Source organism: Enterovirga aerilata, from assembly GCF_013044135.1.
Lineage (GTDB): Bacteria > Pseudomonadota > Alphaproteobacteria > Rhizobiales > Beijerinckiaceae > Enterovirga > Enterovirga aerilata.
Genome location: NZ_JABEPP010000007.1, coordinates 160,324 through 215,115, shown reverse-complemented (window position 1 = coordinate 215,115; position 54,792 = coordinate 160,324). Strand labels below are relative to the sequence as shown.

Sequence of the window (54,792 nt, the reverse complement as noted above, 5' to 3'; positions counted from 1 at the left end):
TCCTCCAGGATCGTCGCCGGCGGCCCGAGCGCCGAGATGCGGCCCTGGTTCCAGACCGCGACCCGGTCGGCGAAGCGGGCGACCACGTCCATGTCGTGCTCCACGAAGACGGCCGTCACGCCCGCCTCGCGCAGCACGCGCACGAGGGTCTCCACGATGGCCATCTTCTCGGAGGCCGCGACCCCGCTCGTCGGCTCGTCCATGAGGAGGAGCCGCGGCTTGAGCGCGAGCGCCATGGCGATGTCGGCGAGCTTGCGCGCACCCTCGTTCAGCGCGTCCGCGCGACGGCCGGCGAGATCGGACAGGCCGAACCGGCCGAGGAGCTCGGAGGCTTCCGCCACATGCGCGCCGTCCAGGAGAGGCCGGATGGCCGACCAGAAGGTGCCGCGGGACGCGACCGCGAGCGCGGCGTTCTGCAGCACGGTATGCTCGGTGAAGAGCTGCGGCAGCTGGAAGGAGCGCGCGATTCCGAGCCGGACGATGCGGCGCGGCGAGAGGCCGAGGATGGGCCGGCCCTCGAAGGCGATCTCCCCGGCCTGCGGCTTCAGGTAGCCGGTCACCATGTTGATGAAGGTCGTCTTGCCGGCGCCGTTCGGGCCGATGATGGCGAGGTGCTCGCCGGCCCGGACATCGAGATCGACGCCGTCGGCCGCCTTCACGCCCCCGAAGGCGAGGCGGAGGCCGCGCGCGGCGAGGAGGGCCGTCATGCCGCCCCCTCCCCGGCAGGCCTGCGGCGCAGCGCGGAGCGTCCCATCCCCCACAGCCCGCCGGGCGCGAACAGGATCACGCCGAGCAGCACGATCCCGAGGATCATCTGCCAGGCATCCGCGACGAGCGCGGCCGCGTAGGTGCGGGTGAGCTCGTATCCGAAAGCGCCGAGGAAGGGGCCGAAGACACTGCCGGCGCCGCCCAGGATGGCGATGAAGACGAGTTCGCCCGAGGCGGTCCAATAGGCCAGCGCGGGCGTGACGTGCCGCGTCGTCATGGCGATGATGACGCCGCCGCACCCTGCCATCACGGCGGAGAGCACATAGGCGGCGAGCAGCACGCGGCGGGCCGGGATGCCCATGAATTCGAGCCGCGTCTCCCTCGTCTTCATGGCCGAGAGCGCCTCGCCCATCGGCGAGAGAAGATAGACCCGCACGAAGGCCCCGAAGCCGAGTGCGAGCAGGATCGCGACCGCAAGCGTCGCCCAGCCCGCCTCCTCCGGGCCGAGCGCCGTCCCGACATACCTGATCGCGGGCAGCCGGATGCCGTCGGTGCCGTGGGTGAGGGCGTAGAACTTCTCCAGGACCGAATAGAAGACCATGCTGAGGGCGAGGTTCAGCATGCCGAAGAAGATCTCGCGGTAGCGCACCACGAAGAGCCCGACCACGAGGCCGACCGCGCCCGAGACCAGCGCCCCGAGGGGCAGCAGGAGCAGCGCCTCGGGCATGCGGGGCGCCGCGAAGGCCGCCGCGTAGGCCGCGAGCGCGACATAGAGCGCGTGGCCGAAGCTCACCTGCCCGGCCCGGAGGAGGAGCAGGATGCCGAGCACCGCGATGCCCTTCGCGATCGCGATCGTGAGCACGAAGCGCAGCCAGGGGACGAGCGCGGCGACGAGAAGAACGATGGCGGCCGCGGCGAGCGCGGCGACGAGTTCGAGAAGGGCGCGACGGCTCATATCCGGCGCGTCTCCGGGACGCCGAACAATCCCTGCGGGCGCACGAGCAGCACGGCCACCATGATGAGATAGGGCACCACGACCTCGAGCTCCGGCTCGAAATAGACCGCGAAGGAGCGTCCGAGCCCGATCAGGAGCGAGGTCACGGCCGCGCCCTCGATCTGGCCGAGGCCCGCCGTGGCGACGACCGCGAAGGAGAGGACGATGGTCTGCGCGCCGACCCCCGGCACGAGCGAGGCGGTGGGCGAGGCGAGCGCGCCGCCCAGAGCCGCCAGCGCCGCCCCAGCCGTGAAGGTGAGAAGCGTGACCTTCGCGGCGTCGATGCCCATGGCGCGCGCGGCCTCGCGATCGGTCGTGACCGCCACGATCATGCGGCCGTAGAGCGTCCGCCGCAGGAACCAGGCGAGCCCCGCAAGGGTCACGAGCGCGATCCCGGGCAGGACGAAGAGCTGGTAGGCCGTGAACGGGATCACGTCCTGGCCGAACGGGATGTCCACCGTGCCCAGCATCTTGAGCGGCGCGTCGAAGACGACCGGCTGCACGCCGAAGAGGAGCTTCTGCAGGTCCTCCAGGATCATGAACAGCGCGAAGGTGACGAGGAGCTGGAGCACCGGCTCCTCCTTCTCCGTCCGGCGCAGCAGCCGCTCGATCGGCGGCCCGAGGACGAGCCCCACGAGGACGGAGGCGGCCAGAAGCGTCGGGAAGACGAGCCAGCCCGGCAGGCCGCGCGAGACCACGAAGAGCCCGAGCGCGGCCGCCGAATAGCCCCCGATCGCGTAGAGGCTGCCATGCGCGATGTTCAGCACGCGCAGGACGCCGAAGATCAGGTTGAGCCCGACCGCCACCATGAAGACAGCGGCCGCATAGGAAAGGCCGTCGAGGACGGCGAGCCCGATCAGCAGCGCGTTGTCGGCGATCCAACCGGGCATCGCGCGCGGCTCAGCCCCTGTAGGGGACCGGCGCCGGCATCTTGCCCGGCATGTCGGGGCTTAGGGTCTTCAGCCAGTCGAGGCTCTTCTGCCCGACGGGCGTCGTGATGTCGGCCGCCTTGAACACCACCATGTCGGTCAGGACCGGGAAGGGATACTTGTCGGTGTGGACGGTCGTTCCGATGAGCTGGTCCTCGAGGCCCTGTCCGTCTTCGCGAATCTTGATCGTGCCCGTGAGGGAGGGGAACTCCAGGCCCTGGAAGGCGGCCGCGAGTTCCGCGTCCGTCGGCCAGCCGCCTCCCTTCGCCTTGATGGCCTTCTCGTAGCCCGCCTTCATGGCGAAGACCGCCTGGGCCATGTGGTGGGTGGGATAGATGGGCCACGTGCTGAAGCGCTTGCGGTAGTTCTCCGTGAAGCGCGCGAGCAGCGCCGGGTCCTTCGGCGACGGGTGGCCGAACCAATGATCGCCGCGCCCGCCCACGATCACGCCCGCCGGCAGCGTCTTGCCGACGCGTTCGAGCGAGGATTCGGCGAGCGGCATGACGAAGGTCGAGCGCTCGAACAGCCGGCGCTCCGCCGACTGGCGGATGAAGGCGTCGAGGTCCCCGCCCCAGGACGTCGTCAGGATGACGTCGGGCCGGAGCGCCAGGAGCCGCGTGACCTCCGTCGAGAAGTCGGTCGCGCCAAAGCGCGGGAAGAACTCCGCCGCGACCCGGACCCCCGGCTTCAGCGTGTCCATCGCGGTCTTCCAGATCGCCCAGGAATCGCGGCCCCAGGCGTAATCCTGGTTCACGACCGCGATCGACCGGAAGTCGGGCTTGGCGCGCAGGACGTAGAGCAGAGCCGCCAGCACCTCCGGCGTCGCATTCCCCTGCGTGCGCACCGCATACTGATAGCGCGCGTCCTCGAAGATGCGCTGCGTGCCGCAATCCCAGAGCAGCGTCGGGCGCTTCAGCTCGTCCGCGAGCGGGGTGCAGGCGAGGCAATCGGCCGAGGAGATGGCCGAGAAGATGATGTTGACGTTCTCGCTCTGCACGAGGCGCCGGTACTCGCCGACGAAATGGTCGACGCCCGGACCCTCGTCCACGAAGATCGGTCTGACCTTCACGCCCGCGATGCCGCCTTCGGCATTGATCTCGTCGAAGAGCATCTCGGCCGCCTGCCGGCCGGGCACCCCGAACACGCTCGCCGGACCGGACAGGTAGGTGGCGATGCCGACCTTCAGCTCGCTCGGCTTCGCGGCCTGGGCCTGGACGCTTCGCCCCGCCAGCGCGAGGCTCCCGACCCCAAGCGCGCCCAGAGCCGCACGCCGCGTGAGAGACCCAGGCGCAAATCGCACGTCACCCGCCATCACGTGTCCTCCCCGTTTTATTGACGGAAAGACTGCCGCAGCTCGGCCGCGGAAGTCCATCGGAAAAGCCGCATCGGGTGAAAGCCTGCCGCCCGCACGATCCATCGCCCGGCGGAGCGGGCCGGCCCGGGATGGTTCGGGAGGAACGCTCAGCCTGCCAGGACCGCCTCCACGATCTCCTGCACCTCGAAGGCCTCCTGCATGGTCGCGAGGCGGTGCGGCTCGCCGCGGGCAAGCCGCGCCACGCCCTCGAGCTGCCGCCGGAGCGCGATCGGGCGCCCCTTCTCGTTCGGAAGGGCGTCGGGCGCGGGATGGAACGTGCCGTCGGGAGCGCGGCGCTCGGCGATGGCCCAATCGCGCAGCCGTACTGCCCCGGCCTCGCCCTCGATGAGCCAGGTGTTGTGGTCGTCCCTGTCCGTCCCGCCGACCGTCCCGGCCAGGCTCACCGGTATGCCGCCTGCCGTGAGCGTCGCCGCGACCCGCCGTTCCGAACGGCCGGGCTCGGGAAACTCCGCCCGGCCTTCGAGCCCGGCAAGCGGCCCGCCGAGCCGGCGGGACAGGAACAGGAAGTGCGACACCACCTCGCGCGTGAAGCCGCCCTCGGGGCGGCGGTCGAGCCAGCCCGCCGCATCGGCCTGCCAGGAGCGCGGCCATGTCGCGAAGGAGACCTCGATGGCGATCCGGAGCGGGCGGCCGACCGCGCCTTCCCCGATCCAGCGGCGAAGCGTCTCGACGCCCAGCGACGAGGCGAACGGGAAGTTGACCGCGCCACGATCGCCGGCTTCGGCCACGAAGGCGCGGGCGTCCGCGAGGTCCACCGCCAGCGGCTTCTCCACGAAGACGCTCTTTCCGGCCGCAAGCGCCGCGCGGGCATGGCCGAGATGGGAGGCGGGCGGCGAGGCGATGTAGGCGCAGTCGCTCGCCGCGATGAGCGATGCGGAATCGGACAGGATGGGCGCAGCCGGGAACCGCGCCCGGATGCGGTCCAGCGCGGCGGGCGCGGGATCCCAGATGCCGGCGACCCGGACCGCATGGGAGGCGTGATCGAGCGCGGCGCCGAGCATGCGCTCGCCCATGATGCCGGCCCCGATGATGCCCATCGCGACGGGAGGATGGGACACGGCGACGAACCTTTCCGCTTGGAGGGCCTCGCTCTAGCACGGACGGACGCGCCGGTTGACAGCGCGTGCGCTCGTGCCGGAGGGAGGCGGGAGGAGCGGGCCGGGAGAGCCCGCCGCAGGCGGGAGACGACGATGCGAGCGCCGAGCTGGGCCCCGAGGCGTCAGCGCCTGACCATGGCGGTCTCGCCCCCGACGCCCGTCGCCACGGTCTGACAATCCGGGTACCAAGAGCCCCGATGGCCTCTCTGTTCGAACCGATCCGCCTGCGCGAGCTCGCGCTCCGGAACCGCATCGTGATCTCGCCGCGGGAGCTCGCCCGGCTCGGGCCGTGGCGGCGGCAGGGCGCGGCAGCCGCGCAGGAGGCCCGGCCGTGAGCGAGGTCGCCGTCATCGGCGCGGGCCTGATGGGCCACGGCATCGCGCTCGTGCTCGCGCTCGGCGGCCATCGGGTGCGCATCACGGATTCGAGCCGGGAGGCGCTGGAGCGCGTGCCGGGCCTTCTCGCCTCGGCGCTCGAGACGCTGCGCGAAGCGGAGGCGGTTGACGCGAGTTGGACGGCGGAGCGCGTAACCGGAGCGATCGGCCCTTCGCCGGACCTCGCCGAGACGGTGGCAGGCGCCGGGCTCGTGATCGAGGCCATCACCGAGAACCCGGACGCGAAGCGCGCGCTTTTCGCCGAGCTCGACCGGCTCTGCGGGCCGGACACGATCCTCGCCAGCAACACCAGCTATCTCGACGTCTTCCCGCTGATCCCGGCCGCGCGCCGGACACGGGCGATCGTCGCGCATTGGTACACGCCGCCCTACATCGTCGACCTCGTCGACGTTGTGCCCGGGCCGGAGACGGACCCGGCCGTCGTGGATGCCGTGCGCGACCTCGTCCTCGGCCTCGGCCAGGTGCCGATCGTCCTGAAGCGCTTCATCCCGGGCTATGTCGCCAACCGCATCCAGTCGGCGATCTCGGCCGAGGTGTACCACCTCCTGGACGAGGGCGTGGCGAGCCCGCGCGAGATCGACGACGCCATCATCCACGGCCTCGCGCCTCGGATTCCGGTGCTGGGGCATCTCGCCAAGGCGGATTTCACCGGGCTCGAGCTGCAGCGCCACGCGCTCCGGAACGCGACCTACCAGCCGCCTTCCCCGCGCACCCGCTCGGAGGTCCTCGACAGGCTGTGCGCGGAGGGGCGGACGGGCGTCATGGCGGGCCGCGGCTATTTCGACTGGGGCGGCCGCCCGCCCGAGGAGCTGTTCCGCGAGCGCGACCGCAAGCTGCTCGCGCTCAAGAAGGCAATGAAGGCGATCGGCCGGATGGAGGGAACATGATCACGGCCGACCTGCGCGGCCGGAAGGTGCTCGTCACGGGCGCCGCCTCCGGCATCGGGCTTGCCGCCGCGACCCTCTTCGCGCGCTGCGGGGCCAGGGTCGCGCTGAACTATCTCCCGGGCGACGGGCGCGGCAGGCACGCCGTCGAGCAGCTGCGGGCCGAAGGGCTCGACGCCGTCGCGGCGCCCGGAGACGCCGCCCGCAGCGGCGCGGCCGAGGCGATGGTGGCGGACGCGATCGAGGCGCTCGGCGGCCTGGACGTCCTGATCAACAATGCCGGGATCACCGGCACGGCCGAGCCGATCGACTTCGACGATCTCGACGCGATGACGGACGAGTTCTGGGACGGCATCCTCGCCACGAACCTCGTCGGCCCGTTCCGCTGCTCGCGGGCCGCCGCGCCGGCGCTGAGGGAGGCGGGAGGCGCGATCGTCAACACGGCCTCCGTGGCCGGGCTCGGGCGGCGCGGAAGCTCCATCGCCTACGCGGCCAGCAAGGCGGGCCTGATCAACCTGACCAAGAGCCTCGCCCGGGCCCTCGCGCCCGACGTGCGGGTGAATGCGGTCGCGCCGGGCCTGATCGAGACGCCGCTGACGAGCGCCTGGTCGCAGGCGCGCCGGCGCATGACTCTCGAGCGCACCATGCTGGCCCGGCTCGGGCGACCGGAGGACGTCGCCGAGGCCATGCTGTTCCTGGCGGCGGGCGCAGGCTACATGACGGGCGAGACGATCGTCGTCGACGGCGGGTCTGTCTGATGTCGAAGCCGGTCGTCATCACCTGCGCGCTCACGGGCGGAGCGGACATCTCGTCCCGCAGGAACCCGGCCGTGCCGGTCACGCCGGCCGAGATCGCGGCCTCGGCGGTCGAGGCGGCCGCGGCAGGCGCCGCGATCGTCCACATCCATGTGCGCGATCCGGCGACGACCCACCCTTCCATGGAGCTCGCGCATTACCGGGAGGTGGTCGAACGCATCCGCGAGAAGGATGCCGAGGTCGTGCTGAACCTCACGACCGGAGCGGGCGGCCGCTACGTCCCCGGATCGGAGGATCCGAGGACGGGCGGACCGGGCACCACGCTCGCCACGCCGGCCGAGCGCACGCGCCATGTCGAGGCGCTGCGGCCGGAGATCTGCACGCTCGACATCGCGACGATGAATTTCGGCGAGCACGTCTTCATGAACACGCCGGCGCACCTGCGCGAGATGGCGGCGGCCGCGAGGCGGGCCGGCGCGAAGCCCGAGATCGAGGTCTTCGACCTCGGCCAGATCGAACTCGCCAAACGCCTCATCGCCGACGGGCATCTCGACGCGCCGCCGCTGTTCCAGATCTGCCTCGGCATACCCTGGGGCGCGCCGGCCACCCCCGAGACCATGATCCAGATGCGCGATCGCCTGCCGAAGAACGCGGTCTGGTCGGGCTTCGGCATCGCGCGTCAGCAATTCCCGATGGTTGCGCTCGCGGCAACGCTCGGCGGGAACGTGCGGGTCGGGCTGGAGGACAACCTCTACCTTTCGGCCGGCAAGCTCGCGCCGAGCAACGCCGCCCTCGTCGAGAAGGCCGTGAGCCTCCTCGCCCATCTCGATTTCCGTCCCGCCACGCCGGCCGAGGCGCGCGCCACATTCGGGCTCGCCTCCTGATGGCGCTCGTCTTCGGGGCCGAGATCCCCTTCGTCGATCATTGCGCCATCGAGGAAGTGGGCCTGTTCGAGGGCAGGACGCGGCTGCGCATGAAGCTCGGGCCGCAGCACATGAACAATATCGGCATCGCGCATGGCGGCGCGATCTGTACCCTGCTCGACGTCGCCATGGGGACGGCCGGCAGGACCTATGCCGGAAGGCCGGTCATGACGCTCGACATGCAGGTGGCGTTCCTGTCCCCCGGCCGGGCCGGGGTGCTGACCGGCGAGGGCCGCGTGGTACGCGGCGGGCGCTCGATCCTGTTCTGCGAGGCGGAGGTGCGGGACGAGGCGGGCGAGCTGGTCGCCAAGTCGAGCGGCGTGTTCAAGCCCGTGAAATAGGCGTCCGGCTCAGTCGTCCTGGAGGACGCGGTACTCCGCGCCCTCGATGTCGTCGTACTGGCCGGAACGCAGCGCCCAGAGAAAGGCGCAGAGCCCGACGAGGCCGAGGCCGGTCGCGATCGGGATCATGAAGACAAGGACGTCCATCGTCGCCTCATGCCGCCCGAAGGGCGGGCGCGGCCTGCTGCGGGGCGCGCCCGGCCGGAGCGTCGGGCCGCGGGCGCGGGGCCGACCGGTCGAAGCGGAGCCGGACGGCGTTCAGCGAAACCACGACCGACGATCCGCTCATCGCGAGCGCGGCGATGAGCGGGGTGAGGAACCCCGCCGCGGCGAGCGGCACGGCGAACACGTTGTAGAGCGCCGCGAACCAGAGGTTCTGCATCATGATGCGCCTCGCCCGGCGGCCCACCGCGAGCACGGTGCGGACCGGCTCGAGGCTGCGGCCCAGGAACACCGCGTCCGCGGCCGCCTGGCTTACATGCGCGGCCGTCACGGGCGAGAGGGAGGCGTGAGCGGCCGCGAGCGCGGGGGCATCGTTCAGCCCGTCCCCCACCATGAGGACCCGCCGGCCCTCCCGGCCGAGCGCCTCGATGCGCGCGATCTTGTCCTGCGGGGAGAGCTCCGCCGACCAGTCCTCGATGCCGAGCCGGGCCGCGACGGCGGCGACGGCGCTCCGGCGGTCGCCCGAGAGCATGGTGACCCGATACCCATCTCGCTTCAGCGCGGCGACGGTCTCGATGGCGTCGGGCCGGAGCGCCTGGTGCACGGGAAGCGCCACCGGGCCGCCGTCGCCGATCCGGACGCAGATCACGGAGGCGTCGGGATACCAGGCGAGAACCGCTTGCGCGGCCGCCCGGGCGCCGCAGAAATCCGGCGAGCCGAGCCGCATCTCGACGCCGTCCACGACGGCCCGGACCCCGAGGCCCGCGGCCTCCTTCGCGCCGGCGAAGGGCGTGCGCTCCCCCGCGAGCTGCGAAAGGGCGGAGGCCATGGGATGGCGGCTCGACAGGGCGAGCCGCGCCGCCGTCTCGAGGAGACCCGGGTCCGTCGCGAAACCTTCCGCGAGCCGCGGCTCGGGCAGGGTGAGCGTGCCGGTCTTGTCGAATACGACCGTGTCGATCGCGGCGAAGCGCTCGAGCGCGTCCCCGGAGGCGAGCAGGATCCCGTCCCGGAAGAGGAGCCCCGCGGCCGCGACCTGCACGGCCGGGATCGCGAGCCCGAGCGCACAGGGGCAGGTGATGATGAGCACCGCCACCGCGTTCAGGATCGCGGCGTGCCAGCCCGCGCCGGCGAGGAGCCACCCGAGGAGCGTCAGCGCCGCGGCCGCATGGACGAGCGGAACGTAGAGGCGTGTCGCCCGGCTCGCGAGGTCGAGGATGCGGGAGCGAATGTCGAGCGCGCGGCTCATCAGCGCCTCGACCTCGTCCAGGAAGGTGCCGCTGGCCGCCGCCGTGACCCGGACCGTCAACGCGCCGTCGAAGTTCAGCGCGCCCGCATAGACCCGGTCGCCGGCCGCGAGCGCCACGGGCGCGGTCTCACCCGTGACGAGGCTCATATCGGCCTGCGAGGTGCCGCGCTCGACCAGGCCATCGACCGGCATGCGCTCGCCCGGGCGGACCAGCACGAGGTCGCCCGCCGCGAGTTCGCCGACCGGCACGTCCTGCACCCTGCCGTTCTCGTCCACGCGCGCGGCGCTGTCCCGGCGCAGGGCGGCGAGGTTCTCGGCCAGCATGCGGGTCTTGCGCCGCATGGTCTGGTCGAGAACGCGCCCGATCAGCAGGAAAAAGAGCAGCATCACGGCGCCGTCGAAATAGGCGTGATGAGCGCCCGTCGCGGTCTCGAAGACCGACATGACCAGCGTTGCCACGACCCCGAGCGCGATCGGGAAGTCCATCGTCACGCGCCCGGCCTTCAGGCCGCGGATCGCGCCCTGGAAGAAGGGCTGGCCGGCATAGGCGGCCGCCGGCAGCGCGACGAGCGCCTGCATCCAGTGGAAGAAGTCGCGGTTCTCGGCCGTCATGTCGGAGACGTTGCCCGCCCAGACGGAGACCGCGAGCAGCATGACGTTCATGGACGCGAAACCCGCCACCGCGAGCGCCCGGACGAGGCGGCGGAGCTCGGCCTTCTCCGGCTCGTCGGCGCGGCGCGGATCGAAGGGCTGGGCGCCGTAGCCGAGCCCTTCGAGCTTCTCGATCACCGCGACGAGATCGGCTGTCCGGCCGGGCATCCAGGACACGGCAAGACGCCGCTCGGAGAAGTTCAGGCGCGCGGAGGCGATTCCGGGGAGAGCGCCGAGCCCGCGCTCGATGGCGGCCATGCAGGCGGCGCAGCGGACGCCCTCGACGGCGAGCTCGGCGCGCGCGGACCCGTCCGGCTGCACCCGGACGAAGCCGGAGAGATCGCGTTCGGAGAGGCGCTTGGCGCCGTCGTGCCAGGACGCGTGGGCGTCGAGATAGGCGAGAGCGTTGTCGCCGCAGCACATGATCGATCTCCCGCTACGCCGGGTCAGGGCAGGATCACGCGGGAGCGGCGTCGGAACAGCCGCTCCCCGTGCTGGTCGCTGAAATCCACCACGAGGTCCCACTGACCTCGCAGCGCACCCTCGATCACGGCGCGGTAGGTGCCGCGCTCGGTCTCGACGAGCCCGGCGGCCCGGTCAAAGCGCTTGTCCGTGGGGCGCTCGAGCGAGGCCCGGCCCGCAAGGCCCGTGATCGGGCGGCCGGAGCGGTCCCGCGCGATCGCCGTGACGTCGGCCTCCTCGTCCCCGGCCCGCCTGACATCGAGGTCCATCGTCCAGCCGCGAGCCTCCTGCTCGCGCGCGCCGGCCAGCTCCGCGTTGTAGCGCTGGCCGGCCTGATAGGGGGAGCGCACCTCGAGCCCCGACCAGGTGCGCAGGGCCGAGGTCAGGAGGAAGGCGTCGGCCGCGAAGATGGTCCCGAAGAAGGCCAGGAAGATGAGGAACACCTTCCGGCCGGTGAGGCGGAAGCCGGCATCGGAGCCGCTCGTCATCTGCATGCCCATGCTCATGGAGCCTTGAAGTGGTCGTCGGCCGCGGCACGGTCGCCGGTGGTCGGATCGGTGATGACGAAGGTCAGCTCGGTCGAGCGGTCGAGCTTGGCGCGCGGCGGCGCGAAGACGAGGACGCGGAATTCCTGCGTCGAGTCGGCCGGAACCCGGAGCGTGTTCCCGGAGCCGCCCACGACCTCGGCCCGCAGCGGCAGCGGGCTGTCGAGACCGAGCGTGAACGCGCGCTCGATCGGCCGCTTGTTGAGGACCCGCAGCGTGTAGCCGTTGCGGATCGAACCGTCCGCCAGCGTCACGAAGAGCGGGTTGCGGTCGTGGATCGCGCTCAGGCCGGTCAGATCGCGGGTCGCGAGGTTGTAGAGCATGATCCCGCCCACGGCGGAGATCATGGCCGCGTAGAGCAGCGTCCTGACCCGGACGGGCTTGTAGACGGCCGGCGCGCCGGCAGCCCGGGCTTGGCAATTCGCGTCCGTGTCGTAGGCGATGAGCCCCTCGGGGCGGCCGAGCTTGCGCATGACGGTGTTGCAGGCGTCGGCGCACAGCCCGCACTGGATGCACTCCATCTGCAGCCCATCGCGGATGTCGATGCCGGCCGGGCAGGCCGCCACGCACTGGAAGCAATCGACGCAATCGCCCGCCGGCCGGCCGGCGGCGCGCAACGCGGCCGCCTTCTTGGCCGAGCCGCGCGGCTCGCCGCGGTCGTACCGGTACGTGATGGCGAGCGAGTGCCTGTCGGTCAGCGCGCCCTGGATGCGCGGCCAGGGGCACATATAGGTGCAGACCTGCTCGCGCATGTGGCCGGCAAGCACATAGGTCGTCGCGGTGAGGATGCCGATCGCCGCATAGGCCGCCGTCGGAGCCTCGAAGGCGGCGAGCTGCACGACGAGCGTCGGCGCGTCCGCGAAATAGAGAACCCAGGCGCCGCCGGTCCACCAGGCGATGAGGATCCAGAGTGCGTGCTTGAGCGTGCGCCGCCAGATCTTGTCCGCCGTCCAGGGCGCCGCGTCGAGCTTCTGGCGCTCGCGCCGGTCGCCCTCGGCGAACCGCTCCACGGCCATGAAGAGGTCGGTCCAGACCGTCTGCGGGCAGAGATAGCCGCACCAGACCCGCCCGGCCACCGCGTTCATGGCGAAGAGGACGAGCGCGGCCAGGATCAGGAGGCCCATCACGTAGGTGACGTCCTGCGGCCAGAGCTCGATGAAGAAGAAGTAGAACCGCCCCTTGTCGAGGTCGAGCAGCACCGCCTGCGATGGCTGTTCCGCGCCGCGCTCCCACCGCAGGAACGGCAGGCCGTAATAGACGGCGAGCGCGACGGACAGGATCGCCCACTTCACCGTCCGGAAGGTGCCCCGGACGGAAGCCGGGTGGATCTTCTCGCGGGCGGCGTAGAGCTGGCCCTCGGTCGGGGCGGGCCGCGCGGAGGCCAGACGCATCACCTTGCGGCGGCCCTCCAGGACCGTCACCGAGCCTGCCGGCCTCGAGCCTGTCCGTTGCGCGTGTTCGGCGAGCGCCATCAAACCTGTCCAGCCGCGAGGTCGCGGAAACGAGAACGCCGCCCTAACAGCGGCGGCGTTCTCCCGGCTTGATCTGGCTCAAACGGCCGATACGGGCCTTCCCCTAGCGCCCCCCGCCGAGGCCGTGGACATAGAGCGCGAGCGAGCGGATGGTCGCGTCGTCCAGCCGGCCCTCCCAGGCCGGCATCACGCCCTTGCGGCCGTTCGTGATCGTGGCGATCACCTGTTCGGGCGAGGAGCCGTAGAGCCAGATCGCGTCCGTCAGATCCGGGGCGCCGACCTCCTGCTTGCCCCGGCCGGTGTCGCCGTGGCAGGCGGCGCAGTTCTGGGCGAAGATCTCGCCTCCCCGGGCCAGGTCGAGCTTCGGATCGTAGGCCTTGCCCGAGAGGGACAGGACGTAGTTCGCGACCGACCGGATCTCATCCCGCTTCAGGATGCCGTCGCGCCCGAACGCCATCATGTCGCCGGCGCGGCTCTCCGGATGCGAGGTGCGGGCGCCGAACCGGATCGTCCTCTCGATCTCGGGCAGGGTGCCGCCCCAGAGCCACTCGTCGTCCTGCAGGCTCGGATAGCCGGTCCGGCCGGTGGCCGAGACGCCGTGGCAGCCGGCGCAATTGTCGCCGAAGGCCGCCTTGCCGGTCGCGAGCGCGAGGTTCAGGAGGTTCGGGTCGCTGCGGATGTCCTCGAAGGACGCGCTGGCAAGCTGCGCCTGGCCGCGCGCCGCGCGCGCCTCGCGCACCCTGGCCACCTCCTCCAGCACGACCTCGCGCTGCGAGTAGCCGAAGAGGCCCGTCGTGTAGCTCGTGAGGAGCGGCCAGGCCGGATAGACGACCCAATAGGCGAAGGACCAGACGATTGTCGCATAGAGGGTATAGAGCCACCAGCGCGGCAGCGGGTTGTTGAGCTCCCGGATGCCGTCCCACTCATGGCCGGTCGTCTCGCCGGAACTCTCCGGGGACTTCAGGGCAGATTCGGCCACGGCGGTCACTCCTCGCTCAGGGGCATGCGGGACGCGGCGTCGAACCGCTCCCGGTTCCGGGGCCAGAGGGCGTAGAGGAGCGCCGCGCCGAACATGCCCACGAAGTAGAGGAGCCCGCTCGTCTGCGCGAAGCTCGAGGCGAATTCGTAGCTCATGGCCTCACCGCAGGTTCTTCTTGGCGTCGTAGAGCTTGAAATCGACCATGGTGCCGAGGACCTGGAGATAGGCGACGAGCGCGTCGAGCTCGGTCGGCTGCTTCCGGGCGGGACCGGCGTCGCGCGGCAGCGCGCCCGGGTAGCGCTTCTGGAACTCGTCCATGGCCGCATCGTCGGGATCGGCCTGGGTCAGGAGGTCCGAGCGGGCCTTCAGGATCATCTCGTCCGTATAGGGCACCCCGATCCGCTGGTTCGCCTTGAGATCCGCCGCGACGGCGTGGGTGTCGAGAGGCTTCGTCAGCCACGGATAGGCCGGCATGATCGAGGTCGGCACGACCGAGCGCGGGTCCTTCAGGTGCTCGCGGTGCCACTCGTCCGAATACTTGCCGCCGACGCGGGCGAGGTCCGGCCCGGTGCGCTTGGAGCCCCACTGGAACGGGTGATCGTACATGCTCTCGGCCGCGAGAGAGAAATGCCCGTAGCGCTCGATCTCGTCCCGCATCGGGCGGATCATCTGGCTGTGGCAGAGATAGCAGCCCTCGCGGATGTAGATGTTGCGGCCGGCGAGCTCGAGCGGCGTGTAGGGCCGCATGCCCTCGACCTTCTCGACCGTGCTCTTCAGGTAGAAGAGCGGGACGATCTCGATCAGGCCGCCGATCGCGACCACGATCAGGATGCCGATCAGGAGGATGATCGAGTGCTTCTCGAAGAACTCGTGCTTCTTCCAGATTGCGTTTGCGCTGCTCATGGCGAGCTTCTGCTTCCGTCGGCGAGGGGGAAGTCCGGCCGAGTTACTCGGCCGGCACGAGGCTGGGCTGGAGGGCCGGTCCGAGGGGCCGGAGAGCGAGCTCCGCCTCGCGGCCGCGCACCGTCATGACCAGGTTGTAGACCATGATCAGCGCCCCGATCAGGAAGAGAACGCCGCCCAGCGCCCGCACCAGATAGTAGGGCTGCATGGCCTCGACCGTCTCGACGAAGGAATATTCGAGAAATCCGAGCGCGTTATACGCGCGCCACATCAGGCCCTGCATGATCCCGGCGACCCACATCGACGAGATGTAGAGGACGATGCCGAGGGTCGAGATCCAGAAGTGCCATTCCACGAGCTTGAGCGAATAGAGCTCGCGCCGGTTCCAGAGCCACGGGACGAGGCAATAGATCGCCCCGAAGGAGATATAGGCCACCCAGCCGAGCGCGCCCGAATGCACGTGGCCGATCGTCCAGTCGGTATAGTGCGAGAGCGAGTTCACCGCCTTGATCGACATCATGGGGCCTTCGAAGGTCGACATGCCGTAGAAGGCGAGCGACACCACCATGAGACGCAGGACGGGATCGGTGCGCAGCTTGTCCCAGGCGCCCGAGAGCGTCATCAGCCCGTTGATCATGCCGCCCCAGGACGGCATCCAGAGCATGATCGAGAAGGTCATGCCGAGGGTCTGCGCCCAGTCCGGCAGCGCCGTGTAGTGCAGATGGTGCGGGCCGGCCCAGATATACATGAAGATCAGGGCCCAGAAGTGGATGATCGACAGCCGGTACGAGTAGATCGGCCGCTCGGCCCGCTTCGGGATGAAGTAGTACATGATGGCCAGGAAGCCGGCCGTCAGGAAGAACCCGACCGCGTTGTGGCCGTACCACCACTGGATCAGCGCATCCTGCACGCCCGAGAAGATCGGGTATGACTTCGAGCCGAAGACCGAGACGGGCATCGCCAGGTTGTTGACGATGTGCAGCATCGCGATCGTCACGATGAAGGCGAGATAGAACCAGTTCGCGACGAAGATGTGCGGCTCCTTGCGCCTCCAGATGGTCGCGAGGAAGACGAGGAGATAGACGACCCAGACGAGCGTCAGCCACAGGTCGGCATACCATTCGGGCTCGGCATATTCCTTCGACTGCGTGATGCCGAGGAGGTAGCCGGTGCCCGCGACGACGATGAAGAAGTTGTAGCCGAGCATCACGAACCAGGGCGCGAGGTCGCCCGCGAGCCGCACGCGGCAGGTCTTCTGCACGACGTAGAAGGAGGTCGCGATGAGCACGTTGCCGCCGAAGGCGAAGATGACGGCCGAGGTGTGCAGCGGCCGCAGGCGCCCGAAGCTCGTCCATTCGAGCCCGAGATTCAGCGACGGGGCCCAGAGCTGCAGCGCGATGACGACCCCGACGAGGAACCCGGCTACGCCCCAGAACATCGCGGCGGCCACGCCGAATTTCACCACGCCGAGATTGTAGTTCGGCCTGCCGTCGATCTCGGCCGGAACCGGCTGGTTCAGCCCGCGCCGCGCCCGCTCGATGAGCGCCACGATCCCGGCCGCGCTCGCAGCCGCGAACAGGCCGGCATGGAAGCCGAAGCCGGGATCGATCGCGCGGGCCGTCGCGAGCGTGCAGGCGAGGAAGGCCGCGCCCAGCACCCCGACGAGGCCCAACTCGGCGGGATTGAGATAGTTGTTTGTCGCAGCTCTGGTCATCGCTCGCCCGCGCCGGCCCTCCGGGAGTCCGCGACCTTGTGGTCATGGGGGGCGCAAGCGGCGTTGATCTGGATCAAGCGGGGGCCGGGCGGGGGGCCTGTTCCCCTGCCGGGTTATGGCTAAGGAGCGTCCCGTGTCATGGCCGCGCCCGCGGGGCCATTCAGTCTTGATTTCGGGGCAGGCCGAGGATGCCCGGGCGGGCTTCCCGTCCCCTCGGGCTGCTGGGGACGAGGAAGCGACAGCTTCTCTGCCGTCGCGTCCCGCGGAGCGGTCAAGACGCGCGGGCGAGTTGAGGCGAGATCGCGGCGCGCCGGTCCACACGTGCCACCCGGCTCAGCAGGTACTCGACCTCGGCCTTCGCCCTGTCGCTCAGGACGGGGCCGGGCTTGCGCTGCGCGTCGGACGCCAGGAGCCCGCGGCGGGCGAGCACATATTTGCGGACGGCGAGCCCCACGCCCTGCTGCTGCTCGTAGCGGACGAGCGGGAGATGCGCATCGAACAGGTCGTGAGCGGCATCGCGCCGGCCCTCCTTCTGCAGCCGCACGACGTCGACCAGCATCTCGGGGAAGGCGTAGCCGGTCATGGCGCCGTCCGCGCCGCGCTCCATCTCGAAATCGAGAAACAGCGCGCCGTTCCCCGTGAGGATCGAGATCGGCCGGAGCGATCCGTCGGCCTGGAAGGCGCGCAGGGCCGAAATCTTCTCCAGGCCCGGCCAATCCTCGTGCTTCAGCATCAGGCAGGAGGGGTTCTCGGCGAAGATGCGGCGGATCACGGCCGGGGTCATGACGACGCTGAGCGTGAGCGGGTAGTCCTGCAGCACCCAGGGGACATCCGGCCCGATCGCCTCCGACGCCTGGCGGAAATAGGTGACGATCTGATCGTCGGTCCGCAGGGACGGCGGCGGCGCGATCATCACGCCCGCCGCGCCCGCCTCCATGGCCTTCCGCGCCAGGCCGCGCATCGAGGCGAAACCCGGGGCAGAGACCCCCACGACGACTGCCAGGCCCTGCGACGCCCGGATGAAGCGGGTCGCGACCTCGACCGCTTCCTCGCCGTCGAGCTTCGGAGCCTCGCCCATGATGCCGAGCACAGTCACCCCGGTGCAGCCGACCTCACGGTAGAAGTCGCCGAGGCGGTCGATCGAGTCGTAATCGATCCGGCCGTCGGGATGGAAGGGTGTCGGGGCAATCGCGAAGGCGCCTGAGGCTGTGTCGAGGGGCATGCTGGTCTCCTGCCGCCCTGTCCCATGCGGGTGCCTTCGCTGCAAGCCGTGTCGACGCGGTTCGGAACCGGCCCAGCACATCGGAATTATCGCGTAGGTCAGATTCCGTACCTCTGATAACAAAAGCTAAAGTTCCGATCGGAGCACTCGGTTATATCTTGTGAATATGACAGTGAATGGGTGGAACATGGGGCAATCAGCAGCCCGCAACCAACTACTTGCGGCGCTTCCCGAAAAAGATTTGACCCTTCTCTCTCCGGCGATGGAGCTTGTCAGCTTCGAGCCAGAGCAGACGATCATCGAACCTTTCGCAGCCATCACGCATGTCCACTTTCTCCAGAGCGGCCTACTTTCAGTCATAGCCCGTTCAGGGGATCGCGAGCAGGCCGAAATAGCTATGATCGGCCGCGAAGGAATGGCGGGATTCTCTCTCGCGCTCGGATGCAGCTCCGCCCCGTTCCACATTTTCGTCCAGCGGGCGGGCAATGCCCTCCGCATGAGCGCGGAGGCCTTTCGGCAGGCCTGCCACGACAGCCCGGCGCTGCACCGCGCCGTGCTCCTCTATTCGCACGTCTTCATGACCCAGGTGGCCGAGACGAGCCGGGCCAATGCGCGCCACACGGTCGAGACCCGCCTCGCGCGGTGGCTCCTCATGGCGCATGACCGAAGCGACGGCGACGACCTCCCCCTCACGCACGAATTCCTCTCCCTCATGCTCGGCGTCCGCCGTCCCGGCATCACGGTCTCGCTGCACGTGCTCGAGGGCGAGCGCATGATCCGGGCCCGGCGCGGCAACATCCGCATCCTGGACAGGGCCAAGCTCGAACAGGCCGCCCGCGGCTCCTATGGCCTGCCCGAAGCCGAGTATCGCCGGCTGATGAAGCCCTCCCCCGCGGAGGCGACCGCCGCTCCGCCCGCGAACAGGTCGGGGCCGTACTATTCGGAGGCGCGACCGGCCCTTTGACCGAGGCCGTTTCTGCGGGTGGAGATTGACCGACTGCCACTGGGCGATTAGGTGTCCAGGATCGTCTGACGATCTGACAACAAGATCGCGACCTGGGAGGCGGCCCTGGCAGGAGTTCCGGACGAGACCTGGATGGCGGCGTTCCGCGAGCGGGTGAACGCCGACCCCGAGCTCCGCGTCACCGGGACCAAGTTCGACGCGAGCTTCGGCATCGCCTTCGACGAGACACGCTACGTCGTCCAGGTCCGCGGCGGCACGATCGAGCGCGTTCTCGCGTCGCCGCGCTTCGACCTGCGCACCTCCTTCGGGTTCCGGGCTCCGATGCGGGTCTGGTCCAGGTTCCTCGATCCGGACCCGCCGCCGCTCTTCCACGACGTCTTCGCCATGCTGATGCGGGTGCCCGACTTCGTCCTGGACGGCGACACGCTCGTCGCCATGCAGAACGCCCGCGCCCTCCACCGCATGATGAACCTGATGCGCGAGATCGGCCCCGTCCCGGCGGAGGCCGCCGCCCATGCCTGATTTCGAGCCGATTCTCGGGCGCTATCTCACGGTCGATATCGGGGGCACGGCCCATCGGATCTACGTGGAGGAGGCGGGGCAAGGCATCCCGCTTCTCTGCCTCCATACCGCGGGCGCCGACAGCCGGCAGTACCGCCACCTCCTGAACGACCGCGAGGTGACCTCGCGGTTCCGCGTCGTCTGTTTCGACATGCCCTGGCACGGCCGCTCCGACCCCCCGGACGGGTGGTGGCTCACGCGCTACGAGCTGACGACCGCGCAGTACCTCGCGACGATCGAGGCCGTCTGGCACGCGCTCGAGCTGGACCGGCCCGTGGTGATGGGCTGCTCCACGGGGGGCGCGATCGTGCTCAGGGTGGCGAGCGACTACCAGGGCCGGATCCGCGGGGTTGTCGGGCTGGAGAGCGGGGCATACGCCCCCGGCAGGTACAACGATTTCCTGCACCATCCGGCGATCCACGGCGGCGAGCTCGTCGCGACCTATACCTGGGGGCTGAACGCACCGCAGAGCCCCGAAGCCGGCAAGCGCGCCAACTGGTGGTACTACGCCCAATCGGGCCCAGGCGTGTATGCGGGCGACGTGATGTTCTACTCGTTCGACTGGGATGCGCGCGCGCACATCAGGTCGATCGACACGTCGCGCTGCAAGGTGAGCCTGCTCACCGGCTCCTACGATTATTCCTGCACGCCCGCGATGACGAAGGCGGTTGCCGATGCCATCCCGGGCTCGCGCTACACCGAGATGCCGGGCATCGGGCATTTCCCGATGATCGAGCACTACGAGCACTTCCGCAGCTACCTGCTGCCGGAGCTCGACTTCATGGCCGCGGAGTAGCGCTGACGGGTTCCGGCTCGCGCAGAGCGCATCCGCTGGAGCGCCCGAGTTCTGGGGCATCGAAGACGGACGCAATCCAGGGGAGAACGCATGAGGGTGTTCGCATCGGCCGCGGCGGCGCTTCTGCTGCTCGCCGGCTCCGCCATCGCGCAGACGTTTCCGAACCGTCCGGTCACGCTCGTGGTCGCGGCGGCGGCCGGCGGGACGACAGACGTGCTTGCCCGCCTTGTCGCGAAGAGCATGAGCGAGGATCTTCGCCAGTCGGTGATCGTCGAGAACGTGGTCGGCGGCGGAGCGACCGTCGGCACCCGCCGCGTCGTCCGCTCGGAGCCCGACGGCTACACCCTGATCTTCGGGAACATGGGCTCGCTCGCAGCCAATGTCTGGCTCTTCCCGCAGCTCGGCTACGACCCGCGCCAGGACCTCGCGCCGGTCGGGCTCGTTGCGATCGTGCCCATGGTGCTCTCCGTCTCGAAGAAGAGCGGCGTCCGCGACCTGCCCGCCTTCCTGGCCAAGCTCAAGGCGGACGGCAGAAGCGTCAATTTCGGCCATTCGGGCCCCGGCACGACAGGTCATCTGGCAACCGCCACCTTCCTGCACGTGACGGGCACCAAGGCGGTCGATATCGCCTATCGGGGTGCGGGCCCCGCCATCAACGACCTCATGTCCGGCGTGATCGACGCCGTGATCGACCAGACCGTGACCATGCTGCCCCTCCATGCGGGCGGGAACGTCACGGCGATCGCCACCTCGAGCCGGCGCCGGCTGCCGCAGGCGCCGGACGTTCCGACCTTCGCGGAAGGCGGCGCGCCGCAATTCGATCTGACCGTGTGGAACGCGATCGCGGCCCCGGCCGCGACGCCCCGTCCGATCCTGGACCGGCTGGAGGCCTCCGTGAGGGCGGCCCTGCAGGACCCGGAACTTCGTCGCCGTTTCGGCGAGCTTGCAGCCGAGCTGCCCGAGCCCGACCAGCAGGGCGCCGAGCCGCTGCGCCGCCTCATTGCGGCGGATGTGGAGCGCTTCGGCGCCATCATCCGCGCGGTCGGCCTGAAGGCCGAATAGGAAGGTTCGAGGAGAGGATCACATGGCAGAGACGATCGGGTTCATCGGGCTCGGCAACATGGGCACGCCGATGGCGATCCGGCTCGCCGATGCGGGCTACGGGCTCGTGGTGTTCGACACCCGCGACGACGTCGTGGCACCGTTCGTCGCGCGCGGGGCGAAGCGGGCCGCATCGGCCGCCGATGTCGGCTCGCAGGCCGAGACGGTGCTGGTCAGCCTGCCCACGCCCGACATCGTGCAGAAGGTCGTGTCCGAGGTCGGCCAGGGCACGGCCGTGAAGACCGTGGTGGACCTTTCGACCACGGGGCCGCGGGTCGCGACGGCGATCGCGGCGGCGATGAAGGAACGTGGGATCACCTTCGTGGATAGCCCGGTGAGCGGCGGCGTCGGGGGCGCGAAGGCGGGCACGCTGGCCGTGATGGTCTCCTGCCCCCGCCAGACCTTCGAGCGGCTCGAGCCGATGCTGAAGCATATCGGGAAGGTCTTCTTCATCGGCGAGGCGCCCGGCGCGGCGCAGATGATGAAGCTCTGCAACAACCTCATGTCGGCGGCCGCCATGGCGATCTCGGCCGAGGCGATCACGGCCGGCGTGAAGGCCGGGATCGACCCGGCCGTCATGGTCGACGTGATCAACGTCTCGTCGGGCATGAACACGGCGACGACGCAGAAATTCCCGAGATCGATCCTGAACCGCCGCTTCGACTACGGCTTCGCGACCGGGCTCATGTTCAAGGATGTCCGCCTCTGCCTGGAGGAGGCCGAGAGCATGGGGCTCGATCTCGAAACGGCCAAGGCGGTGCGGTCGGTCTGGCAGAAGATGAACGACCAGTTCGGTCCCGAGAGCGACTTCACGCGCATCGTCGAGATGGTCGAGCGCCCGGCCGGCGTCACGGTCGGGAAGCCGGGCTGAGACCTTCTACTCCTTTCGTCATCCTGAGGTGCGGGCCCATCGGGTCCGGCCTTCTGGCCGGCCCGACGATAAACTCCGCGGAGCCTTGAACGACGCACAAGGGTCGTGCGTGTTTCGAGACGCCCCTGGGACGGTGCCCGGGGGCTCCTCAGCATGGCGCAAGTCGTGTTTCCGGATCATCCAACAAGCCTGAGTGAATCTTCATGCCCGAGCTCCAGCCCTACGAGATCCATGCCGTCCGCTACGGCCACAACGCGGCCGCGACCCGGAAGGAGAACTTCCTCGGGGGCGATCCGCACGACGCCCCGATGCCGCTCGACTACTTCGTCTGGGCGATACGCGGCAACGGCCGGACCTTCATCCTCGATACGGGCTTCGACGAGGCCATGGGCCGGAAGCGGAAGCGGCAGTTCCTGCGCTCGCCCGGCGAGGGGCTCAAATGCATCGGCATCGACCCGGATGCGGTCGAGGACGTGATCGTCAGCCACATGCATTACGACCATTGCGGGAATTACGGGCTGTTCCCGCGCGCCCGCTACCACATGCAGGACGCCGAGATGGCCTATTGCACCGGGCGTTGCATGTGCCATCCGACATTGCGCGTGCCGTTCGAGGTCGAGGATGTGCTCGCGATGGTGCGCAAGGTCTTCGACGGCCGCATCACCTTCCACGACGGCGACCGCGAGATCGCGCCGGGATTGAGCGTGCACCGGCTGGGAGGGCATTCCAAGGGGCTGCAGGTGGTGCGCGTATGGACGCGGCGCGGCTGGATGATGCTGGCCTCGGATGCCAGCCACTTCTATGCCAACATGGAGGAGGGCCGGCCCTTCCACCTGCTGCACAGCGTGGAGGACACGCTGGAGGGCTACCGCAGGCTGTACGAGCTCGCGAGCGAGCGCTCGAACGTGATCCCGGGCCACGACCCGCTCGTGCTCGCGCGCTATCCCGCCTCGGCACCCGGGCTCGAGGGGATCGCCGTCCGGCTCGACGCCGATCCGAGAGCCTGACCACGGTCCGAACCTCCGCGGGGCGCACGCGTTCACTCCCTCATCGACTCGAGGGAGATTCCCATGCTGCGCCTCGTCAGGAACCTCATCATCCTCCGGCAGGCCTGGCGGCTCATCCGTCGCCGTTGACCGGGCGGGTTCAGCGCCTTCGGGCTGCAGGTGCGGAGCTGGGCAGGATGCGCGACGATCAGGCCCTTCAGGTCCTGAGCACGGCGCAGGCGCCGCCGGCCGAGCGGATGCGGGTGCAGAGCGCGTTGGCCTCGGCCCTCGTCTGGGCGGGCACGCGCACCCGGTAGAACAGACCGCGGCCGCGGCTCCGCAGGCGGCTCCCGAGGATCATGGGCTGCACGTCGCCGAGAACGGAGGCGAGCCGCGCGCGGCTTCGGGCGAAGGAGGCGAGCGCGACGGACTTCGAGAAGTTGCCGGCGAGCTGCACGCCCCAGGGCGCCATGGCGCCCTCGGCCATGACGGAGATGCCGCGGAAGCCGCCGCGCTTCAGTTCGGCGGTGACGGTGAGGCAGGGGCGGTCAGGCAATCCTGCTTCCTCCTTCGGGGCGGCGCCTGCGTTGCGGTCCGCCGCCCAATCCTCGGCGGACCGGCCCGTGATGCGAACGACGTAGTCGCGCGTCTCCGCAGGCAGGCCGCCGCGCCCGGCGAGCCAGGACGAGACGCGGCTCGGGCCGCCGTTATACGCGGCGGCTGCGAGCCCCAGATTCCCGAAGGCCCGCCTGAGATCGGTCAGGAAGGAGGCCGCGGCCGGAATCGCCTGCTCGGGATCGAAAGGATCGGCGAGCCCCCGCTCCCGCGCCGTGCCGGGCATGAACTGAGCCACGCCCTGCGCGCCGGCGGGGCTCGTCACATGCGGCCGGAAGCTGCTTTCCTGCCAGATGAGGCGCGTCAGGAATCCGACCGGTAGGGCATGCCGGCCCGCGGCGCCTTCGATGAGGCGGCAGAGGCTCTGCTCCACTGCCTCCTCCTGGGCCCGAGCCGGCGCGGTCGGTCCGAACGCGACCGTCGCGGCCGCGACCGCCGCCAATCTCACCGCCCGCATGATCCACACGCCGCCTCCCTCGGACGGAGCGCCGGCTTTTCTGTGACCTGCGGGGCCGAATTGCCGGATCGCTGCTCCGACCTCCGGGCAGGCCGCAGCCGAGGATCAGGCCGAAAGCCGCCGCTTCTGATAGCGGCCGTGGCCGACGGCGGCCTCGTCCAGCCTGCCGCCGCGCAGCACGAAGCGGCCGCGCACCGTCGTGTGCACCACGCGGCCCCGGAACTCCCAGCCCTCGTAGATCGAATAGCCGGCGCTCGAGACCACGTCGCTCCGGGTCAGCGTCCAATCCGCATCGAGATCGATGAAGGCGAGATCGGCGTCGAGCCCGGGCGCGATGGAGCCTTTCCGCCCTGCCAGCCCCATGAGGCGAGCCGGATTGGTCGCCACGAGCTCGGCGATCCGGGCGAGCGGGAGTCCGCGCTTGTGGTGACCCTCGCTGAGGAGCACGGGCAGGAGCGTCTCGAGGCCCGGGCAGCCCGGCGACGCCGCCCAGATGCCGCCTGCCTTCGACGAGACGTCGCGATGGACGTGGTCGGTCGCCACCGTGTCGATCGCGCCGGAAAGCACCGCCTGCCAGAGTGCCTCGCGGTCGGAGGCTTCCCGCAGCGGCGGGTTGATCTTCCCGCGATCGCCGCCCTCCCAGCCGACGTCGTGCGTGAGATAGTGCGGACAGGTCTCAAGGTGGACCACCGAGCCCGCAGCGCGCCCCCGCAGGCCGGCCTGCAGCGCCTCGGCCGAAGAGGTGTGGACGACATAGAGCGGCGCGCCGGCCGTCCTCGCGACATAGGCCGCGCGCTGGACGGCGTCCGCCTCCACGAAGGGCGGACGGCTCGCGTTCCAGGTCGCAAGCCCGCCGCGGCCCTCCGGATCGGCGCCCTTGGCGCGGTCGCGCATGACCCAGGCGAGCTCGATGGTTTCCGGGTGTGGGCAGACCATGCCGCCATGCCGCGCGGCCGCCTCGCAGAGGCGCAGCAGGAAGCCGTCGTCGATATCGGGGAGGCCGAGGCGGGCCCCTTCCCCGCCCCGGTTGTTCATGAAGATCTTGAAGGTGGGCGCACCCCATTCGGCGACATAGGCCGGCACGCCCTCGAGCTGCTCTTCGGTCGAGACGATCGGGTGATAGCCGAAATCGACGCGTGATCCCGCCTCCGTCACGGCGATCACCTCGGGCAGGATCCCCTCGAAGGGCTCGCTCGCCATGAGGTAGCAGATGAAGGTCGTGACCCCGCCCTTCGCGGCCGCCGCGCTCTCGGCCGCCGCATCATCCGGCACGCGCGGGCGGGAAATGTCCTTCCCGTGCCCGAGATGGATATGCGCGTCGATCGCTCCGGGGAGGATGACGAGCCCGGCCGCATCGAAGCTCTCGGCCGCCTCCGCCGGCGCGCCGGGCTCCAGGACCGCCGCGATGCGGCCGTCGCGGACCCCGATGTCGCAGGCGCGGCGGCCCGCGCCCGGCAGGATGGCCTCGCCGCCCCGGATGAGAAGATCGAACCCGCTCATGCCGCGCTCCTGCCGGGCTGGGGCTGCTCGGTCCGGAGCGCCTCCTGCAACGGGCCGAGCGACAGGGCGGCGCCGATGGCGTCTACGGCCGCCTCGATCATCCGGACAGCTTCGAGCGGGAGGGTGCGGCCGGCATTCGCCCGGAACTTGCCCCGCACGTCCTCAGGGGTCGCCGGCCGGGAGGCGTTGCCGAACACGTCGTCGATCCGGACCTCGCGGATGCGCCCGTCCCGCGTCCGGCAGAAGATCTCGGCCTCGAAGGCGGCCGGGAAGTTGTCGCGGCCGAGGGGCTCCCAGCGGGTGCGGCCGGCGAGGGCCAGGACGGCCGGGCTCGCCGGCGCCTCGAAGGCGGCAAGATCGACACGACCATCGACCAGCCGTGCCGCGACCGCGACCGGCAGGCTCCAGCGCGCCGCATGGCCGGAAGGCGGGTTCTGCTTCAGCGCCCAGGGCTCGCAGATGATCGCCGCCGTCCGGGCGGGGGCGCGGCAGACCAGCTCGTCGACCTCGTCCGCGGCGACGCCATCCTCCGCGAGCCGCCCGGCCGCCTCGATGAAGGGATGGAGATAGTGGCAGCACGGGTAGAACTTGAAGGCGGCCTTCGGCAGGTGCCAGACCGTGCCGAAATCCTCCAGGAGCGACCCGAAGGCCGCCCCGCCCTTCTCGTCGCCGGCGAAGGCGCGGAAAAGGCCGTTCCGCCCCTCGATCGCGGTCTCCGGCCCGGTGAGGCCGGCGCGAGCCATCGCGGCCGCCGTGATCCCGACATGGGCGGCCCAGCCGGGATGCATCGACTTCACGGAGGAGCCGTTGGTCAGGAACTCGAACCCGCCGGAGGAGCCGCTGAGCGCGATCCCGACCGCGGCCACGGCCTCGTCCTCCGACGCGCCGGAGAGCTCCGCCGCCATCATGGCCGCAACCAGCGTCCCGCCGACGGAGGTCACCTGGAATCCGAGCGCCTGGAAGCCTGCGGCCGAGGCCAGGCCCATGCGGATGAGCGTCTCCCAGCCGAGCGCGAAGGCCTTGAGCACCGTCGCGCCCGCCGCGCCCGCGGCCTCGCCCGCGGCGAGCACCGTCGGGGCCAGCACGGCCGAGCCATGCGCGATCGAGCCCGTATGCGTGTCGTCGTATTCGAGGCTGTGGATCAGCCCGCCATTGACGAGCGCCGCCTCCGAGGCCGGCGCGCCCATCGCGGAGCCGAGCACGGTGGCCGGCCCGCCGAGCGCCACCCCGGCGGCATAGCGGGAATAGGGCCGACCCACGGAGGACGCGCGGGCGGCGAGGCCGACCCCGAGCGCGTCCAGCAGATGCAGCTTTGCCGCCTCCTCCACTTCGGCCGGAAGCGGCTGGCGGACCAGCGACCTGAACTGCCGGACGAGCCGGCGGGCGACGGGAACGGCGCTCATGCGGAATGCCCCAGTTCGCGGGCGGCGGCGAGCGCCGCGAGGCGCCCGAGCGCGATGGCGGAAAGGAGGCCGTTGCCTGAGGCATAGCCGAGCGCGCCGCTCCGACCGCTGATCCCGGCCGCCGCGCCGCCGCCCGCAAAGAGGTTCGGCACCGCGCTCCCGCCCGGCCGCAGCACGCGCCCGTCCCCGTCGACGCGGAGCCCGCCCTGGGTGTGGAACAGGCCCGGGACCACGCGGCAGATGTAGAACGGGCCGGCGAGCGGAGCGAGGCCGAAATCATGCCGCCCGAAGCGATCCGGCTCGCGACCCGAGGCGGCGCGGTTGAAGGCGGCCAGCTCCTCCGCGAGGGCCCCGCCGTCGAGATCGAGGGCGCGGGCGATCTCCTCCGGGGTCTCGCCGCGCTTCAGGCCGCCATATTTCCAGAGCTCGAGGAACTCCTCCTCGCCTGCCGCGACGTCGAAGATCTTCTGGTCGAAGACCGCGAAGGTCTTGCCGCCCCGGCCAAGCACGATTCGGGCATAGCCCGAATAGCCGAGACTCTCGTCGCCGAAACGGCGGGCATCCTCGCCGACGATGAAGCCGCCCTTCTCGATCGTCGTCCAGGAGAGGAGGCTCCCCTGCGGATAGGCGACGGCCGCGTAGCCCTGGTAGGCGGCCATGTTCGCGAAATCGGCGCCGATCTTCTCGCCCCAGAGGATCGCCTCGCCGGTCGAGCCGCGCGCGCCGAAATACTCTGCGCCGGCGATCTCCGGGCAGAACCGGCGGACGAGATCGGGATTTCCGGCGAAGCCGTTCACGGACAGGATCGTCTTGCCGGCCCTGATCTCGCTTCGGCTGCCGTCCGTCTCGACGAGTGCGCCGTGGACGGCCCCATTCTCCACGATGAGGTCGACCGCGCTGTTGCCGACAGCGATCGGGACGTCCCGCTTCTCGACTGCGGCGATCAGGTCGTCGACCAGATCCTGTCCGCGCCGGGACACGGGCGCATGCAGCCGCGGGACAGAATGGCCGATATGCTTGTAGGCCGTCACGAGCTTCAGCCTCGCGCCGACCTCGTCCACGAGCCACTCGACCGTCTCGGCCGAGACGCCTGCCAGCCGCCGGACGAGATCGAGATCGTCGGTCTCGCGGGCGATGCTCATCAGGTCGCGGACCATGCGCTCGGGATCGTCCTCGATGCCGGCCTCGCGCTGGAAGCGGCTGCCCGCAGCCGGAACGGAGCCAGTCGAAAGGGAAGAATTGCCGCCCGGGCGCTCGTGCTTCTCGATGACGGCGACGCTCGCCCCAGCATCGGAGCCCGCGATCGCCGCGGCAAGGCCGCAGCCTCCCGCCCCGATCACCAGGATGTCGACATCCGTACCCATCAGCGCCCTGCGTCCCGCATCATCTCGTCCACCGTCTCGCGCCAGCCCGCTCCCGGATCGACGCGGCCCTGCACGATCCCGGTCAGCACCCCGGCCATGGCCGGGAAGGCCCGTGCTGTGTTGTCCCGCAGCTTCGCCAGCAACGTCGCCTCGTCGAAGGGCTGGTCGGCCCCGCCGCGCGCGCTCTCGCGCAGCTCGGTGAGCGTCCCGCCATCCCTGAAGCGCCACGTCACGCGCGAGGGCCGGTCGTTCGGCGGCGGCCCGATCTCGCCGATGGGTGCGAGCCGGACCTTGCGGCGCAAGGCGGCAATCCGGCCGTCATGCAGCGCTTCCTCGCTGAACGCCGCCTGCCCGCCCGTCCCGGTGACCGCGGAGGCGGCGACCGCATGCGGCATCGAGAACTTGGCGGACAGAACGGTCGGTGGCTCGACCGCCGTGAGCGTGAGGCCACGCGGATGGGTCTCGACGAGGATCTCCTCGAGCTCCTCGACCCGCCGGCCCGCTCCGAGCCGGTCGCGAAGCGCAAGCGTCGCCTCGATCGCGCCATGGGCGTATTGGCAGCAGGCGAAGACCTTGTGGTAGCCGCCCGCGATCGACCACTCGGTCCCGAGTCCGGCCTGCAGGACGTCCGGCTCGACGCCGGTCCCGAAGGCGGTCGCGAACACGTCGTAGAAGGTCTCCGGGAGGCCCGCGACGCCGGCCTCCGCGAAATCGGCCGAGCGCAGGCCGACCCAGGCGCCCGCCGAGGTCCATGCATTGCGCACGAGCGCGCCCTCGATCGCATGCTCGTACGGGCCCGCGAAGGTCATGCTCGCCGCACCCGAGACGGCGTCCAGAAGAAGGCGCTCGTCGTGCCCCCGGATGAGGGAGACGCCCGCCGCCGCCCCGACGGTCGCGAAGGCCGCGTGCGGATGCACGGTCATCGCCGGGAACGGAAAGGCCCGCGCCATCCGGGCGGTGATCTCGTAGGCGACCGCAAGGGAGGAGAGAACCTCGCCGAGGCCAGCGCCGCGCGCTTCCGCCTCCGCAAGAAGCGCCGGCAGGATGTAGGCGCCCGCATGGCAGGGCGCGCCGCGGTAGCCTTCGTCGAGCTCACACCAGGCGGCCGCAATGCCGTTCGCGGCGGCCGCGGAAGCCCTGTCGAGCCGCGGGGTGCCGGGCGCGAAGACGCTCGCCTCCGCCGCACCGGAGCTGCGGGCGAAGACCTCCCGGCTGCGCGCGACGCCCGGCTCCGTGGCCGCGACGACCATGGCCCCGATATCGTCCGCGAGGACCAGAGCGGCGCGGTCGCGGATCTCGCGTGGAAGCGGCTGCCGAGCGGCCCCGACGGCCCAGCCCATCAGCTCGCGAGCACCCTCCGCGCTGCGGGCGCGCAACGCCTCGTCGCGTTTCGCCTTCACGTCAGAACCACTCCCAGAGGTCCGGCTTGGCGGCGAGCGTCGCGGCGTCGCCCTGGTACACGGCCCGGCCGGATTTCAGGATCAGGCAGCTTTCGACGACCTTCAGGGTCGCGGGGACGTTCTGCTCCACGATGATCAGCCCGGTCCCGAACGTCTTGTTCACGACCGCGAGCTGGCCCATCACGTTGCGCACGATGACGGGCGCGAGACCGGTCGACGGCTCGTCCAGCAGGAGCCATTTCGGCTGGGTCATCATGGCCATGCCGAGCGCGAGCATCTGCTGCTCGCCTCCCGACATCGAGCCCGCCCGCTGGCTCCGGCGCTCCTCCAGCACCGGGAAGAGGCGCATCACCTCCGTCACGAAGGAGCGGTCGAACAGGAGGCCAGAGATCGTGAGGTTCTCCTCGACCGAGAGGTTCGGAAAGACGTTGTGGCCCTGCGGCACGAAGGCGATCCCGCGGCGCACCGTCGCCGGGACCTGGCCGGGAATGATCGGCTCGCCGTTGAGCCTGACGGTGCCCGCGGACGGCGCATGCGCCCCGATGATGCAGCGGAGCAGGGTCGTCTTGCCGGCCCCGTTATGGCCGAAGATGCCCAGCCGTGCGCCATCGGCGAGGCTGGCCGAGATGTTCTCCAGGGCGGTGAGCGCCCCGTAGCCGGCCGAGACGGAGTTGATCTCGAGCATCGCTCAGGTCCCGAAATAGAGCTCGGTCAGGCGGGGATCGGCGATGAGGTCCGCCACGGGCCCGCGGGCCAGGACCTTGCCGGCGAACATGAAGACACCCTCGTCGCAGAGGTCGCGGATGAAGGCGACGTTGTGCTCGACGACGCAGACCGCGACGCCGCTCGCCGCGACGTCGCGCACGACGCGCTGCATCGTCTCGTAGGCATGTCCCTCGACGCCGGCCATCGGCTCGTCCAGGAGCAGGCAGCGCGACTCGTTCATCAGGGCGCGCGCGACGCCCACGAGCTTCTGCTGGCCGAAGGTCAGGTCGGCGGCGCGCGTCTTCGCCACGGCGGCGAGGCCCGTCCGCTCCAGCACGTCGAGCGCGCGCCGCCGCGTCTCCGCCTCGCGCCGCCGGACGCCGCCGCGATCGAAGGCGAGCCGCCAGAGCTTCTCGCCCGGATAGTGCCGCGGCCCGACCATCAGGTTGTCGAGGACGGAGAGCGAGGGGAACAGGCGGAGGTTCTGCCAGGTCCGGGAAAGGCCCCGCGCTGCGCGCCTGTGCGTCTTCAGCCGATCGATGCGCTCCCCGTCCAACGTGATCGTGCCGGCATCCGCGGGGAAGATTCCGCTCACGAGGTTGAAGAGCGAGGTCTTGCCCGCGCCGTTCGGCCCGATCAGCCCGACGACGCGTCCGGCCGACAGCGTGAGGTCGATCGCGTCGGCGACGACGATGCCGCCGAAGCGCTTGTCGAGCCCGCGGATCTCAAGGACGGCCGACATCGGGCGCCTCCCTGGACGGGCGCCAGAACTCGCCCGCTGCGACGAGGCCCTGCGGCCGCCAGAACATGAATACGAGCACGAGCCCGGTGAAGAGCAGGCCCTGCAGCGGGCCGAGGAGCGCGACCGGCAGGTCGAGGAAGGTGATGGCCTGCGGCAGGGCCTGGAGCAGGATCGCGCCGACCACCGGTCCCCACGTCGTCCTGATCCCGCCGACCACGACCATGGTCAGGATCGCGGCCGATTGCAGAAGCTCGAACTGCTCCGGCGTCACGAAGCGGAAGTAATGGGCATAGAGCGCGCCGGCGAGGCCGGCGAGGCCGGAGCCGAGAGCGAAGACCGCGACCTTCATGGCGACCGCATTGCGCCCGAGCGCCGCGAAGGCGAGCTCGTCGTCGCGCATGGCGCTCAACGCCCGGCCGTAGGGTCCATGGGCGATGGATCGCGTGAGAAGCACCGTCAGGACGGCCACTCCGACCACGAGGGCGACATAAGCCTCGCGCCCGGCGGTCTGGATGAGGAAGGGCGGGATGTTCGTGAGGCCGCCCGCACCGCCCGTGAAGGAGACGTTCTTGATCGCCTCCAGCAGGCCGAGCTGGAACCCGATGCTCGCGATCAGGAGGTAGTCTCCCGAGACGCGCAGCGACGGCAGCGCGACAGCGATCGACGCGGCCATGGCGGCGAGCGCCCCGAGGATCATCGCGACGGGAACCGGCACGCCGTGGTCGCGCGCCAGCAGCGCCGAGACATAGGCCCCGATCGCATAGAAGACCGGATGCGCGATGGAGACGAGCCCCGCATAGCCGATGATCAGGTTGAAGCTGGAGGCCAGGACCACGCCGAGCGCGATCAGGATGACGAGCGTGTAGATGTACTCCACGGATCAGCCCTCCCCGGCCGTGGCGGGCTTGGCTGCGGCGGCGCCCTCGCCGAGATCGACGCTCGCCACCTTCCGGGCGAGGCCGCGCTTGCGCTCCGGCAGCTTCACCCCGTTCGGGAAGAAGACGATCGCCAGGAACAGGAACACGTAGAGGAGAAAGCCCTGCCACTCGGAGGGTATGAACAGGACGCTGCCGTTCTGGACGACGCCGAGCACGATCGCGGTCAGCGCAGCGCCCCATACGTTGCCGATGCCGCCGATGATCGTGGCCGCGATCGCGAAGAGCATGAGCTCGATCGAGGTCGTCGCCTGGACCTGCGCGCGCGAGCCGTAGAGGAACATGCCGACCCCGATCAGCAGCCCTGCGATCAGCATCGCGTAGAGATAGATGCGGTTCTTCTCGATCCCGTAGAGCTCGGCGAGATCGGGATTGTCGGCCACCGCGATCATGAACCGGCCGGGCTGCGAGTAGCGCAGGAACACGAAGAGCAAGGCGAGCGAGCCCAGCATGGCACCCAGCGCCGGCACGTCCCAGGCGCTCACCGCGACGTTCCCGACCAGCGAGACAGGCCAGAAGAGCGACGGGAAGATCGTGGTCGGCCAGGTGCCGAATATCAGCATCGCGAGATAGGCCACGAGCTCGGATACGATCAGGGTGAAGATGAAGACGAACATCTGCGAGGCGCGGCGCCGGCGCAGGGAGCGGAAGCCGAATATCTCCAGGATCGCGGCCGCGAGCATGGCCGATCCCAGCGCGGCCAGGAAGCCGAGAACCCCAGGCTGCCCGGCCATCGAGACGACCGCATGCGCCGAGTAGAACGCGATCGTCATGACCGCAGCCTGGGCGAAGTTGAAGATCTGGTTCACCTTCAGGACCAGCGCGAAGGCGACCGCGAAGAGCACGAGGTAACTGGACGTCGCGAGCGACGTCCACAGCACCTGCGCGATTGTGTCGAAGGTCAGCATCGCTCGCCCTGAGCTGCTCGGAGCGGTGCCGGCAGAGCCGCCACCAGGGTTGGGAACAGGCTCAGTTCACGACCGCCTTCTGCGTCCATTTCCCGTCCTTCACCTCCATCAGGTAGACGGGCTTGTTGACGGTATGGTCGTCGTTGATGGTGAGTTTCCCGGTGAGCGGCAGGTCGAAGCTGCGCATGGCCAGCATCTCCTTGCGGAAATTCTCGCCGGTCATCGGCAGCTTCTTGTCGTCCATCGACTTGTACACGGCCGCCACGATGTACGGGGCGTCGTAGAGGTACTGCGTATAGGGCAGGCCGTTCGGCTCGCGCCCGACCTCCTTCTTCCAGCGCTCGACATAGGCCGCCACCGCCGGGCTGTCCGTGACGCCGGGCGCGAGCGAGGTCGCGATGACGCCCTCCGCCGCCTTGCCGAGCTGCTCGATGAGCTTCGGATTGTAGACCGCCGAATAGGAGGACACCGGCTGCGTCAGGCCGAGCTGGCGCATCTGCGCGATCACCTGCGGCGTGTCTGCGACGAGGCCCTGGATGTGGATCATGTCGGGCTGCGCCGCCCGGACCTTCAGGAGCGGGCCCGTCCAGTCGGAGGCCTTCGGATCGTAGGCCTCGTAGGCGACCACCTGCCCGCCGGCCTTGGTGAAGACGTCGCGGTAGATCTGCGCCGCGACCGTCCCGGTCTCGTTGTTGATGTAGATGACGGCCGCCTTCTTCTTGCCCATCTGCGTGGCAGCGTATCTGGCGACGGCCGTGATATCGACATCGGCGAGCGGGAAGGTCGTGTAGGTATAGTCGCCGAGCTTCGCGATGTCGGCGGAGTTCGCTCCGACCGAGAGCTGCACGACCTTGTTGTCGTTCGCGACCGGCGCGATCGCCTTCACGACGGCCGACCAGGCGCTCACGAAGGCCGGGACCTTCTCGACGGAGATGAGGCGGTTCGCGGCCTGGATGCCAGCCTGCGGGTCGGCGCGCGTGTCGAGCACGATCATCTCGAGCTTCTTGCCGTTGACGCCGCCCTTCTGGTTGATCTCCGCGACGGCCCATTCGGCGGCCTTGACCTGGTCCTGGCCGTAGGTCGCCTGCCCGCCCGAAAGCGGCATGGCCATGCCGAAGCGCAGAGCCTCCTGAGCCTGCGCGGAGGAGGCGCCGACGAGGGCGAGGGCGGCCGTGCCGGCCAGGAGCGCCGATCTGCGCGTGAACGAGCGTGTCTGCTTCATTGTCCCTCTCCGGCTGTTGACCTGTCGTTGCCTCAGGCGATCTGGCGGAGCGCCTCGAGCGCCTCGTCCGTCGACATCACGTCCGCGTATTTGGACGCCATGTCGAAGAGGTTCACCGCGTGCGAGGTGGCGCTGCGGTCGTAGACCGCATCGTGGGGCACGAGGACGCGGAAATTGTAGGCGAAGGCATCGACGACGCTGCCGCGGACGCAGCCGCTCGTCGAGCATCCGGTGACCACGAGCGAATCCGCCCCGGCATTGATCAGGTAGCTCGCCAGCGGCGTGCCGAAGAAGGCGCTCGGATGCTTCTTGGGCAGGAGGATGTCCACCTCGCGCGGCGCGATCTCCGGCGGGAATTCGTACCCCTTGGCGGCCACGTTCATGATCGCCGGGACCTTGTCCGACAGGCGGCCGCGGTCGAAGGACTGCTTGGGGGCGACGAGCGGATACATCACCGGCCAGTCCCGCTCCCGGAACAGCCCGAGAAGCTGCTGGATGCGGGCGACCGCCCGCCAGGCGACCTCGCCGCAGGAGGTCGGATATTCCTTGATCGCTTCCCAGAACGGCTTCGGCTCGGTGCCGGTCGTGCGGTACTGGACGTCGATGATGAGAAGCGCAGGCCGCTTGCCGAGGCCGGTCTGGCGCCCGAACCCGGCCGCGTTGTAGGCGCGCTGCTCCTCCTCGGAGATGATCCCCTCCCAGGGCTTCGGGGAGGCGGGCCGGGCAGGCGGGTTCATGCGCTTCTCCTCAGGCCGCGCGGTAGCGGGACTCGAGTTCGTCCCATTCGTGCTTGGCGACCGCGCGCTGGCGCTCCTCGAAGGAGGCGAGCCGGTCGGCGACCGAAGCGAGAGAGCCCCTCTCCTTCAGCGCGCCGAGCACCTCGTAGGACGCCTTCAGCGCGGCCTGCAGGGCGGCATTGGCGTAGAGCACGATGGAGAAGCCCATCTCGGCCAGCTTCTCGCGGCCGGGATCGGGCGTCCGGCCGCCGAAGACGATGTTGGCGACCTGCGGGACGGGGACCTCGCGCGCGATACGCGCGAGCTCGTCGGCCGAGACCGGCGCCTCGACGAAGGTGAGGTCGGCGCCCGCCTCCACGAAAGCCTGCGCCCGCTCGATCGCACGGTCGAGGCCCTCCACCGCACGCGCATCGGTGCGCGCGATGATCTGCAGATCGCCGTCGACCCGCGCGTCGACCGCCGCCTTGATCTTCTGGACCATCTCCTGGGCGGGGACGACCTCCTTGCCCGTGAAGTGGCCGCACTTCTTCGGAAAGACCTGATCCTCGATCTGAATGCCGGCCGCGCCGGCGCGTTCGAGCAGGCGCACCGTCCGCACCATGTTCACGGCATTGCCGAAGCCGGTATCGGCATCCACGACGATCGGGAGCGACACGGCATCGGCGATGGCGGAGGTGGTCGCGGCGAGCTCCGTCACCGTGGTGAGCCCGATATCCGGCACGCCGAGCGCCATGTTCGCGACGCCGGCCCCGGTGATGTAGGCCGCCTCGAAGCCGAGATCCTCGATGACCCGGGCGAACATGGCATTCGCCGCGCCCGGGACGGTGACGGCCTGCCGGCGCGCGACCAGCTCCTTCAACACCCGCGTGCTGCGCATCCCGACCAAGCCCTCGACCAAGCTGAGCCGCATAACATCGACTGATCTGCAAACTGTCAACAGTTTTGGTGAGAAATCCGAGGACTCCGACATTCGATGGCGCGCTACCTCAGAAAATGCCCATTTCGACGCCAGAGCGGCCCTTCTCTGGGCAGACAACTGTCGACAGATAGGGCATAAGTCTCCGCTCGCCGGGCGGCATCGCGAGACGTTGAATCATGATATCGGCGCAGGATCGACAAGCCGGGCCACGCATGAACGCCACCGCCATCGAGCCGATCGCCCTCACCTCGCTCGCCGAGGAAGCCTTCGTGAAGCTCGTCCAGGTGATCACGTCGGGCGCCTACAGCCCCGGGCAGCGCCTGTCCGAATCGGAGCTCGCCCGCCAGCTCGGGATCAGCCGCGGCCCCTTGCGCGAGGCGCTCGGGCGCCTCGAGGGCCGGCTGGTCACGCGCACGCCGCGGATCGGCATCCGGGTGATCGACTTCCGCCCGGAAGAGGTCTCGCAGCTCTTCCTCGTGCGGGAGGCGCTGGAAGGCATGGCGGCGCGCCTCGCCGCCGACAGCATGACGGCCGCCGAGATCGACAGCCTGCGCGCCATGCTGGACCAGCACGGGCGCCAGGCCGACATCTCGGCCGGCGAGGCCTATCATCAGGGGATCGGCGACGACGATTTCCACTTCGCCATCATCAAGGGCGCGCGCTGCGAGCACCTGCAGCGGCTCCTTCTCGACGAGGTCTATTACCAGTTGCGGCTGCACCGGCTGCGCGCCAGCACGCAGCCCGGGCGCGCCCAGGCCGCGTTTGGCGAGCACAAGGAGATACTCGGCGCGCTCGTGAGCCGGAACCCGGACGCGGCGGAGGGCTGCATGCGGCGCCACATCCGCAACGCGCGGCTCAACGCCTTGTCATCCCTGCAGGGGCTAGCCGAGCGGTCGGAAGCCGGGCAGCGTCGGGCCTGAGAGCATCGAGGCCAAGGGAGAGCCATGGCGGAGGAGATCGGGGCCAGCATCCGCAGGCGTCTGGACTACGTGCCGATCCACCGCCGGCCGCCGCTGCGCCTGCCGAACGACGCGCGGGTGGCGGTCTGGACGATCGTGAACGTGGAAACGTGGAGCCCGTCCGGGCCGATGCCGCGGACCGTGCTGCCGCCGCCCATGGGCCAGCCGCTGCTTCCCGACCTGCCGAACTGGGCCTGGCACGAATACGGCATGCGCGTCGGCTTCTGGCGCTTCCTGCAGACGCTCTCGTCGCGCGGGCTGAAGGCGAGCTTCGCCGTGAACGGCAGCGCCTGCGATGTCTATCGCGAGGCGTGCGAGGCCGCGCGCGATGCCGGCTGGGACTTCATGGGCCACGGCTTCGTCCAGCGGCCGATGCACAGGATCGAGGACCAGCGGGCCGCGATCGCCGACACGATCGGGGCGATCCGCGAGCTGACGGGCAGGCCGCCGCGCGGCTGGGAGAGCCCGGGCCTGACCGAGACGGACGAGACGCTCGACCTCCTGGCCGAAGCCGGCATCGAATACGTCGCGGACTGGGTGTTGGACGATCAGCCGGTTCCGCTGCGGACGCGGGCGGGCGAGATCCTGTCGGTCCCCTACACGGTCGAGATCAACGACGTCGTGATCTCGGCCGTGCAGCAGCAGCCCTCCGACGAGATTCTCCGCCGCGGCCGCGACCAGTTCGACCGGCTCCACCTCGAGGGAGCCGAGGCTCCCCGCATCATGGCGATCTCGATCCACCCGTATCTCACGGGCGTGCCGCACCGGATCAGGTACCTGGAGCAGCTTTACGATTACATCCTCGGCCACGAGGGCGTCGTGATGTGGACCGGAGCGGAGATCCTGGACTGGTACCGCTCGCAGGTCCCCGTCGAGCTACGACGCACCTGACCATCCGGCGTGACGCGTGGGACACGCTCCGACCGCGCCGACATATTCCTCGACAGCGAGCTTCCGGGTTCCTCCGAATCCTGCCGACAGGTGCTCGGGCATGAGCACCCGGGCGACAGGCTCCCACTCGGCCTCGCGCCCGCCTGCCGGACGGCCTCGCCCCGACCGCGGGCACTCGCGGTCAAGACGCCCGAGCGGTTCCCGGAGCCGCTCGGGCGTGCCCACGATCGCCGAGGGCCGCCGACCTCAGGAGGCCGACGGCGCGGGCTCACGGAGCATGCGGCCGAGCATGCGCTCCTGGGCGGCCGCGATGCGCTGCAGCTTGGATATCTCGAGCGGCTTGAGCCGCAGGATGTGGTTCGTCCAGGCGAGCGCGTAGCCGGAGAGCGGGCCGTATTTGTCGGCCGCCTGCTGATTGAAGGCGGCCAGGAGCGCGACCCGTGCGCCGTGCGAATTCAGCGTCCGGGCGGCGTAGCTGCGGATCCAGTCCTCGCCCGCTCCGGGTGCGACCACCTCGTCGACGGCTCCCTTCTCCATGAACTCCTGGGCCGAATATTCCCGGCCGGACATGAGGATCCGCTCCGCCTCAAGCGGCCCCGTGTGACGGGACAGGACGGGCACGGCCGAGATCGGGAAGTGATTGAAGTTGATCTCGGGATACGAGAACGTCGCCCCCGCCTCGGCGATCATCACGTTGCAGGCCCGGGCGGGGTCGATCCCTCCGCCGATCGCCTTCCCGCGGACATTCGCGAGCGTGATGACGGCGCCGTCGAGGCCGGTCCGGTTGAGGCGGATGACCTTCGTCGCCTGGTCGGCATAGTTCCGCAGGCCCGCCCGGTCGTTGGTACGGAGACAGTCCAGATAGAAGTCGAGATCGCCCCCGAGAGAGAAGATCGACCCGGAGGACCGGTACGCGAGGTACCGGATCGGCCGGTCGTCTTCCTGGCCCCACAGCTCCATGATCGCGTCCTGGACGCGGCCGACGCTCTCGATCAGCGGCAGCGTGAATACCGGCTTCGGCTCAGGCCGCAGCGTCAGCCACAGCGTCAGGATGTCCGGCTCGTATTCGAGACTGATCTGGGGCAACACGCCGGCCCGCGCGCTAATCTGCCCGATTACATCGGGCGCATTCGCAATAAGCGACGACGTCCTGAAAGCTGCTGCAGACATCCTCAAACCCCGCATCCACGTCGGTAGTAGAACGCAGGGTTAACGAAGTGTAAACCGCTTTGCTCCGAATAGGTTAATCCCAGTGGTTAATGTTGTGTTCTGCCTCGTTCGAGTGCAGACTGACGAGGTTTGGCGTGGCTTTAGGCGGCGTCCTGGCGGGGCACGAGCTGAGCCACCGGCTGCGGCTTCCCGAACAGGTAGCCTTGGGCCTGCTCGGCGCCGAGCGCCTCGACCTCCCGTCGCTGCTGCTCCGATTCGATTCCCTCCACGACAACCTGCATCCCGAGCCGGTCCGCGAGCTGGCAGACGACCTCGATGATGGAGCGTGACGGCCCGTCCGAGGTGACGTGCTGGGCGAAGGTGCGGTCGATCTTCACCTTCGAGAACGGATAGCGGGCGAGATAGGCAAGGGACGAGTAGCCGATCCCGAAATCGTCGAGCGAGAAGCGCACGCCGATCCGATGAAGCGCCTGGATGGCCTCCAGCGATGCCTCCTGGTCCTCGATGAGCAGCGATTCGGTCACCTCTAGCTCGAGGCGGTTCGCGGGCAGGCGGCTGATGAGGAGCGCATCCTTCACCGCGCTGATCAGGCCGGCGGTGCTCTTGAACTGGAAGGCCGAGACGTTGACGGCCACCGAGACGTCGGCAGGCCAGTTGCGCGCATCCATGCAGGCGCGGCGAATCGCCCATTCTCCCATCTCGACGATGAGCCCGGTCTGCTCCGCGATCGGGATGAAGTCGGAGGGCGGGACGAAGCCGCGGGTCGGGTGCTCCCAGCGCATCAGCGCCTCGTAGGAGACGACGCGGCGCGACCGCAGGTTCACGATCGGCTGGTAATGGAGGAAGAGCTTGCCCGTGCGGCAGGCCTCGCGCAGATCCTGCTCGAGCTCGCGGCGGGTGTTGAGATTCTCGGCGAGCTGCGGCTCGAACATCACCACCGTGTTCCGGCCGGCTGCCTTGGCCGCGTAGAGCGCCATGTCGGCCGCGCGCAGGACGTCGCTCGGATCGTCCCCGTGCTCGGGGATGAGCGCGATGCCCACGCTCGTGGTCACGTAGAGCGTGCGCCCGGCGAGGTCGAACGGCGTCCGCATCGCCTCCAGAATGCGCTCGGCGGTCGCGACGGCATCCTCCGGCCGCTTCGGCCGCGACAGGAGCAGGAACTCGTCCCCGCCGAAGCGCGCGACGAGCTCGCCCTGGGAGAGGACCGTCTGCAGCCGCTCGGCGACCTGCACCAGGAGCTGGTCGCCGCATTCGTGGCCGAGGGAGTCGTTGATGCTCTTGAAGTTGTCGAGATCGATGTAGAGGACCGCGAAGCTCTTGTCCCGCCCGCCCGTCGCCTCTGCGCAGACCTTCCTCAGGACCTGGTTGAAGCGGAAGCGGTTGGGCAGGCCGGTCAGGTTATCGCTGTGCGCCAGGCGCTCGATCTGCGCGGCCGCGGCCTTCCGCTCGGTCGCGTCCTCCGTGACCATGAGGATGCCGCCGTCCCCCGTCACCTCCGCATGGACGACGAAGATCTGGCCGCGCTCGGTCATGATCTCGATCTCGTTGGTCTGGCCGGAGCGCAGAGCGCGGCGGCAGACCTCGCCGAGGTCGCGCGCGGCGGCCGGGGCCAGAACCTGGGCGGCGATCAGCCGGTCGAGCATGCGGGTGAGGAGCGTGCCGGGCGTGAGATCCTCCGCGCCGAGCCGGTACATCTCCGCAAAGCGCAGATTGGCGAGTTCGAGCTCGAGCCGCGCGTTGAACATGACGAGGCCGTGCATCATCGAGTTCAGGGCGGAATCGAGGGTCAGGTTCTTGCTGCGGAGCGAGGTCGCGAGCGTCTCCGAGCGCTTGCGCGCGGCCGCGAGTTCCAGAAGGTTCCGGTTCAGCGAGAACGCGATCGCGATGTTCGTGATGATGAAGAAGGCGATGAAGCCGGAGATCGCCGAGTAGAAGGGCTGCTCCGCTTCCGAGAGCCCGATCGCCATCGGGGCGCAGAAGGCGAGGAGCTGGACGATCACGAAGATCGGCCGTCCGGCATTGCGCGCCACGTAGCCGGCCGAGAAGGCGATCGCCGCCACGATCGTGATGATGTGGGACGGGATGTCGTCCGTCCAGGCGAGCGCGATGAAGCACATCATGCCGAGGACGGCCGAGAACGCGGTCGCGCCGATGAAGAACTCGCGATCCCACGCCCTGATCTCCTCGTCCGTCTGCTCGCGGCGGCGGATCGCGGCGTGGTAGCGCCAGACCGTGACGATCCTCAGCGCGACGATCACCGCCGTGAGCCAGAAGATCGGCAGGAAGATCGGGTTGCCGGAGGACTTCCAGCAGAACAGCGAGATCGCCGCCCCGACGACGTTCGACAGGATGATCGAGGTCGGCGAGGAAAAGAGGGAATGGACGAGGACCCGATAGAGCTTGGGATCGCGCGATTCCTGCGCGTTCGGGCCATAGGCCATGAGCGAGAGGCGCGCGGCCAGCCGGCTCAGTCGTGACGCCTGCAGCGCAGCTACCCGGTTCATCACGGCACCCATGTCACGCGTGGCTCAGCCAAACGCGGATCTCTCCCCACAGCGGCTTGGTCCGGCATTTCCGCACAGTGCGCGTGATTTAGCGCGCGGTCCCTTAACGCCGGGTTCAACAAAGTGTCGAAAGCCGGGGCTGGTCGCAAAGCCTTCGGGGAGTTATCTCATACCCTCGACCAGGCGAGGCAGCCGGCGAGCGGCGCCGAGCTGCCGACGAGAAGCGCGCCGCGCCGGTAGAGCTCCCAGGCGCTTCCATTCGGGCCGAGATCGACCGCCAGGAGTTCGCCCGACGGATCGCTCCAGAGCACGCGGCCATCGGCCTGCGCCACCGCCGCGAAGGCGGCCGGCGCGCCGAGGCCAGGCCGGAACAGGACCATCGCGGTCGAAACGCCGGGCGGGGGAAGCATCGCAACCAACCCCGAGAGCACGACGAAGCCGGCGAGCAGGGCCGCGACGGCCGGCCCTCTCCTTCCATGGCCTCCGGGCGTCGGGCCGTTTCCGGCGCGCCGGACGAGCCACAACCCGAGCGCGAGGCTCGGCAACCCGAATACCACCAGCCAGCCGATATCCCAGAGCAGCGGATTCGGCACGCCGACCCGGATGCGGTGGATCTGGAGGACCCAGTGGAAGAGCACGACATCGGCAAACTGCCACACCGCGAAGCCGAGTGCGGTCGCCGCGAGCACCCGGAGATCGACCCCGCGGTCCTCGAATCCGCGGCGCCCGCGCCAGAGCAGCCAGAGCCCCAGGGACGCGATGGCGTACATGAGCACGTGGAACAGGCCGTCGGCCAGGATCTGCACCCTGAGGTCCCGGACGGCCTCCGCGTCGACCAGGCTCAGGAGGTGGTGCCATTGCAGCACCTGGTGCAGCAGGATGCCGTCGAAGAAGCCCCCGAAGGCGAAACCGAGTACGAAGCCGGCTCGGGTGAGGCTGCGGCCTCCGTCGCGTGCCATGTGCGTCGCCATTCCGCCCGTCCTCCTTGCGGCGCTCACCAGGAATCGAACAGCACGACGGTTATGGCGAGAAGGACGAACAGGCAGATCCCCTGAAGCAGCTTGGCCGCGATCCAGGCGCGGTAGCGCTCGATCTCGCTCGGCGCGCCATCCTCGGCGCACCGATCCTCGAAGCGCCCGTCGTTCTGCAATCCCCGCGACATCGCCCCAGCCCCGGCCAGACTGCCCGGTCAGGAAATTCGGGCGGAGGGCCGCGGGTTGCCGTCCCGGATCGGACGGTGCTTCCGAGCGCGTCAGGCGGCCCGGATCGCAAGCGCGAGATCCGCCGCGAAAGGCGGGGCGCGCAGGGTGAGGCCGCCCTCGCCCGCCACGGCCGCCTCGCTCGACGCGATCCGGCCCGCCCGCGTGTCGAAGGCCGTCACTTGGTAGCGCCCGGCGCGCAGGCCGGGAACGCGGAGGCTCGCCCCGATCGGGCCGGCGTTGCGGCGGAGCATGCCGTCCCGGCCGAGGATATCCGTCCGGAGCAGCCAGACCACGGCCTGCCTTTCGTCGCCGCAGCCGAAGACCGCGACCCCGAGGGTGTCGATCGCGATCTCCGCGTTGAGGTTGCGACGGCGGAACCCCGCCCAGTCGATCAGCGGCAGGAAAGCCGAGAGGGCCCGCTGCGCTTCGCGCATGCCGGGCGTGAGAGTATGCGGCGTGCGATTCGGCCAACGCATGCCGCCCCCCGCAGCGCCGGAGGCGAGATGCGCCCATTGCATGTGCCGGAAATATTCGTCGTCGAAGGGCGCCGGCAGCGTCTTCCTCTTGTCCTTGAAGCGGTGAATCGGCCCGTGCTCGGTGTCGAGGAAGGGGCGGGCATCCGTGATCTCGGCGAGCGCCTCGCGCACGATCTCGCCCGTGCTGACCGCGGGCGCGACCGTATCCTGCGGGTCGTCGATCGTCCCCTCGCGGTAGAGGTGGATGGACGCGAAATCGAGGTCCGGGTGCCGGAAGATCGGCTCCTTCAGCGGCATGTGCGGTCGCCACCAGAGTTCCGGCCCGAAGAGCGACACGGTCTGGGGATGGCTGCGGCCGTAGCGGCGGCGCTCCAGCGTGCGGACATGCTGGCTGAGATCGTGGATGAACTCGCCGAAGCAATCCGCGGAGCCGCCGGCCTGGGCCGGGTGGATCTCGTTCCAGAGATCCCAGGCGAAGAGCGCTCCGCTCCCGCCCCAGCGTTCCACGGCGAAGGTGAAGCGCGCCTTGATCGCCTCCCGCGTGCCGCCGCAGAGGAGGAACTCGGAGGGGTGCTTCAGCGGCCCGCCGTTGCGGATGTTGTAGGGGTGCCGGTCCCAGCGCAGCCACATCCAGAAGGTGTCGAAGGGCGTGAGCAGGATGCGCAGCCCGACCGCCTCGCACAGGGCGAAAAGGTCGTCCCAGAGCCTCACCATGGCAGGCACGAAGCGGCCCGCCGGCCGCTCCAGGTAGCGGTGCCTCACCTGCGCGTATTCCATCATCAGCCGCAGGCAGGTGACGCCGTGCGCCTTCAGCCAGCGCAGATGCGCTTCCACGGCGGGCAGGTCGCGCCGGCCGAACAGGCCCTTGAACTCGACCCAGGAGATCGCGTCGTTCTGGCCGATCGGCGTCCAGGGCGCGCCGTCCTCCGTGACGAAATAGGGTGCGCCGGGCGCCACCTGCACCCAGGGCTGCCCCGCCGGTCGGAGTTCGCTCGCACGGGGCGAGGCGAGGCCCGGCGCGACGTCACGGCGCAGCCGGGCAAGATCGTGCAGGCGGTCTTTGCGGAGGGCATCCGTCAAGGAACGGCTCTCGGGTCGGGATCGGGCGGCCGGATCTCTGCCGCGGGCAGCGGATCAGAGTAGCTGAACGCCGGATCCCCGGCCTGGTTTCCGCAGGCCCTCCAATGCCCAGAGCGAGCGGCACGACCTCGGCCCGTTCTGCCGGGATGTCATCCGACGGGCAGAGGCAGCATGTGAAGCGCGTCCCTATGTCAAGAATATAATCCTATGATCGTTCTTCGCATGCGTCGGCTTTCGCCGCAGCTGCGGAGAGATGGACCGATCCCGCGCCGGCCTCCGTGATCGGCCTCACGCCCTCACTGGCCGGGCACCATCTGCGGCCTTTTGCGGCCGAACCGTTCCGTGACGAACGAGATCAGCGGCCAGAACAGCATCGCGAGCGCGAGCGTCACGAGGATCGCGACGAGCGGGTTGGCCCAGAAGATGGAGAGGCTGCCGCGCGAGAGCAGCATGGCCTGCCGGAAGGAGCTCTCCGCCATGTCGCCGAGCACGAGCGCGAGAACGAGCGGCGCGAGCGGGTAGCCGAGCTTCTTGAACAGGTATCCGAGCACCCCGAAGATCAGCATCACCGAGATGTCGAGCAGTGCGTTGTGCACCGTGTAGGCTCCTACCGCGCAGACCACGAGGATGATCGGCGCGATGATGCTGAACGGGATGCGCAGGATGGAGGCGAAGAGCGGGACCGTCGTCAGCACCACGATCAGGCCCGCGATGTTGCCGAGATAGATGGAGGCGATGAGGCCCCAGACGAAGTCCTTCTGCTCGACGAAGAGCAGCGGGCCCGGCTGCAGCCCCCAGATGAGCAGGCCGCCGAGCAGCACCGCCGCGGTCGGCGAGCCGGGAATGCCGAGGGTCAGCATCGGCAGAAGCGCGCTCGTCCCGGCGGCGTGCGCGGCGGTCTCTGGAGCGAGAACGCCCTCGATCTCGCCCTTCCCGAACCTCGCGCCGTTGCGCGAGAACCGCTTGGCCAGGCCGTAGCTCATGAAGGAGGCGGGCGTGGCGCCGCCCGGCGTGATGCCCATCCAGCAGCCGACGATGGAGCCGCGCAAGGCCGTCAGCCAGAGCCGCGGCAACTCCTTCCAGGTATGGAGGACGACCCGCAGGTTGATCTTGGCGGAGCGGCCCTTGAAGGCGAGGCCCTCCTCCATGGTGAGCAGGATCTCGCCGACGCCGAAGAGGCCGATCACGGCGACCAGGAAGTCGAAGCCGCGCAGCAGCTCGGCCGAGCCGAAGGTCATCCGGAGCTGGCCCGTCACCGTGTCGAGGCCGACCGCCGCGAGCGCGAAGCCGAGCATCATCGCGGAGATCACCTTGAAGGGCGATTCCTTGCCCATACCCACGAAGGAGCAGAAGGTGAGGAGATAGACGGCGAAGAACTCGGCCGGCCCGAAATTCAGCGCGAATCTCGCGATGACGGGCGCCAGGAAGGTGAGAAGGAGGGTCGCGACGAAGGCGCCGAAGAACGAGCCCGTGAAGGCCGCGGTCAGCGCCTCGCCCGCGCGGCCCTGTTGCGCCATGGGATAGCCGTCGAAGGTCGTGGCGACCGACCAGGGCTCGCCCGGGATGTTGAAGAGGACGGAGGTGATCGCACCGCCGAACAGGGCTCCCCAGTAGATGGAGGAGAGCATGATGATCGCCGAGACGGGCGACATGGAGAAGGTGAGCGGGAGCAGGATCGCGACGCCGTTCGCCCCGCCGAGGCCCGGCAGCACCCCGATCAGCACGCCCAGGAAGATGCCGACGAACATGTAGACGATGTTCATCGGGTCGCCGAGGACGCCAAAGCCGTGGATCAGCGAGGTCAAGGCTTCCATTGGTCGTTTCCCGGGTCCCTGATTGCGTCTTGCCGATGCCTTGCCGTGGCGCGGGTCAGTAGCCGAGCGCCGTCTCGAGCGGGCCTTTCGGCAGCGGCACGAGGAACCAGATCTCGAACATCACGAAGAGAAACAGCGGCACGAGGACCGCGATCGGCGCAGCCTTGTAGATCGGGTATTTCCCGAGCCAGGTCATGAAGAACAGGATGAAGATCGTCGTCGAGACATAGATCCCGAGCAGGCCGATCAGGACGACGAAGGCCACCGTCGGCAGAAGTACCTGAAGAACCTGCTTGAGCTGGGCGCGCTCGACGAAGTTCGTGTGGTCGGGACCGGCCATCACGCCGAGCCCGAAGGTCGTCGCACTGGCGATGAACATGATGAGCCCGATATAGAACGGGAAGTATCCGGCCTGCGGCCCGTCCTCGACCCAGCGGGCGCCGATGCGCCAGTTGTCGTACATGACCAGGATGGATGCCGCGATGAAGCCGCCCGCGACGACGAGCTCCATCGTGCGGTTGGAGACGGTGTGCTCGCTGCCTTCGCCCGTATGTGCCATGCGCCCGGCGGTCCTTCAGCGGTCTGCGAAAGGGACGGGCCGCGCGCCGGCGCGGCCCGCGGGGTGGTCGGAGGTCAGGACTTGGCGAGGAAGCCCGCCTTCTCCATCAGGCCGCGATGCGTGTCGGCCGCCTTCTTGAGCCAGGCCTTGAACTCCTCGCCCGTCATGAAGGTCGTGTTGAAGGCGCCCTTCTCCATGAAGTCCTTCCAGTCCGGGGTCTCGCGGACCTTCTTGAACAGGTCGACATAGAAGGCGACCTGATCGGGCGTCGCGCCGGGCGTCGTGAAGAACCCGCGCAGCATCAGGTATTCGACGTCCAGCCCCTGCTCCTTGCAGGTCGGGATGTCGCCCCAGCCCATGTCGGCCGTGACCTTGCCCTGGAGGGGGATGCGCTGGCTGTCGAAGACGCAGAGCGGGCGCAGCTCGCCGGCCCGCCATTGCGCGACCGCTTCGATCGGGTTGTTGACGCTCGAATCGACATGGCCGCCGACGAGCTGCGCCGCCACGTCGCCGCCGCCCTTGTACGGGATGTAGGTGAGCTTGCTGCCGGTCGCCTGCTCGATGGCGGCCGTGATGATCTGGTCCTCCTGCTTGGACCCCGTGCCGCCCATCTTGAACTGGTGCGGCTGCCCGCCCTTGATCGCCTCGACATAGTCCTTGGCGGTCTTGTACGGGGACTTGGCGTTCACCCAGAGCACGAACTCGTCGAGCGCGAGCATCGCGACGGGGGTCATGTCTTCCCACTTGAAGGGGACGCCGGTGGCGAGCGGCGTCGTGAACAGGTTCGACAGGGTGATGATGATCTTGTGCGGATTGCGGGTGGAGCTCTTCACGTCGAGGAAGCCCTCCGCGCCCGCGCCGCCCGCCTTGTTGATGACGACCAGCGGCTGGGACATCAGGTTGTGCTTCTGCACGATCCCCTGGATGACCCGGGCCATCTGATCGGCGCCGCCGCCGGTCCCGGCCGGAACGATGATTTCGACCGGGCGGGTGGGCTGCCATGCCGCCTCGGCGGGCGCGAGGCCGCACGCCCCGGCGACCGCCGCCGCGGCCGCAAGCAGGCGAGCCGAAACTCTGTTTCGCTTCATTGGCGTTCCTCCGTGCCGGCTGTTGTCTCGGCCTTGCGGGCCGGCTCCGCCGTGCGCAGGTGCAGAGTACACAATATACCACGCCCTGCAATCGGTCCCGTCGCCCTTCGCGTCCTTTCTTGGGATAGGTCAGCGAAGCTGAACTATCCGGCCCGCAAATTTCGGCCGGGCCGGGCAGCGTAGACGCCGGGCAAGTGCTTTGCACGCTCGGAATTGATTGTACTTCGGCAGCAGAGATTTGTTGCGGAGCACAATCGGCGGAAGCATCCGTCCAAGCAAACATCTGATCTTCGGCAGATCCGAAGCCGGCGGTCCGGCACGCTGATGCACTCCGGCCTGTGTGAGGCCGCTCACGGTTCGGGGCCGCGCCTGCCCTCATCCTCCGCTTCCAGGGCGTGCGCTCCTGCGAGCCCGCCCCGGAGGATGGGAGCAGCGTCATGGCGAGAGATCCACGAGAGCGCGGCGTCACGGTCGCGGCGGCCCTCTACCCGCTCGGCGGCATCTGGTCCGCCGGGCCGGAACCCGAGAGGAAGCAGGTTCGGACCTGGATGGGCGCGCTCGCCCGCCGCGTCGCGATGATGCGCGAGGCGATCGCCGCGCACCGCGCGCGACGGGAGATGATGATGCTGGACGACTGGATCCTGAAAGATATCGGCCTGTCCCGCGGCGAGCTTTCGGGCCGCGACATCGACCGGCACGCAACCCGGTCCCGGCGCTGAGGAGACGGGACATGCCACTCGCCCCCCTCCCCCGGTCCGGCCGGCTCTTCGCGACCGATGGCGGGGCTCGAGACGACGCCGGTCGTCCTGGCGGCGTGGACCTTCCTTGCTTCGCGGCCTTCCCGCTCGTGCTCGCTCGGAAGTCGGGCGGCGCTCGCGCGCTACGACCGGCCCTATCTGGAGCTGGCGCGGCGTCGTCGGACAGGCTTCGAGCTCGACAGCGGACCTGGCGCGCGAGCCCGCGTGCCTTTAGGAAGCCCCGCCGGTTTCGGCCGACGCAGCCGCCGTCCAGCGATAGGCGATCTCGAGCGGCTCGACCCGGCCGCGAATCCCGACCCGGCGCCTGCCATCGACCGCCGCGAGGAAATCCGGCGGGCTCCCGGCCGCGCGGATCAGGTCCGCGCTGACGACGAGCGCGGCGCCAAGCCCCTTGCCCACCTCCATGAGCCGGCTCGCGACATTGACGCTGTCGCCCGTGGCCGTGATCTGTTCCTGCGCGGCCGAGCCGAGCCGCGACAGGACGACCGGCCCGTGATGGGCGCCGACCCGAACCCCGACCCGGCTTGCGAGCCCATCGGTGCGGTTCGCCAGCCAGTCCCGCACGGCCTCCACCATCTCGGCCGAGGCGCGCAGCGCCCGCGCCGCGTCGTCCGGGGCGGGATCGGGCACGCCGAAGAGCACCATGGCGCCGTCGCCCATGAAGTTGATCACGACGCCGCCGCGCCGTTCCGCCGTGTCGCAGACGACGGCGTGGAACTCCTTCAGCATGTTGCGCGTGCGCTCGGGGCCGAGCCGCTCGCTCGCGCCCGTGAAGCCGCTGAGATCGAGGAAGAGGACTGCCGCGTCCTGCGCGACCGGTTCGGCCAGGTAGGACGGATCGGCCGCGATCCGGGCCGCGAGCGCGGGCGCCTGGAAGCGGCGGAGCGCCTCCTCCGACCGAAGGAGCCTGAGCGTGCGGATCCGGTCCAGCGCCTGGCGCCCGACGATCCCGAAGGCGACGCCCGGCGCCATGGCCGCGAAGGGGAGGACGGCGCCGAGCCAGATGCCGGACCGGAAGGCCAGCACGGCGCCGAGCAGCCATGCCGCTGCGAGGGCCGCCGAGATGAGGAGCCCGCCCGCGGGCGGCAGGAGCGCGAAGGCGAGCGCGGTCGCGGCCGCGAGTGCCACCGCGGCGCCCCCGTCGATCCGCCGCGCGCGGCCGTCCCGCACGAGCCCATCGCCATGCCGCAGATGCGCGGCTGCGGTCGCAAGCACCTCCACGCCGGGCATGACCGGGTCGAAGGGTGTCGCAAAGCTGTCGGCGGTGCCGACCGCAGTGGCGCCGAGGAGCACGACCCGCCGCTCGAACTGGCTGTGCTCGGCGGCGCCGCGCAGCAGAGCTGCCGCGCTCACCGTCGGGATGGCGCCGCGCGGGCCGTAGAAGCGCAGTGGCAGGGTCCAGCCGAGATCCGTCGGAACCGCGAGCGGCCCGATGCGCACGAGGTCCGTCCCGAGCGTGGGATTGGCGCCGGCGGCCCGGGCGGCAAGCTGGAGTGGAAAAGAAGGTAGAACGCCGTCGGGCCCGCTCACGAGGAGCGGGACGTGCCGCGGCGTCCCGCCCTGGTCGGCTGCGACGTTGACGGCGCCGATCGCGGCGGCTCCGCGGAAACGCTCGTGCGGCCAGAGGACGCGGGCGGCTTCCGGCAATCCCGGCTCCGTTCCGGCCGTCTCCGCGCCGGTGTTGAAGATCGCCGCCGCCCCGATCACGGCTCCCGTCTCGGCCAGGGCGGAGGCGAGCGCGGCGTCGTCCCTCTCGTCCCCGGGATCGACCAGCAGGATATCCACTCCGACCGACGCGGCGCCGAGGCCGTGGATGGCCCGGACGAGGCGCGCCACCGCCGAGCGCCGGAGCGGGAAGGAGCCCGCCTCGCGCACGGCCTCTTCGTCGATCGCGACGATCAGGACGTCCGCGGGCGCGGGCCGAGGACCGGACAGGAGGAAGCGCAGGTCCAGAAGCGGCGCCTCGATGCGGTCGAGAAAGCTCGCCCGCCCTTCCAGGTGCCGCAGGGCCAGCGCACCCGCCCAGGCGAGCGCCAGCGCGACGGCGAGCGTCGCATGCGCCGCCCGGAGCGTGCGGAGCCGCATCAGCGGCCGAAGCGGCCAAGGAAGAGAAGCGCCCGCTCCCGGCCCCAGCGCCGAACCTCGAGCGGGTCGGCACCCGGGCCGACATCGACGCCGTCTCCGGCCTGCAGCGTCACGGCCGGTCCGCCCGGCCGGTTCACGGCGACCGTGCCCGTCTGCACGAAGACGGAGCTGCGCTCGGGCGCCACCTCGACCGCCCACACGGTCCCGCGCACGGACGCGATTGCGTGCGGCGTCTGTATCTGGAAACCGCCGCGGCGGCCCGGCGGCACCTCGACGAGCACGCCCTTGCTCGTGAGATCGAGCCCCTCCGGGCGGCCGTTGCGGTTGCGCAGCCGATAGGCCGCGCCGCCCTCCGCCGTGATGGTGAGCCCATCCGGACAGGAGAGGGTCTCGCGCGGCGGATCGGCATAGGAGGTCACGGTGCAGCCGCGGCCCTGCGCGGCTGCGGGTCCGGCGCAGGCGATCGCGCAGGCCGCAAGCGCCAGGCCGGACATCCAGGGAGCGAGGCTCATTCGGTTGCTCCTTCGGTGGCCAGAGCGGCGAGTCCGGCGGGATCGACGAGCCGGATGCGGCCGCGCCCAAGCTCGATCAGGTTCATGCGTTTCCAGACCTGGAGCTGGCGGTTCACCGTCTCGCGCGTCGCGCCGACGAAGACGGCCAGCTCCTCCTGCGACACCGTCAGGTCGGCCCCATAATCCTCGGCGAGCGCGAGGAGGCGGCGGGCCAGCCGCTCGCTTACGCGCATGAGCACCGTCTCCTCCATCCGCTCGCTCATCCAGCGTATGCGCGTGCAGAGAAGCTCGATGATGCCGATTGCGACCGCCGGCCGCTGCGCCAGGAGATCGAGAAGGTCGCGCCGCCGCACGACGAACAGCTCGGCCCGCTCGGCCGCGATCGCGTCGGCCGTCCGGGGCCGACCGTCGAGCAGCGCCACCTCGCCGAACACGTCGCCCGGCCCGAGGAGGTTCAGCGTCAGGCGGCGGCCGCCCTCGGTGCCGGTGGCGATCCGGATCTGGCCCCGGCGGACGGCGTAGAGCGCGTCCGCCGGCTCGCCCTTTCCGAAGAGGACCTCGCCCGCCTGCAGCGTGCGCGAGACGCAGAGCCGGGAGATGGCGTCGATCGCGTCGGGCCCGAGCCCGGCGAAGAACGGATTGGCGCCCAGGAAACGGGCGAGTTGCGCAGGCTCCGCCACGGCCGACCTCTTTCCAGAGCCCGAATACCGTTCTGCGCAAGCCGGCCCTGTGACGGACATCACGGAATCCGCCGCGGCCGCGCCCGCCGACCATAGCAGAGATGACGGCCGGCGGAAGCTTGGCCGGCGATCTCGGCCGGAGGGCGGCGTGCTCAGGCGCGGGCGAGCTTGCCGTGGCGCTTTACGAGCCGGTCGCGCTTCAGACGCGACAGCCGGTCGATCCAGAAGATGCCGTCGAGCTGGTCGATCTCGTGCTGGAGCACGGCGGCCGCGAAGCCTTCCGCCTCCTCCTCGCGGGCTTCGCCGTCGAGCGTCCGGAACGCGATCCTGACGCGGGCGGGCCGGGCGACCGTCTCGCGCAGGCCAGGCATGCTGACGCTGCCCTCCGGATGGGACGCGATCTCCGGCGCGGCCCAGGCGATGGCGGGATTGACGAAGAACCGGGTCTCGGCCCCGGGCTCCAGCCGCACGACGACGACGCGCCGCAGCACCCCGATATGCGGGGCCGCGAGCCCGATAGCCGCCACGGCCGCGAGCGTGTCGGCGAGGTCGCGCGCCAGCGCCGCAAGATCGGGACCGAAATCCCCAATAGGCTCGGCCGCCTGGCGCAGGCGCGGATCGGGAAACATGACGAGCGGTCGCACGGCCATCGGGTCGTGACTTAACGAAGCTGAAACGGAGCCCGCACGACTTTGCCGGTCCCATTCAGGAAAGGGCAAGCATGGCGGACGAGATCGGGATCGCGGGCAACCGGGTGCGCTCCTTCGTGGAGCGCGTCGAGCAGCTCGAAAGCGAGATCGCGGAGCTGAACGAGCAGAAGAAGGAGGTCTTCGCCGAGGCCAAGGGCGAGGGCTTCGACGTGAAGATCCTCAAGGAGATCATCAAGATCCGCAAGCAGGACAAGGACGAGCGCGACGAGCACGAGACGCTCCTCGACGTCTATCTGCGGGCGATGGAGACGGCGGAGCCCGAAGCCGAGCCGATGAAAGAAGCGGCCTGAGCGGAACCGCTCCCGGGAGGCCGCAGGCGCGGCCTCCCATGCGGCGGGTCAGCCGCTGATCCGCTGGATCTCCGCGCCGCAGCGACCGAGCTTCGCCTCCAGCGCCTCGAAGCCGCGGTCGAGATGGTAGACGCGGTGGATCTCGGTCTCGCCCTCGGCCGCGAGCCCGGCGATGACCAGCGACACCGAGGCCCGCAGATCCGTGGCCATGACGGGGGCGCCCTTCAGCTTCTCGACCCCCTCGACGATGGCGGCGTCGCCGTCGAGCCTGATCTGAGCGCCGAGCCGCGCCAGCTCCTGCACGTGCATGAAGCGGTTCTCGAAGATCGTCTCGCGGATGCGCGAGATCCCGTCCGCCCTGGTCATGAGGGCCATGAACTGAGCCTGGAGATCGGTGGGGAAGCCCGGATAGGGATCCGTGGTGACGTCGACCGCACGCAGGCCCGAGCCGTTGCGGTAGACGCGGATGCCTTCGTTCGTCGTCGTGACCTCCGCGCCCACCTGAGTGAGCACGTCCAGGGCCTGCTGCAGGTATTCGGGCCGGGTGTTCTCCAGCACGACGTCGCCGCCCGTCATCGCGACCGCGATGGCGTAGGTGCCCGTCTCGATCCGGTCCGACATCACGGCATGCGTCGTGCCATGGAGGCGGGCGACGCCGTCCACCACGATCCGGGAGGTGCCCGCCCCGGATATCTTGGCCCCCATCTTCGACAGGCAACTCGCGAGATCGGCGACCTCCGGCTCGCGCGCGGCGTTCTCGATGACGGTGGTGCCGTCCGCGAGCGTCGCCGCCATGAGCGCGACATGCGTCCCGGACACCGTGACCTTCGGGAACTCGATCTCCGCCCCCTTCAGGCCGCGCGGCGCCCTGGCCAGGACATAGCCGCCCTCGACATCGATCTGGACGCCCATCCGCTCGAGCGCCATCAGAAGCAGGTCGACCGGCCGCGTGCCGATGGCGCAGCCGCCCGGCATGGAGACCCGCGCCTCGCCGAAGCGTGCCACGAGCGGCGCGATCACCCAGAAGCTCGCCCGCATCCGGGAAACGAGCTCGTAGGGGGCGCAGGTGTCGATGACCGAGGAGGCGTCGAGCCGGATCGTCTGCCCGGTCTCGGTCGTCTGGCCGGGCCGCTTGCCGGTGACCGTGTGGTCGACGCCGTGATTGCCGAGGATGCGGAGCAGGAGGTTCACGTCGGCAAGCCGGGGCACGTTGCGCAGCTCGAGCGGCTCGCCCGTGAGCAGGCTCGCGGTCATGAGCGGCAGCGCGGCGTTCTTCGCCCCCGAGATCGGGATCACGCCGTTGAGCTGCGCCCCTCCCCTGATCCTGATCCGATCCATGCAATCCTCTCCGGCCCCCGCCGTCCGGAGAGCCTTAGCCTAGCCGGCCTCGTTCTTCGAGCCGTCCCGCCGGTCGGGGGGCGCGGCAGAAGGCGCGCCCTCGCGCTCCGGCGCCTTCGCGGCAGCCTTGCGCCGGCGAAGGTTCTCCCGCAACGCCGCCTTCAGGCGCTCCGCCCGCTTCTCGTCCAGCTCCGCCTCCGAATCACCGGCGACCGAACGTCACCCGGGTTCATCCATACTTCGCAATCGCGGTTCGACGCGGTAAGCGGACCGCCGAGGGTCGCGGCCGGCCCGCTTTCTGGCCCATGATGGACTATCGTCAATACTTTGTGAACGCGCTGGAGCGCCTGCGCGGCGAGGCCCGGTACCGCTCCTTCGCCCGCATAGAGCGCCGGGCGGGCGCCTTCCCGTACGCTACCTGGCATTGTCCGGACGGCCCGCGCGAGATCGTGGTCTGGTGCTCCAACGACTATCTCGGCATGGGCCAGCATCCCGATGTGGTGCAGGCCATGGTCGAGACGGCCGCGGCGACGGGCGTCGGGGCGGGCGGCACGCGCAACATCTCCGGCACGAGCCGCGCGGTCGTCGAGCTCGAGGCCGAGCTGGCGGACCTGCACGGCAAGGAGGCCGCTCTCGTCTTCACATCGGGCTATGTCTCGAACGAGACCGGCATCGCGACCATCGCCCGGCTCATGCCGGGCTGCGTCGTGCTCTCGGACGCGCTCAACCACAA

Annotated in this window: 55 protein-coding genes (2 of these 55 cut by a window edge); 16 read left to right on the top strand and 39 right to left on the bottom strand. The window is 69.8% G+C overall.

The window, feature by feature from the left end:
- The 5 genes from HJG44_RS22555 to HJG44_RS22535 all read right to left on the bottom strand — a co-directional run.
- Positions 1–707, bottom strand: partial view of an ABC transporter ATP-binding protein gene (locus HJG44_RS22555; RefSeq protein WP_171220646.1) — the 5' portion only. Its footprint begins 64 nt before the window's first position; the window shows 707 of its 771 coding nt (coding positions 1–707); it begins with the start codon at positions 705–707; the stop codon falls past the left edge of the window.
- The gene (locus HJG44_RS22550; protein WP_171220645.1) at positions 704–1,663 is read right to left on the bottom strand and encodes a branched-chain amino acid ABC transporter permease; all 960 of its coding nucleotides are present in this window, start codon (positions 1,661–1,663) and stop codon (positions 704–706) included. The genes HJG44_RS22555 and HJG44_RS22550 overlap by 4 nt, the downstream gene beginning before the upstream one ends.
- Positions 1,660–2,592 (bottom strand): branched-chain amino acid ABC transporter permease, encoded by a 933-nt coding sequence (locus HJG44_RS22545; RefSeq protein WP_171220644.1) that lies wholly within the window; start codon positions 2,590–2,592, stop codon positions 1,660–1,662. Before HJG44_RS22545 ends, HJG44_RS22550 begins: the two co-directional genes overlap by 4 nt.
- Before the next feature lie 10 nt (positions 2,593–2,602).
- Entirely contained in the window at positions 2,603–3,943 is a 1,341-nt protein-coding gene (locus HJG44_RS22540) for an ABC transporter substrate-binding protein (protein ID WP_171220643.1), read from the bottom strand.
- A gap of 149 nt (positions 3,944–4,092) precedes the next feature.
- Positions 4,093–5,064 (bottom strand): Gfo/Idh/MocA family protein, encoded by a 972-nt coding sequence (locus tag HJG44_RS22535; protein WP_346767242.1) that lies wholly within the window; start codon positions 5,062–5,064, stop codon positions 4,093–4,095.
- A gap of 236 nt (positions 5,065–5,300) precedes the next feature.
- Here HJG44_RS22535 and HJG44_RS22530 point away from each other — a divergent pair, with 236 nt between their 5' ends.
- Genes HJG44_RS22530 through HJG44_RS22510 form a run of 5 tightly spaced genes read left to right on the top strand, consistent with a single transcriptional unit; the run spans position 5,301 to position 8,401 of the window.
- Positions 5,301–5,438 (top strand): hypothetical protein, encoded by a 138-nt coding sequence (locus HJG44_RS22530; RefSeq protein ID WP_171220642.1) that lies wholly within the window; start codon positions 5,301–5,303, stop codon positions 5,436–5,438.
- The gene (locus HJG44_RS24320) at positions 5,435–6,385 is read left to right on the top strand and encodes a 3-hydroxyacyl-CoA dehydrogenase NAD-binding domain-containing protein (protein WP_171220641.1); all 951 of its coding nucleotides are present in this window, start codon (positions 5,435–5,437) and stop codon (positions 6,383–6,385) included. The genes HJG44_RS22530 and HJG44_RS24320 overlap by 4 nt, the downstream gene beginning before the upstream one ends.
- On the top strand, positions 6,382–7,140 hold the full coding sequence (locus HJG44_RS22520) for an SDR family NAD(P)-dependent oxidoreductase (RefSeq protein WP_171220640.1): 759 nt from the start codon (positions 6,382–6,384) through the stop codon (positions 7,138–7,140). Before HJG44_RS24320 ends, HJG44_RS22520 begins: the two co-directional genes overlap by 4 nt.
- Positions 7,140–8,021: a beta-keto acid cleavage family enzyme gene (locus HJG44_RS22515; RefSeq protein ID WP_171220639.1), complete on the top strand. Its 882-nt coding sequence runs from the start codon at positions 7,140–7,142 to the stop codon at positions 8,019–8,021. The genes HJG44_RS22520 and HJG44_RS22515 overlap by 1 nt, the downstream gene beginning before the upstream one ends.
- On the top strand, positions 8,021–8,401 hold the full coding sequence (locus tag HJG44_RS22510) for a PaaI family thioesterase (protein ID WP_171220638.1): 381 nt from the start codon (positions 8,021–8,023) through the stop codon (positions 8,399–8,401). Before HJG44_RS22515 ends, HJG44_RS22510 begins: the two co-directional genes overlap by 1 nt.
- Before the next feature lie 9 nt (positions 8,402–8,410).
- Here the strand turns inward: HJG44_RS22510 and ccoS are convergent, their stop codons facing one another.
- The 9 genes from ccoS to HJG44_RS22465 all read right to left on the bottom strand — a co-directional run bounded on the left by ccoS (position 8,411) and on the right by HJG44_RS22465 (position 17,757).
- Positions 8,411–8,548 carry a cbb3-type cytochrome oxidase assembly protein CcoS gene (gene ccoS, locus HJG44_RS22505; RefSeq protein WP_171220637.1) on the bottom strand — a complete coding sequence of 46 codons (138 nt, stop codon included), beginning with the start codon at positions 8,546–8,548 and terminating at the stop codon, positions 8,411–8,413.
- A gap of 7 nt (positions 8,549–8,555) precedes the next feature.
- Entirely contained in the window at positions 8,556–10,883 is a 2,328-nt protein-coding gene (locus HJG44_RS22500) for a heavy metal translocating P-type ATPase (RefSeq protein WP_171220636.1), read from the bottom strand.
- A 23-nt stretch (positions 10,884–10,906) separates the two neighbouring features.
- Positions 10,907–11,416 (bottom strand): FixH family protein, encoded by a 510-nt coding sequence (locus tag HJG44_RS22495; protein WP_246736430.1) that lies wholly within the window; start codon positions 11,414–11,416, stop codon positions 10,907–10,909.
- 8 nt (positions 11,417–11,424) lie between these two features.
- Complete coding sequence (ccoG, locus tag HJG44_RS22490; protein WP_171220750.1) at positions 11,425–12,858, bottom strand: cytochrome c oxidase accessory protein CcoG; 1,434 nt, start codon at positions 12,856–12,858, stop codon at positions 11,425–11,427.
- Positions 12,859–13,042: 184 nt separating this feature from the next.
- Positions 13,043–13,918 carry a cytochrome-c oxidase, cbb3-type subunit III gene (gene ccoP / locus HJG44_RS22485; RefSeq protein ID WP_171220635.1) on the bottom strand — a complete coding sequence of 292 codons (876 nt, stop codon included), beginning with the start codon at positions 13,916–13,918 and terminating at the stop codon, positions 13,043–13,045.
- Positions 13,919–13,923: 5 nt separating this feature from the next.
- Positions 13,924–14,073 carry a cbb3-type cytochrome c oxidase subunit 3 gene (locus tag HJG44_RS22480; protein WP_171220634.1) on the bottom strand — a complete coding sequence of 50 codons (150 nt, stop codon included), beginning with the start codon at positions 14,071–14,073 and terminating at the stop codon, positions 13,924–13,926.
- A gap of 4 nt (positions 14,074–14,077) precedes the next feature.
- Positions 14,078–14,821 carry a cytochrome-c oxidase, cbb3-type subunit II gene (gene ccoO, locus HJG44_RS22475; RefSeq protein WP_171220633.1) on the bottom strand — a complete coding sequence of 248 codons (744 nt, stop codon included), beginning with the start codon at positions 14,819–14,821 and terminating at the stop codon, positions 14,078–14,080.
- A 43-nt stretch (positions 14,822–14,864) separates the two neighbouring features.
- On the bottom strand, positions 14,865–16,535 hold the full coding sequence (ccoN, locus tag HJG44_RS22470; RefSeq protein WP_171220632.1) for a cytochrome-c oxidase, cbb3-type subunit I: 1,671 nt from the start codon (positions 16,533–16,535) through the stop codon (positions 14,865–14,867).
- 271 nt (positions 16,536–16,806) lie between these two features.
- The gene (locus HJG44_RS22465) at positions 16,807–17,757 is read right to left on the bottom strand and encodes a dihydrodipicolinate synthase family protein (RefSeq protein ID WP_171220631.1); all 951 of its coding nucleotides are present in this window, start codon (positions 17,755–17,757) and stop codon (positions 16,807–16,809) included.
- Between the two features lie 166 nt (positions 17,758–17,923).
- Between HJG44_RS22465 and HJG44_RS22460 the strand changes: the two genes are divergently transcribed.
- From HJG44_RS22460 to HJG44_RS22435, 6 genes are all read left to right on the top strand, one after another.
- Complete coding sequence (locus HJG44_RS22460) at positions 17,924–18,721, top strand: Crp/Fnr family transcriptional regulator (protein ID WP_346767241.1); 798 nt, start codon at positions 17,924–17,926, stop codon at positions 18,719–18,721.
- 132 nt (positions 18,722–18,853) lie between these two features.
- The gene (locus tag HJG44_RS22455) at positions 18,854–19,243 is read left to right on the top strand and encodes a hypothetical protein (RefSeq protein ID WP_171220629.1); all 390 of its coding nucleotides are present in this window, start codon (positions 18,854–18,856) and stop codon (positions 19,241–19,243) included.
- Complete coding sequence (locus tag HJG44_RS22450) at positions 19,236–20,078, top strand: alpha/beta fold hydrolase (protein WP_171220628.1); 843 nt, start codon at positions 19,236–19,238, stop codon at positions 20,076–20,078. The genes HJG44_RS22455 and HJG44_RS22450 overlap by 8 nt, the downstream gene beginning before the upstream one ends.
- A gap of 90 nt (positions 20,079–20,168) precedes the next feature.
- Entirely contained in the window at positions 20,169–21,140 is a 972-nt protein-coding gene (locus HJG44_RS22445) for a Bug family tripartite tricarboxylate transporter substrate binding protein (protein ID WP_171220627.1), read from the top strand.
- A 22-nt stretch (positions 21,141–21,162) separates the two neighbouring features.
- Entirely contained in the window at positions 21,163–22,050 is an 888-nt protein-coding gene (locus HJG44_RS22440) for an NAD(P)-dependent oxidoreductase (RefSeq protein ID WP_171220626.1), read from the top strand.
- A gap of 203 nt (positions 22,051–22,253) precedes the next feature.
- Positions 22,254–23,057 carry an N-acyl homoserine lactonase family protein gene (locus HJG44_RS22435; RefSeq protein ID WP_171220625.1) on the top strand — a complete coding sequence of 268 codons (804 nt, stop codon included), beginning with the start codon at positions 22,254–22,256 and terminating at the stop codon, positions 23,055–23,057.
- A 196-nt stretch (positions 23,058–23,253) separates the two neighbouring features.
- Here HJG44_RS22435 and HJG44_RS22430 read toward each other — a convergent pair whose 3' ends face one another.
- From HJG44_RS22430 to HJG44_RS22375, 12 genes are all read right to left on the bottom strand, one after another.
- Complete coding sequence (locus HJG44_RS22430; RefSeq protein ID WP_171220624.1) at positions 23,254–24,108, bottom strand: lytic transglycosylase domain-containing protein; 855 nt, start codon at positions 24,106–24,108, stop codon at positions 23,254–23,256.
- Between the two features lie 105 nt (positions 24,109–24,213).
- Positions 24,214–25,608 (bottom strand): dihydroorotase, encoded by a 1,395-nt coding sequence (locus tag HJG44_RS22425; RefSeq protein ID WP_171220623.1) that lies wholly within the window; start codon positions 25,606–25,608, stop codon positions 24,214–24,216.
- On the bottom strand, positions 25,605–27,011 hold the full coding sequence (locus tag HJG44_RS22420; RefSeq protein ID WP_171220622.1) for an MmgE/PrpD family protein: 1,407 nt from the start codon (positions 27,009–27,011) through the stop codon (positions 25,605–25,607). Before HJG44_RS22420 ends, HJG44_RS22425 begins: the two co-directional genes overlap by 4 nt.
- A complete protein-coding gene (locus HJG44_RS22415) occupies positions 27,008–28,375 on the bottom strand; it encodes an FAD-dependent oxidoreductase (protein ID WP_171220621.1) in 1,368 nt (455 codons plus the stop codon). The genes HJG44_RS22420 and HJG44_RS22415 overlap by 4 nt, the downstream gene beginning before the upstream one ends.
- The gene (locus HJG44_RS22410) at positions 28,375–29,775 is read right to left on the bottom strand and encodes an MmgE/PrpD family protein (protein ID WP_171220620.1); all 1,401 of its coding nucleotides are present in this window, start codon (positions 29,773–29,775) and stop codon (positions 28,375–28,377) included. The genes HJG44_RS22415 and HJG44_RS22410 overlap by 1 nt, the downstream gene beginning before the upstream one ends.
- Position 29,776: 1 nt before the next feature.
- Complete coding sequence (locus tag HJG44_RS22405; protein ID WP_171220619.1) at positions 29,777–30,460, bottom strand: ABC transporter ATP-binding protein; 684 nt, start codon at positions 30,458–30,460, stop codon at positions 29,777–29,779.
- A 3-nt stretch (positions 30,461–30,463) separates the two neighbouring features.
- Positions 30,464–31,222 (bottom strand): ABC transporter ATP-binding protein, encoded by a 759-nt coding sequence (locus HJG44_RS22400; protein WP_171220618.1) that lies wholly within the window; start codon positions 31,220–31,222, stop codon positions 30,464–30,466.
- Positions 31,206–32,099, bottom strand: a complete 894-nt coding sequence (locus tag HJG44_RS22395) for an ABC transporter permease subunit (RefSeq protein WP_171220617.1) — start codon at positions 32,097–32,099, stop codon at positions 31,206–31,208. The genes HJG44_RS22400 and HJG44_RS22395 overlap by 17 nt, the downstream gene beginning before the upstream one ends.
- A gap of 3 nt (positions 32,100–32,102) precedes the next feature.
- Complete coding sequence (locus HJG44_RS22390) at positions 32,103–33,065, bottom strand: branched-chain amino acid ABC transporter permease (protein WP_171220616.1); 963 nt, start codon at positions 33,063–33,065, stop codon at positions 32,103–32,105.
- Between the two features lie 61 nt (positions 33,066–33,126).
- A complete protein-coding gene (locus tag HJG44_RS22385; RefSeq protein WP_171220615.1) occupies positions 33,127–34,287 on the bottom strand; it encodes an ABC transporter substrate-binding protein in 1,161 nt (386 codons plus the stop codon).
- A 32-nt stretch (positions 34,288–34,319) separates the two neighbouring features.
- Positions 34,320–35,024, bottom strand: a complete 705-nt coding sequence (locus HJG44_RS22380; protein ID WP_171220614.1) for an isochorismatase family protein — start codon at positions 35,022–35,024, stop codon at positions 34,320–34,322.
- Positions 35,025–35,034: 10 nt separating this feature from the next.
- Positions 35,035–35,934, bottom strand: coding sequence for an isocitrate lyase/PEP mutase family protein (locus HJG44_RS22375; protein WP_246736428.1), 900 nt, complete (start codon positions 35,932–35,934; stop codon positions 35,035–35,037).
- Between the two features lie 221 nt (positions 35,935–36,155).
- Between HJG44_RS22375 and HJG44_RS22370 the strand changes: the two genes are divergently transcribed.
- A complete protein-coding gene (locus HJG44_RS22370) occupies positions 36,156–36,863 on the top strand; it encodes a GntR family transcriptional regulator (protein ID WP_171220613.1) in 708 nt (235 codons plus the stop codon).
- Positions 36,864–36,887: 24 nt separating this feature from the next.
- Positions 36,888–37,793, top strand: coding sequence for a polysaccharide deacetylase family protein (locus tag HJG44_RS22365; RefSeq protein ID WP_171220612.1), 906 nt, complete (start codon positions 36,888–36,890; stop codon positions 37,791–37,793).
- Between the two features lie 246 nt (positions 37,794–38,039).
- Here the strand turns inward: HJG44_RS22365 and HJG44_RS22360 are convergent, their stop codons facing one another.
- From HJG44_RS22360 to HJG44_RS22325, 8 genes are all read right to left on the bottom strand, one after another.
- Positions 38,040–38,879 carry a crotonase/enoyl-CoA hydratase family protein gene (locus HJG44_RS22360; protein WP_171220611.1) on the bottom strand — a complete coding sequence of 280 codons (840 nt, stop codon included), beginning with the start codon at positions 38,877–38,879 and terminating at the stop codon, positions 38,040–38,042.
- Between the two features lie 224 nt (positions 38,880–39,103).
- Complete coding sequence (locus HJG44_RS22355) at positions 39,104–41,479, bottom strand: putative bifunctional diguanylate cyclase/phosphodiesterase (RefSeq protein ID WP_171220610.1); 2,376 nt, start codon at positions 41,477–41,479, stop codon at positions 39,104–39,106.
- Positions 41,480–41,634: 155 nt separating this feature from the next.
- The gene (locus HJG44_RS22350; protein WP_171220609.1) at positions 41,635–42,438 is read right to left on the bottom strand and encodes a DUF2243 domain-containing protein; all 804 of its coding nucleotides are present in this window, start codon (positions 42,436–42,438) and stop codon (positions 41,635–41,637) included.
- Between the two features lie 23 nt (positions 42,439–42,461).
- Positions 42,462–42,629 carry a hypothetical protein gene (locus tag HJG44_RS22345; protein ID WP_171220608.1) on the bottom strand — a complete coding sequence of 56 codons (168 nt, stop codon included), beginning with the start codon at positions 42,627–42,629 and terminating at the stop codon, positions 42,462–42,464.
- A gap of 90 nt (positions 42,630–42,719) precedes the next feature.
- Positions 42,720–44,225 (bottom strand): glycoside hydrolase 5 family protein, encoded by a 1,506-nt coding sequence (locus HJG44_RS22340; protein WP_246736427.1) that lies wholly within the window; start codon positions 44,223–44,225, stop codon positions 42,720–42,722.
- Between the two features lie 296 nt (positions 44,226–44,521).
- Positions 44,522–46,039: a tripartite tricarboxylate transporter permease gene (locus HJG44_RS22335; RefSeq protein ID WP_171220607.1), complete on the bottom strand. Its 1,518-nt coding sequence runs from the start codon at positions 46,037–46,039 to the stop codon at positions 44,522–44,524.
- A gap of 55 nt (positions 46,040–46,094) precedes the next feature.
- On the bottom strand, positions 46,095–46,598 hold the full coding sequence (locus HJG44_RS22330; protein WP_171220606.1) for a tripartite tricarboxylate transporter TctB family protein: 504 nt from the start codon (positions 46,596–46,598) through the stop codon (positions 46,095–46,097).
- A 74-nt stretch (positions 46,599–46,672) separates the two neighbouring features.
- Positions 46,673–47,686, bottom strand: a complete 1,014-nt coding sequence (locus tag HJG44_RS22325) for a Bug family tripartite tricarboxylate transporter substrate binding protein (RefSeq protein WP_171220605.1) — start codon at positions 47,684–47,686, stop codon at positions 46,673–46,675.
- A 437-nt stretch (positions 47,687–48,123) separates the two neighbouring features.
- On the opposite strand from HJG44_RS22325, the gene HJG44_RS22320 reads away from it, so the two are divergent.
- Positions 48,124–48,405, top strand: coding sequence for a YjiS-like domain-containing protein (locus tag HJG44_RS22320; RefSeq protein WP_171220604.1), 282 nt, complete (start codon positions 48,124–48,126; stop codon positions 48,403–48,405).
- Between the two features lie 249 nt (positions 48,406–48,654).
- Here the strand turns inward: HJG44_RS22320 and HJG44_RS22315 are convergent, their stop codons facing one another.
- From HJG44_RS22315 to HJG44_RS22300, 4 genes are all read right to left on the bottom strand, one after another.
- Complete coding sequence (locus tag HJG44_RS22315) at positions 48,655–50,529, bottom strand: CHASE2 domain-containing protein (protein ID WP_171220603.1); 1,875 nt, start codon at positions 50,527–50,529, stop codon at positions 48,655–48,657.
- Positions 50,529–51,041: a FecR family protein gene (locus HJG44_RS22310; RefSeq protein ID WP_430395090.1), complete on the bottom strand. Its 513-nt coding sequence runs from the start codon at positions 51,039–51,041 to the stop codon at positions 50,529–50,531. Before HJG44_RS22310 ends, HJG44_RS22315 begins: the two co-directional genes overlap by 1 nt.
- Entirely contained in the window at positions 51,038–51,721 is a 684-nt protein-coding gene (locus tag HJG44_RS22305) for a cyclic nucleotide-binding domain-containing protein (RefSeq protein ID WP_171220602.1), read from the bottom strand. Before HJG44_RS22305 ends, HJG44_RS22310 begins: the two co-directional genes overlap by 4 nt.
- Positions 51,722–51,873: 152 nt before the next feature.
- A complete protein-coding gene (locus tag HJG44_RS22300; protein WP_171220601.1) occupies positions 51,874–52,371 on the bottom strand; it encodes a peptide deformylase in 498 nt (165 codons plus the stop codon).
- A gap of 71 nt (positions 52,372–52,442) precedes the next feature.
- Here HJG44_RS22300 and HJG44_RS22295 point away from each other — a divergent pair, with 71 nt between their 5' ends.
- Positions 52,443–52,721: a DUF2312 domain-containing protein gene (locus HJG44_RS22295; protein ID WP_171220600.1), complete on the top strand. Its 279-nt coding sequence runs from the start codon at positions 52,443–52,445 to the stop codon at positions 52,719–52,721.
- A gap of 48 nt (positions 52,722–52,769) precedes the next feature.
- Here the strand turns inward: HJG44_RS22295 and murA are convergent, their stop codons facing one another.
- The gene (gene murA, locus HJG44_RS22290) at positions 52,770–54,059 is read right to left on the bottom strand and encodes a UDP-N-acetylglucosamine 1-carboxyvinyltransferase (protein WP_171220599.1); all 1,290 of its coding nucleotides are present in this window, start codon (positions 54,057–54,059) and stop codon (positions 52,770–52,772) included.
- A 308-nt stretch (positions 54,060–54,367) separates the two neighbouring features.
- Between murA and hemA the strand changes: the two genes are divergently transcribed.
- A protein-coding gene (gene hemA / locus HJG44_RS22285) for a 5-aminolevulinate synthase (RefSeq protein WP_171220747.1) crosses the window boundary here: on the top strand, positions 54,368–54,792 show its 5' end (the start). It continues 805 nt past the right edge of the window; 425 of the gene's 1,230 nt are visible here — the first part of the coding sequence; the start codon lies at positions 54,368–54,370; the stop codon falls past the right edge of the window.

What these genes read in the sequence shown, in the direction of transcription:
- HJG44_RS22515 (WP_171220639.1), top strand. Translation starts at nt 7,140, where the DNA reads ATGTCGAAGCCGGTCGTCATCACCTGCGCGCTCACGGGCGGAGCGGAC.
- HJG44_RS22400 (WP_171220618.1), bottom strand. Translation starts at nt 31,222, where the DNA reads ATGTCGGCCGTCCTTGAGATCCGCGGGCTCGACAAGCGCTTCGGCGGC.
- HJG44_RS22500 (WP_171220636.1), bottom strand. Translation starts at nt 10,883, where the DNA reads ATGTGCTGCGGCGACAACGCTCTCGCCTATCTCGACGCCCACGCGTCC.
- HJG44_RS22385 (WP_171220615.1), bottom strand. Translation starts at nt 34,287, where the DNA reads ATGAAGCAGACACGCTCGTTCACGCGCAGATCGGCGCTCCTGGCCGGC.
- HJG44_RS22465 (WP_171220631.1), bottom strand. Translation starts at nt 17,757, where the DNA reads ATGCCCCTCGACACAGCCTCAGGCGCCTTCGCGATTGCCCCGACACCC.
- HJG44_RS22310 (WP_430395090.1), bottom strand. Translation starts at nt 51,041, where the DNA reads ATGAGCCTCGCTCCCTGGATGTCCGGCCTGGCGCTTGCGGCCTGCGCG.
- HJG44_RS22390 (WP_171220616.1), bottom strand. Translation starts at nt 33,065, where the DNA reads ATGCTGACCTTCGACACAATCGCGCAGGTGCTGTGGACGTCGCTCGCG.
- HJG44_RS22295 (WP_171220600.1), top strand. Translation starts at nt 52,443, where the DNA reads ATGGCGGACGAGATCGGGATCGCGGGCAACCGGGTGCGCTCCTTCGTG.
- HJG44_RS22440 (WP_171220626.1), top strand. Translation starts at nt 21,163, where the DNA reads ATGGCAGAGACGATCGGGTTCATCGGGCTCGGCAACATGGGCACGCCG.
- HJG44_RS22350 (WP_171220609.1), bottom strand. Translation starts at nt 42,438, where the DNA reads ATGGCGACGCACATGGCACGCGACGGAGGCCGCAGCCTCACCCGAGCC.
- HJG44_RS22430 (WP_171220624.1), bottom strand. Translation starts at nt 24,108, where the DNA reads ATGCGGGCGGTGAGATTGGCGGCGGTCGCGGCCGCGACGGTCGCGTTC.
- HJG44_RS22315 (WP_171220603.1), bottom strand. Translation starts at nt 50,529, where the DNA reads ATGCGGCTCCGCACGCTCCGGGCGGCGCATGCGACGCTCGCCGTCGCG.
- HJG44_RS22325 (WP_171220605.1), bottom strand. Translation starts at nt 47,686, where the DNA reads ATGAAGCGAAACAGAGTTTCGGCTCGCCTGCTTGCGGCCGCGGCGGCG.
- ccoS (WP_171220637.1), bottom strand. Translation starts at nt 8,548, where the DNA reads ATGGACGTCCTTGTCTTCATGATCCCGATCGCGACCGGCCTCGGCCTC.
- HJG44_RS22540 (WP_171220643.1), bottom strand. Translation starts at nt 3,943, where the DNA reads ATGGCGGGTGACGTGCGATTTGCGCCTGGGTCTCTCACGCGGCGTGCG.
- HJG44_RS22380 (WP_171220614.1), bottom strand. Translation starts at nt 35,024, where the DNA reads ATGAACCCGCCTGCCCGGCCCGCCTCCCCGAAGCCCTGGGAGGGGATC.
- HJG44_RS22320 (WP_171220604.1), top strand. Translation starts at nt 48,124, where the DNA reads ATGGCGAGAGATCCACGAGAGCGCGGCGTCACGGTCGCGGCGGCCCTC.
- HJG44_RS22435 (WP_171220625.1), top strand. Translation starts at nt 22,254, where the DNA reads ATGCCCGAGCTCCAGCCCTACGAGATCCATGCCGTCCGCTACGGCCAC.
- HJG44_RS22480 (WP_171220634.1), bottom strand. Translation starts at nt 14,073, where the DNA reads ATGAGCTACGAATTCGCCTCGAGCTTCGCGCAGACGAGCGGGCTCCTC.
- HJG44_RS22345 (WP_171220608.1), bottom strand. Translation starts at nt 42,629, where the DNA reads ATGTCGCGGGGATTGCAGAACGACGGGCGCTTCGAGGATCGGTGCGCC.
- HJG44_RS22550 (WP_171220645.1), bottom strand. Translation starts at nt 1,663, where the DNA reads ATGAGCCGTCGCGCCCTTCTCGAACTCGTCGCCGCGCTCGCCGCGGCC.
- HJG44_RS22335 (WP_171220607.1), bottom strand. Translation starts at nt 46,039, where the DNA reads ATGGAAGCCTTGACCTCGCTGATCCACGGCTTTGGCGTCCTCGGCGAC.
- HJG44_RS22415 (WP_171220621.1), bottom strand. Translation starts at nt 28,375, where the DNA reads ATGGGTACGGATGTCGACATCCTGGTGATCGGGGCGGGAGGCTGCGGC.
- ccoN (WP_171220632.1), bottom strand. Translation starts at nt 16,535, where the DNA reads ATGACCAGAGCTGCGACAAACAACTATCTCAATCCCGCCGAGTTGGGC.
- HJG44_RS22375 (WP_246736428.1), bottom strand. Translation starts at nt 35,934, where the DNA reads ATGCGGCTCAGCTTGGTCGAGGGCTTGGTCGGGATGCGCAGCACGCGG.
- HJG44_RS22460 (WP_346767241.1), top strand. Translation starts at nt 17,924, where the DNA reads ATGACAGTGAATGGGTGGAACATGGGGCAATCAGCAGCCCGCAACCAA.
- HJG44_RS22450 (WP_171220628.1), top strand. Translation starts at nt 19,236, where the DNA reads ATGCCTGATTTCGAGCCGATTCTCGGGCGCTATCTCACGGTCGATATC.
- HJG44_RS22520 (WP_171220640.1), top strand. Translation starts at nt 6,382, where the DNA reads ATGATCACGGCCGACCTGCGCGGCCGGAAGGTGCTCGTCACGGGCGCC.
- HJG44_RS22495 (WP_246736430.1), bottom strand. Translation starts at nt 11,416, where the DNA reads ATGCAGATGACGAGCGGCTCCGATGCCGGCTTCCGCCTCACCGGCCGG.
- ccoO (WP_171220633.1), bottom strand. Translation starts at nt 14,821, where the DNA reads ATGAGCAGCGCAAACGCAATCTGGAAGAAGCACGAGTTCTTCGAGAAG.
- HJG44_RS22355 (WP_171220610.1), bottom strand. Translation starts at nt 41,479, where the DNA reads ATGGGTGCCGTGATGAACCGGGTAGCTGCGCTGCAGGCGTCACGACTG.
- HJG44_RS22420 (WP_171220622.1), bottom strand. Translation starts at nt 27,011, where the DNA reads ATGAGCGCCGTTCCCGTCGCCCGCCGGCTCGTCCGGCAGTTCAGGTCG.
- HJG44_RS22370 (WP_171220613.1), top strand. Translation starts at nt 36,156, where the DNA reads ATGAACGCCACCGCCATCGAGCCGATCGCCCTCACCTCGCTCGCCGAG.
- HJG44_RS22365 (WP_171220612.1), top strand. Translation starts at nt 36,888, where the DNA reads ATGGCGGAGGAGATCGGGGCCAGCATCCGCAGGCGTCTGGACTACGTG.
- HJG44_RS22545 (WP_171220644.1), bottom strand. Translation starts at nt 2,592, where the DNA reads ATGCCCGGTTGGATCGCCGACAACGCGCTGCTGATCGGGCTCGCCGTC.
- HJG44_RS22330 (WP_171220606.1), bottom strand. Translation starts at nt 46,598, where the DNA reads ATGGCACATACGGGCGAAGGCAGCGAGCACACCGTCTCCAACCGCACG.
- HJG44_RS22405 (WP_171220619.1), bottom strand. Translation starts at nt 30,460, where the DNA reads ATGCTCGAGATCAACTCCGTCTCGGCCGGCTACGGGGCGCTCACCGCC.
- HJG44_RS22300 (WP_171220601.1), bottom strand. Translation starts at nt 52,371, where the DNA reads ATGGCCGTGCGACCGCTCGTCATGTTTCCCGATCCGCGCCTGCGCCAG.
- HJG44_RS22445 (WP_171220627.1), top strand. Translation starts at nt 20,169, where the DNA reads ATGAGGGTGTTCGCATCGGCCGCGGCGGCGCTTCTGCTGCTCGCCGGC.
- HJG44_RS22510 (WP_171220638.1), top strand. Translation starts at nt 8,021, where the DNA reads ATGGCGCTCGTCTTCGGGGCCGAGATCCCCTTCGTCGATCATTGCGCC.
- ccoG (WP_171220750.1), bottom strand. Translation starts at nt 12,858, where the DNA reads ATGCGTCTGGCCTCCGCGCGGCCCGCCCCGACCGAGGGCCAGCTCTAC.
- HJG44_RS22455 (WP_171220629.1), top strand. Translation starts at nt 18,854, where the DNA reads ATGGCGGCGTTCCGCGAGCGGGTGAACGCCGACCCCGAGCTCCGCGTC.
- HJG44_RS22530 (WP_171220642.1), top strand. Translation starts at nt 5,301, where the DNA reads ATGGCCTCTCTGTTCGAACCGATCCGCCTGCGCGAGCTCGCGCTCCGG.
- HJG44_RS22425 (WP_171220623.1), bottom strand. Translation starts at nt 25,608, where the DNA reads ATGAGCGGGTTCGATCTTCTCATCCGGGGCGGCGAGGCCATCCTGCCG.
- murA (WP_171220599.1), bottom strand. Translation starts at nt 54,059, where the DNA reads ATGGATCGGATCAGGATCAGGGGAGGGGCGCAGCTCAACGGCGTGATC.